This is a genomic window from Mesorhizobium sp. WSM4847 (genome assembly GCF_055811335.1).
In genome coordinates this window covers 56,330-111,424 of record NZ_JBVVPY010000021.1, presented here as the reverse complement: position 1 = coordinate 111,424, position 55,095 = coordinate 56,330, and the positions used below count along the sequence as shown (strand labels likewise).

The following is a 55,095-nucleotide window of genomic DNA, read 5'->3' as shown; positions in this document are numbered from 1 at the left end:
GCGGGCACCGACATCCGGCCTGTTCGCACGCAAAAATCCTCCGGAGCAAGATCCGCACGAGGCTGCGTGCTGCGCTGCAGCAACGAATCCGGCTTGACATAAATCACACGAGGTGAGTAATTGCTCACAGCCAAAGCAAATGCTCAGCTTGGTCCATGGGAGGAATTTTGATGAAACTTCGCACGCTCACCCTGGGTCTGTTGTCGGCCAGCACCCTCGCGTTCGCCGCGCATGCCGAATCCATCACCATCGCCACCGTCAACAATGGCGATATGGTCCGCATGCAGACGCTGACCGACGATTTCACCGCCAAGAACCCCGATATCCAGCTGCAGTGGGTCACGCTCGAGGAGAACGTGCTGCGCGAGCGCGTCACCACCGACATCGCCACCAAGGGCGGCCAGTACGACGTGATGACCATCGGCACTTACGAAGTTCCGATCTGGGCCAAGCAGAGCTGGCTGCTGCCGCTCGACAAGCTCGGCGACGACTATGACGTCAAGGACATCATCCCGGCCATTGCCGGTGGCCTGTCGGTCGATGGCACGCTTTATGCAGCACCGTTCTATGGCGAAAGCTCGTTCGTCATGTACCGCAAGGACCTGATGGAGAAGGCCGGGCTGACCATGCCCGACGCGCCGACCTGGGACTTCGTCAAGCAGGCCGCCGAGAAGATGACCGATCGCGCCAATGGCGTGAACGGCGTCTGCCTGCGCGGCAAGGCCGGCTGGGGCGAGAACATGGCCTTCCTGACCGCCATGTCGAACTCCTTCGGCGCACGCTGGTTCGATGAGAACTGGAAGCCGCAGTTCGACCAGCCCGAGTGGAAGAACACGCTGCAGTTCTATGTCGACCTGATGAAGGCCAATGGCCCGGAGGGCGCATCTTCGAACGGCTTCAACGAAAACCTGGCGCTGTTCCAGCAGGGCAAGTGCGGCATGTGGATCGACGCCACCGTCGCCGCCTCCTTCGTCTCCGACCCGAAGAACTCCACGGTCGCCGACAAGGTCGGTTATGCGCTGGCGCCCGACAATGGCCTGGGCAAGCGCGGCAACTGGCTGTGGGCGTGGTCGCTGGCCATTCCCGCCGGCACGCAAAAGGCTGACGCCGCCCAAAAATTCGTATCCTGGGCAACCAGCAAGGCCTATCTCGAGCTCGTCGCATCGAAGGAAGGCTGGGCCAATGTTCCGCCGGGAACGCGCACCTCGCTCTACGCCAACCCCGAGTACCAGAAGGCGGCGCCGTTCGCCAAGATGACGCTGGACTCGATCAACGCCGCCGATCCGACGCATCCGACCGTCAAGCCGGTGCCCTATGTCGGTGTCCAGTTCGTTGCCATCCCCGAGTTCCAGGGCCTTGGCACCACCGTCGGCCAGCTGTTCTCGGCCGCACTCGCCGGCCAGACCAGCGTCGACGACGCTCTGAAGCAGGCCCAGGACGCTGCCACCGCAACGATGACCGAGGGCGGTTATATCCAGTAGGCTCCTCCCGGTGCCGAAAGCCGGTTGCCTATCTTAACCGGCAGGGGCCGCCCGAATCCCATTTCGGGCGGCCACCTTCAAACCCTGAAAAATTTGGCTGACCTTGAAGGGTGACCGTCATGGCTACTCAGCAGACCCGTTCGCTTGCCCGCTTCATGATGGCGCCATCCGTGGTGCTGCTGTTCGTCTGGATGATCGTGCCGCTGGCATTCACCCTGTGGTTCTCCTTCCAGCAGTACAATCCGCTCAACCCGATCCGCGACGGCTTCGTCGGCTTCTCGAACTACGCGCTTTTTTATTCCAATCCGGCATTCCTGCAGTCGATCCTCAACACGCTTATCCTCGTGGCCAGCGTGCTTTTGATCACGGTGATCGGCGGCATCCTGCTGGCGCTGCTGATCGATCAGCCGATGTGGGGACAGGGCATCGTCCGCATCCTCGTCATCTCGCCGTTCTTCGTCATGCCGCCGGTCGCCGCGCTGGTGTGGAAGAACATGATCATGCATCCGCAATACGGCGTCTTTGCCGACATTGCGCGTTTCTTCGGCGGGCAGCCGATCGACTGGTTTGGCCAATACCCGATGCTGGCGATCATCATCATCGTCGCCTGGCAATGGCTGCCGTTTGCGACGCTGATCCTGTTGACCTCCCTGCAGTCGCTCGACGGCGAGCAGAAGGAAGCCGCCGAGATGGACGGCGCCGGTTTTGTCAGCCGCTTCATCTATCTGACGCTGCCGCATATGTCGCGCGCCATCACCGTCGTCATCCTGATCCAGACGATCTTCCTTCTGTCGGTCTATGCCGAGATCCTCGTCACCACCAATGGCGGCCCGGGTTACGCCTCCACCAACCTGCCCTTCCTCGTCTACCAGAAGGCGTTGCTGGAGTTCAAAATCGGCCAGGCCTCCGCCGGCGGAATCATTGCCGTCATTTTAGCCAACATCGTCGCCTTCTTCGCCATGCGCGCGGTCGGCAAGAACCTGGACAGATAAGGGAGGAAACGATGGCACGTGCAGTCAGCACCCAGCACAAGACGATCGCGACCGCGGCCGCCTGGATCGTCGCCCTGCTGATCTTCTTCCCGATCCTCTATACGATCATCACCTCGTTCAAGTCGGAGCAGGAGGCCATCCAGGGCTTCAACCTGTTTCCGTCGGGAACCACGGAGAGCTACACCGCGGTCGAGGCGCAGAGCGGCTACTTCAAGTTCTTCCTCAACTCGGTGTTCCTGTCGGTCGGCTCGACCATCCTGGCTTTGCTCGTCGCCATACCGGCGGCCTGGTCGATGGCGTTCTCGCCGGGCAAGTGGACCAAGGACATCCTGATGTGGATGCTTTCCACCAAGATGATGCCGGCGGTCGCCGTGCTGTTCCCGATCTACCTGATCTTCCGCGATACCGGATTGCTCGACAGCCGCATCGGCCTGATGATCATGCTGATGCTGATCAACCTGCCGATCGTGGTGTGGATGCTCTATACCTATTTTCGCGAGATTCCCGGCGAGATCCTGGAAGCGGCGCGCATGGACGGCGCATCGCTCTGGAACGAGATCGTCTATGTGCTGACGCCGATGGCGGTGCCGGGCATCGCCTCGACGATGCTGCTCAACATCATCCTGGCATGGAACGAGGCGTTCTGGACGATCCGGCTGACCACCACCGAGGCCGCCCCTCTCACCGCCTTCATCAGTTCCTTCTCAAGCCCGCAAGGCCTGTTCTGGGCCAAGCTGTCGGCGGCCTCGACACTGGCGATCGCACCGATCCTGATCATGGGCTGGTTCAGCCAGAAGCAGCTGGTGCGCGGCCTGACCTTTGGCGCCGTGAAGTAACACCGCCGCAAGCGATGAACGACGGACAATAACCCCTCGGGGAGGAAACCATGGGAAACATCACGCTCAAGCACGTCTCCAAGTCGTTCGGGTCGACGATCATCATTCCGGGCATCGACCTGGTCATCGAAAACGGCGAGTTCGTCGTCTTCGTCGGCCCGTCGGGCTGCGGCAAGTCCACGCTGCTGCGGCTGATCGCCGGGCTGGAGGACACCACCGCCGGCACCATCAACATCGACGGCCGCGACGTCACCGGCGAGGCGCCGGCCAAGCGCAAGCTGGCCATGGTGTTCCAGTCCTATGCGCTCTACCCGCACATGACCGTGGCCAAGAACATTGCCTTCCCGCTGAAGATGGCGGGCGAGGACCAAGCCACCATCGATCGGAAGGTCAAGGACGCGGCGCGCATCCTGAACCTCACCAACTATCTCGATCGCCGTCCCGGCCAGCTCTCCGGCGGTCAGCGCCAGCGCGTCGCCATCGGCCGCGCCATCGTGCGCCAGCCATCGGCTTTCCTGTTCGACGAACCCTTGTCCAATCTCGATGCAGCACTGCGCGGCACCATGCGGCTGGAGATCAGCGAACTGCATCATCAGCTCAAGACGACGATGATCTACGTCACCCACGACCAGGTCGAGGCGATGACCATGGCCGACAAGATCGTCGTGCTCAATGCCGGCAACATCGAGCAGGTCGGCTCGCCGATGGAGCTCTACAAGACGCCGAAGAACCTGTTCGTCGCCGGCTTCATCGGTTCGCCCAGGATGAACCTGATCGAAGGCGCGCCGGCGGCCAAACATGGCGCCAAGACCGTCGGCATCCGTCCAGAGCATATGAACATCTCGACGACTTCAGGCGAGTGGAAAGCCACGGTCGGCGTCGCCGAGCATCTCGGCTCCGACACGTTTCTGCACGTTCAGGCCGACGGTGTCGGGCCGCTGACGGTGCGCGCCGACGGCGAACTGGCCGCCCATCACGGCGACACGATCTATCTGACGCCGGACCAGACCAAGCTGCACCGCTTCGGCGCCGACGGAAAGGCGATGATGCAATGAGGCTCAGGGGTAAATCGGCGCTGATCACCGGATCGGCGCGCGGCATCGGCCGGGCGTTCGCCGAAGCCTATGTCCGCGAGGGCGCCACCGTCGCCATCGGCGACATCAACCTCGAAGCCGCGGAAAAGGCCGCTTCTGAGATCGGCGGCAACGCTTACGCCGTGAAACTGGACGTCACCGATCTCGCTTCGATCGAGGCGGCGGTCAAAGCGGTCGAGACAAGGGCCGGCGGCCTGGACATCCTGGTCAATAACGCCGCTCTGTTCGACCTGGCGCCGATCGTCGAGATCAGCAAGGCGAGCTACGATAGGCTGTTTTCCGTCAATGTCGCCGGCACGCTGTTCATGCTGCAGGCAGCCGCCCGCTCGATGATCGCGGCTGGCCGGGGCGGCAAGATCATCAACATGGCGAGTCAGGCCGGACGCCGCGGCGAGGCCCTGGTCGCCGTCTATTGCGCCACCAAGGCCGCCGTCATCTCGCTCACCCAGTCTGCCGGGCTCGATTTGATCAAGCACCGCATCAACGTCAATGCCATCGCGCCCGGAGTCGTCGACGGCGAGCACTGGGACCATGTCGATGCCCTGTTCGCCAAATACGAAAACCGGCCGAAAGGCGAGAAGAAGCGGCTGGTCGGCGAAGCCGTGCCTTACGGCCGCATGGGCACGGCTCAAGACCTCACCGGCATGGCGGTGTTCCTGGCCAGCGACGACGCCGAATACATCGTCGCCCAGACCTACAATGTCGATGGCGGCCAGTGGATGAGTTGAGGGGGCGAAGGCGCTCTTCTCCCCGTCTCCTCCACGGGGGGAAGAGCCGTCCCGCTAAAAGGTAAAGCAGATGACCGTGAAACTCTCTTCTTCCATCCTCGCCAAGCTTCCGCCTGAGGTCGCCGGCCCGAAATATGATCGCGCGGCGCTCAAAGCCGGCATCGTGCATTTCGGCGTCGGCAATTTCCATCGCTCGCACCAAGCCGTCTATCTCGACGACCTGTTCAATGCGGGCGTCGGCCACGACTGGGCAATTGTCGGCGCCGGCGTTTTTGAGGGCGAAAAGGTCGGCCGCGGCAAGTTGCAGGAACAGGACTGGTTGACCACCGTGGTCGAGCAGGATTCTGGCCACATGAGCGCCCGCGTCACCGGTGTTATGATCGACTTCCTGATGCCGGGCGACGCGGTCGCGATCATAGAGCGGCTTGCCGACCCGGCGATAAGGATCGTTTCGCTGACCATAACCGAGGGCGGCTATTTCATCGATCCGGCGTCCGGCGTGTTCAACCCGACCCATCCCGACATCGTCGCCGATGCTGAGCCGGGAGCAATGCCGAAGACCGTGTTCGGCATCATTCTTGCCGGGCTGTTGCGCCGCCGCGACGACGGCATCGTGCCCTTCACGATCATGTCCTGCGACAACATCCCCCACAACGGCCATGTCACCGCCGACGGCGTCATCGGGCTCGCGCGGCTGATCGACGAGAAACTGGCGACCTGGGTGAGCGAGAACGTCGCCTTTCCCAACGGCATGGTCGACCGCATCACGCCGGCCACTACCGACCGCGAGCGCGGCATTCTGTCGAGCGAGTTCGGGCTCGACGACAATTGGCCGGTATTTTGCGAGCCGTTCAGGCAATGGGTGCTGGAGGACCATTTCACCGACGGCCGCCCGCCGCTGGAAAAGGTCGGCGTGCAATTCGTCAGCGATGTCGCACCCTACGAGCTGATGAAGATCCGCATCCTCAATGGCGGCCATGCGACCATCGCCTATCCGGCCGGGCTGATGGACATCCATTTCGTCGACGAGGCGATGCAGGAGCCGCTGGTGCGCGGTTTTCTCGAAAAACTGGAGCACGACGAGATCATCCCGACGGTGCCGCCGGTGCCGGGTACCGTGCTGGAGGATTATTACCAGCTCATCGAGCACCGCTTCTCCAATCCGAAGATTGGCGACACCATTCGCAGGCTTTGCCTCGACGGCTCCAACCGGCAGCCGAAATTCATCATCCCGACCATCGCCGACCGGCTGAAGGCCGGCAAGGGCGTCGCCGGCCTGGCGCTGGAATCGGCGCTCTGGTGCCGCTACTGCTTCGGCACGACCGATAGCGGCGCCGTCATCGAACCCAACGATCCGAGCTGGGACCGGCTGCAGACGACAGCCAGGGCGGCAAAGGCTGCGCCTGCCGCCTGGCTGGCCATGGAAGACATCTATGGCGATGTTGGCCGCTCGGCGCCGTTCGTCGAGGCCTTTGCCAATGCGCTCGAGGCGCTCTGGGCCGATGGCGCACGTACGACGCTGACGCGCTATCTCGCCGGCAACCTCTAAGATCGGCTCAATGCATGTCCCCGCCGATGAGGGCCCTGCAATGACGCCTGACCTGGTCATTTTCGACTGCGACGGCGTGCTGGTCGACAGCGAGGGGCTGTCCGTTTCGGCGCTGCTTAGCATGATCACGCTTGCCGGCGGCAGTGTCAGCGAGGATGCCGCCTATGAGCATTTCCTCGGCAAAAGCATGAAAAGCGTTCGCGAAATCCTCGGTCGCGACTTCGGACTTGATATCACCGACCTGCATCTGAGCGAGATGCGCGTCGGGCTGATGCGCAAATTTCGCGACGAGCTGAAGCCGATCCCCGGCATCGGCCAGGTTCTTCCGAAGCTTACCGTGCCATGCTGCGTTGCTTCCTCCGGCACGCTGGATCGCATCCGCTATGCGCTCGACGTCACCGGGCTGCTCGGGCTGCTCGAGCCGCATCTGTTCAGCGCCGCCATGGTGGCGCGGGGCAAGCCGGCGCCGGACCTTTTTCTCCACGCAGCCGCCAAAATGGGAGCGATCCCGCAAAATTGCGTCGTCGTCGAGGACAGCCCCGTCGGCGTCGCGGCGGCACGGGCGGCGGGAATGCGCGTCCTGGCCTTCACCGGCGGCTCGCATGCCGGCAACCCGGCACTGAAAGCGCGGCTTGCGTCGAGTGAGCCGGACTTTATATTCGCTGACATGCTGCAACTGCCCGATCTGATTGCAGGCCTGGGAGCGAGAGTAAGAACATTTTGACGAACAGTTTCGTTTGCGCGGTCGATGTCGGCACCGGGAGCGCCCGTGCGGGCATTCTCGACACCAGAGGCACCTTGCTCGGCCGCGCCGAGCACCCGATCGTCATGAACCGGCCGAAGGCCGATCACGCCGAGCACGATTCGCAGGATATCTGGTCGGCGGTCTGCATTGCGGTGCGCGCCGCCCGCGAAAAAGCCGGGGTGTCAGCGCAGGATATCGTCGGCATCTCCTTCGACGCCACCTGCTCGCTGGTGGTGCGCGGCAAGGATGGTGGCCAGCTCAGCGTGTCGGTGTCAGGCGAAAGGCGCTGGGACACTATCGTCTGGCTCGATCACCGCGCTATTGCCGAGGCCGATGAATGCACCGAAAGCGGCCATGCCGTGCTCGACTATATCGGCGGCGTCATGTCGCCGGAAATGGAGACGCCGAAGCTGATGTGGCTGAAGCGCAACCTGCCCGCAACATGGAGCGAAGCCGGCTATCTATTCGACCTCGCCGACTTTCTCAGTTGGAAGGCAACCGGTTCGCTTGCCCGCTCGCAATGCACGCTGACCGCCAAATGGACCTATCTGGCGCATGAAGAGACCGGCTGGCGGCACGACTTCTTCAAAGCCGTCGGGCTCGGCGATCTTTTCGAGCACGGCAATCTGCCTGACAAGGCCAGCCCGGTGGGCGCCGATATCGGCCGGCTGAGCGCGCAAGCCGCGGCCGAGCTTGGCCTGAGCGAACAATGCCGGGTCGGCGCCGGCGTCATCGATGCCTATGCCGGCGCGCTCGGCGTGCTCGGCGGCTTCGCCGGCGATGAAACCAACATCGGCCGGCATCTGGCGCTGATCGCCGGCACTTCGAGCTGCGTCATGGCGATGTCGCCCGACCCGCAACCCTTTGCCGGGGTCTGGGGCCCGTATTATGGCGCGGCCCTTCCCCGGCTTTGGCTGTCGGAAGGCGGCCAATCGGCCACCGGCGCGCTGCTCGATCACATCATCCGCTGGCACGGCGCCGGCGGCGAGCCGGACGCCGCCATGCACGCCAGGATTGCCCGGCGCGTTGTCGAGTTGCGCGCCATAGAGGGCGAAAATCTGGCAGGAAGGCTGCATGTGCTGCCGGATTTCCATGGCAACCGCTCGCCGCTCGCCGACCCGCATGCCGTCGGCGTCATCACCGGTCTGACGCTGGATACCTCCTTCGACAGCCTGTGCAAGCTGTATTGGCGCACCGCCGTCAGCATTGCGCTGGGCGTGCGGCATGTGCTGGAAGCCCTGAACGAGAACGGCTATCTGATCGACACGCTGCATGTCACCGGCGGTCACACCAAGAACCCGCTGCTGATGGAGCTTTATGCCGACGCCACCGGCTGCACGGTGGTCGAGCCGCTGGCCGATGAGGCGGTGCTGCTCGGCACCGGCATGATCGCCGCCACCGCCGCCGGGCTTTTCCCCGATTTGAACGCCGCCTGCGTCGCCATGCAGCAAGGCGGCAAGACGCGAGAGCCCAATTCGGCGGCCGCCGGCCGGTTCGACCGCGACTACCGCGTGTTTTTGGAGATGCACCGGCAGCGGCAGGCGCTGGACGCGATCAGGTAGGCTCGAATGGCTTGTGCCGCTACCTCTGGTTCCAGCGCCGGATAATTGGCTCGCCAAGGTCGTGCTCATAACCGAGCACGCTTGTGCTGGCGGTATCCAGCACGAAAAGCGCGCCATCTTGCGGCGGCAGGCCGAGCCAGCGCGCCGTCAGCACCCGCAGAAAATGCGAGCTTGAGAACACCAGGACATTGCCGTTGACGTCGCGCAATTCATTGACGATCCGATCGGCCCTTGCGCCGACATCCTCTGCCGCCTCGCCGTCAGGGCAGCCGTCGCGAAACAGACGCCAGCCGGGACGCTCGACGAGGATCTGCTTCGTGGTCAGTCCCTCGTAAGCGCCGTAATCCCATTCCGCCAGATCGGCCTTCTTCATGCCGGCCGAACCGAAGCCGGCAAGCGCGCAGGTCTTGAAGGCGCGCTGCGACGGGCTCGACCAGACTGCCTGGAACGAAAGCCCCTGCAACCGCTCAGCGACCCGCCCGGCGGCCGCCTCGCCGGCTGGCGTCAACGGTATGTCGGTCAGGCCGGTGTGCTTTCCCGACGCGCTCCATTCCGTCTCGCCATGCCGAACCAGATGGATTTCGGGAAACGCGCTCATCCGCATGCCTTTCAAATAGGGGAAGTAGCTTCACTCTCCGCGATCAAAGCTGGATTCGCCGACGGCATCGACCGCATAACCTGTCGATTTCTATAACCAAAACCGGTCAGACGATAAGGCGGATTTGGCGGAGAAATGTTTCCAACGCAGCATCACTGTTTGCGACGCGACGAACACCATCAATCGATATTTTCCTAGACATCTGTAGACTGGTCATCGGCTTCTGGTATTCGGGCCAGACTTGTAGCAAAGCGATCCGTGACAAGGCCGAAGTCGCTGGCATTTGATTAGTGTGTCCCTCGAAGTGCCGCAGCAGAAACGCCTCATGGCAGGGCTGTTGCCATATGATGGAAACGTTGTGAGCTGCGGCCAAAATCTCGACCTGTTGGCGTCGCTGATGATCACCGTCTATTTGGTCCGAATCCATCAACACCGTTTTAAACCGAAACTCGGCCCTGCGAATGCTGCGGCGCTTTATTTCTTTCTCTGCACGCCGAATACGAGCAAGTGGATCGCCCGCACCAGGGTTGAGATTCACCACTTCAATGTGAAACGGCAATTCTGACGCTCTAACGATGTCATTCAAAAACCGCCCATAGGCCTGTTCGGATTCCCCCTCACAACCGAGAAAAATCGGAGTGCGAGAGGGTACCATTGCTCCACGTCGCTTCATCCGATTTGGGGAACCGCGCCGTATGTTCCGCCGAGATACTTCTTGTAGAGATTGTCACTCCGCCTGACTGACTGAACATCCATCAAGCTGTAAATTCGCGATCTTCCCTGCCGATCCTTTTCGCAGAATACGATCTCTTCCTTGGTCAGGTCGTCGAGTAGGGAAACCGAGTGGCACGATGTCCACAACTGCGCCTGATAAAGGTTTCTCTCGGCGTCATAAAACCAGCGTATGATTTCGGGCAGTATCAACGGGTGGATGGAAAGATCAAGTTCATCGACGATTGCAATCCCGCCCTTCTGCAAGGCGAGCAGTAAAAGCGGAAAAACCTTGATGAACGAGCGGGTGCCGTGACTCTCTAATTGCCACGGCATGTCAACGTGCAGACCTTCATGTCTGAACAAAGCGGTAGGCCCGGTAGGCGTCTGCACTATCTGCATATGCTCGACGCCTAAATCAATGCGCTGAAGATCGCGATTGAGAGCATCGACAGCAGACGGGCGCTGGGCGAGGAATTGGAATAAGTCCCCGTCGGTGGGATCAGTGCGGTCCATCAGAATATTTCTGAAAACAGTCTCCGCTGCCTGCAAAAGCACCTTCGATGGCTCGTGCTCAAAAAGCGCAAGCGTCGCCACGACGCTTGCGTCTTGCCTGACTTTGTCAATGACTTGGCTGAAGCCTGAAAGAGGGAATGTCTTTGAGCCTTGGAGGGGTTTGTCGCCGTCGCGCTCGAATACCTTTAGCCATTTGCCGTGTCCGTTCCGCTTTTGGCGCAACACCTCCCGTGTGACTCTCCGAATTTCGCCGTCTTTTGGCAGGAGTTCCAACTCATAACGGTAGGTTCCAAATAGACCTTCACCGCGCGCTGCAGCGTCCTGTGCTGCAAACGACATATCCATCAATCCGCCTGCCTCGATCGCAAGCCGAATAGGCTTGTTGGCAGATTCTTCGTCATTGAAGCGCTCACAAGGAAGAGAGCCTTTGTTTTGAAAGCTCTCCCGCAAAAACCAGGGAATGAAGGCCAAGGCTTTCAGTACAGTCGATTTGCCGGAGCCATTCGCTCCGAAAAGCGCCACCACTTTGGGCGCTCTCTCATCCGCTCCTGGAAAAATAGGGGCGAACCGCTCTGGATAGTCAGGCACGTTCCTCGGTATCCGAAGATCGAGCACCTGCAGGTCCCGCACGGAATAGAAGTTTTCGATTTCGAGGCGGTAAAGCATACAGCGCCAAATATGACCTTTTAAGCCGAGTTTCAACAAAAAATTGCCAAAAGCAGCCGCAGGAGTGAAGAGATAGCGGCTGTCGTGCTAAGGACGCCGATTGGAGGAGACGTGGTCACGCTGCCAAACGCGGGAGGTTCACGCCTCTGGCTCAATAGCTGCTCACTCCTCCTCCCTTGCCTTCATGTGGCGTTTCGTTCAAAAGACGGCGCAAACGCTGCGAAACCGAAGGTTTTGCCGTTTGAAGTGCGGCTTCCGGCTCGATCCCGACGCGCCGCAATCGGATAGGCGAAAAAATGTCTGCGATCGAAGCCGGCGCGCGCGCGCCGGAAAATCTTTGGCGTCAGGAAATCAGGGCGACGCTGGCGCTCGCCTGGCCGATGGTGCTCACCAATCTCGGCCAGACCGCGATGACCGCCACCGACGTCATGATGATGGGGCGGCTGGGTCCGGACACGCTGGCCAGCGGCGCGCTCGGCGCCAACCTCTATTTCATGCCGCTGATCTTCGGGCTCGGCCTGATGTTGGCGACCTCGCCGATGATCGCCACGGAACTCGGCCGCCGTCGCCACTCCGTGCGCGATCTGCGCCGCACCGTGCGGCAGGGCCTGTGGCTGGCAATCCTGATCTCAATCCCGATCTGGATATTTCTCTGGTACGGCGAGGCCGTGTTGCTGGCCATGGGCCAGGAACCGGCGCTGGCGCATCAGGCCGGCATCTACCTGCGCTGGCTCGAATGGGCGGTGCTGCCCTTCTACGGCTATATCGTCCTGCGCTCGTTCATCTCGGCGCTGGAGCGGCCTGGTTGGGCGCTGGTCATCGTCTTCGTTGCCGTTGCCTGCAATGTCTTCTTCAACTGGGTGTTTATGTTCGGCAATCTCGGCGCTCTTGCGATGGGCATCGCCGGCTCCGGCCTCGCCACCACGCTGTCCAGCACGCTGATGTTCGCCGGCATGGCGGCGGTGGTGATGCTTGAGCCGAAGTTTCGCCGCTATCAACTGTTCGGGCGGTTCTGGCGGGCCGACTGGCCGCGCTTCAAGGGCCTGCTGCGGCTCGGCCTGCCGATCGCCGGGCTACTCGCCTTCGAGGTGACGATCTTCAACGCGGCGGCCCTTCTCATGGGGCTGATCGACGCGGCCTCGCTCGCTGCGCACGCCATCGCCATCCAGATCGCCTCGATCAGCTTCATGGTGCCGCTTGGCCTCAACCAGGCGGCGACGGTGCGCGTCGGGCTCGCCCATGGCGCCGGCAATCCGGAAGGTGTTTCCCGCGCCGGCTGGACCGCTTTTGTCATCGGCGTCTCGTTCATGGCGCTGATGGGGCTGGTGATGATCCTGTGGCCGCAACTGCTGATCAGCGCCTTCATCGATCTCGGCGACCCGGCCAATGCCACTGTGATCGGGCTTGCCGTGTCGTTCCTGGCCTTTGCCGCGCTGTTCCAGATTTTCGATGGCGCACAGGCGGTGGCCGCCGGCATGCTGCGCGGCCTGCACGACACCCAGGTGCCGATGATCTATGCCGCGATCGGCTATTGGGGCATCGGCCTGCCGCTCGGCGTGCTGCTCGCCTTCCATTCCGGGCTCGACGGCGTCGGCATCTGGATAGGCCTGTCGTTGGGGCTCGCGGTGGTGGCGGCGCTGCTCCTGGCGCGCTGGCTGCGGCGCGACAGGATCGCGCCGCCGCTCACCTTTGGGCATTGATGAAAGCGGCTTCGTCACGAGGAGGGCGGGGGTCGTGACGTCTATGGATATTTCGTCTGATTTGCAGTCGCGGCCTGTGGGCTTAAGTCGCTTTGCAACTCCTTAGGCAGTGGAAGGCTTGAGCACCGCAAGTGCACCGCGCGGGCGAACAATTTTCGTTGCTTCTGCTGGTGCTCCTTGATGGCTGCTGCGAGCCCTAATCCGTACGGGCCAAGAAAGACGCCGGTTCCCCAGCCCGGCTGCTTTTTTTCGCGAGCGTCGTAGTCCGAAGCCTCCATGCGGGCTTGCTGGCATTCCGGCGACGCCCATTTCCGGTCTTGCTTCGAAAGCGACGCTCCATAGTCGACAGGAGAGGTCGCGCACCCGGCTACTGTCGCGGCCAACGCGACCAACATTGCAATTCTCATCCCAAGCCCTTGATTAAGCATTGCGAGAGTACACAGAACTCTTCTTCCAACAAGGAGATAGCTCCGAAGAAGCGAAGAAGGCGTTCGAACGCCAAGCGCAGAGGCGGCTTGCTAGTTTGAAGTCGCCCGTCGTTCAAGCGAGCGTGCATATTGCGTCAGCGGGAAGCACATGACGAAGAAGATCAGCGCGACCAGCCCGTAGACGGTGAACGGCTCGAAGGTCGCATTGTTGATGGCGTTGGATGTCCTGACCAGTTCCTCGAAACCGATGATCGAAGTGAGCGCAGTCGACTTGATCAGCTGCACCAGGAAACCGACGGTCGGGGCGCGGGTGATCGAAAACGCCTGCGGCAGGATGATCAGCCTCAGTTCCTGCAGATAGTGAAGTCCGAGACTGGCGCCGGCGTCCCACTGGCCGCGCGGCAGCGCATCGACGCCGCCGCGCCAGATTTCGGCGAGATAGGCACTGGCGAAGAAGGTGAGGCCAAGTGCTGCGGCGGTCCACGGTTCGATTCGCAAGCCCAGCATCGGCAGGCCGAAGAACATCAGGAAGAGCTGCATGAGCAGCGGCGTTCCCTGGAAAAGCGCGATGTAGCCCGACGCAAGGCGCCGCGCCCATTTATTCTTGGCGATCCGGAAGAACAGTACGAGCATGCCGACCACGCCACCGCCGACGAAAGCCGCCAGCGACAAAAGCACCGTCCAGCGCGCGGCGAGCAGAAGGTTGCGGACGATATCCCAGAAGGTGAATTCGATCATGACACGCCGGCTCCCAGAGCGCGGCGGCCGCCGCTGACCAGCAGCCGGCGCAGCCCCATCGACAGGACGAGATAGACCATCGTCACCACGAAATAGGTCTCGAAAGCACGGAAGGTGCGCGCCTGCAGCATGTCGGCCTCGTAGGTCAGTTCGCGCACCGCGATCTGTGACACCACGGCGGACTCCAGCATCATGATGATGATCTGGCTGGTCAGCGCCGGAAAGATCACCTTGAGCGCTTGCGGCAGCACGATCTTGACGAAGACCTGACGCAGCCTGAGCCCAAGCGCAAGGGCTGCTTCCGTCTGACCGCGCGGCACCGCGTCGAGCCCGGCGCCGACGATCTCGATCGTGTAGGCCGCCATGTTGAGTGTCATTGCCAGCATGGCGGCCAGCAGCGGATCGAGCCTCACGCCGATGCTGGGCAACCCGAAGAAGATGAAGAACAGCTGCACAAGGAACGGCGTGTTCCTGATAATTTCGACATAGACGCCGATTGCCCGCTTGAGCAGCAAGGGGCCGTTTCGCCGCCCTGCTGCGCCGAGGATGCTGAGGAACGTTCCCGCCAGCGTGGTCACGGCGATCAAAAGGATCGTCATGGCCGCCCCGCGCGCGATCGCACCTGTCGCATCGGCAAGCCAGCCGAAGTCGAGGCTGTAGCCCATGATCGGTCCTTACCCCGGAGATCAATCCTTGAGGTTGTCGGGATTGAGCGGTGTTTTGAGCCAGGCTTTCGAGCTTTCGTCCAGCTTGCCGTCGGCCAGCATCTTGGCGACCGCGTCGTTGACCGCCTGCTTCAGGCGGTCCTCGTTCTTGTTGAGGCCGATATGCGAGGGCGAGGTGAGAAGCTGGAACTTCTGCTCCGGCTTCAGTGCCTCCTGGCGGGCGAGCACCTGGGCGCCGACATCGTTGCCGACGACCATCAGCTGGGTCTGACCCGAGATGAAGGCCTGGATGACGGAATTATAGTTGTCGAAACGGCGGATGTCGGCCGAGGCGGGTGCTGCCTCGGTCAGTGACGTATCTTCCAGCGTGCCGCGGTTGACGGCGATCGACTTGTCGGCGAGATCGTCCTTGCCTTCGACCTTGAGCGCGGCCGGGCCGATGACGGCGATATAATAGGGCGCGTAGGCGGCGGCGAAATCGATCACCTGCTCGCGCTCCTTGGAGTAGCCGACGCTCATCAGGATATCGACGCGCTTGTCGGTAAGATACGGAATGCGGTTCTGCCCGGTCACGCTGACCAAGTTGAGCTTGACCTTGAGCTGGTCGGCGATGAACTGCGCCACGTCGATGTCATAGCCCTTGATGCTCATATCGGCACTGGCCGAGGAGAAGGGCGGAAAGTCGGAGAAAATGCCGACATTGATCGCGCCGGCCTTGGTGATGTCGTCGAGCGCGTCGGCATTGGCGGCCTGGGTGCCAAGACCGAGGCCGGCGAGCATCAGCACGGCGGCGATGGATGATTTCATGTGAAATGTCATTGTCGTTCCCCTGCTGGAAGCTTGTTTGTTGAATGCGGCCGCCGGCTCCAGCGCGGCGCTCGCCTTGGAAGTTCTTGCCTGATGCGTCAGGCTCGCTTGCCTGAGAGCGCCGGGCTGAACACCATCAGGCTGAGGATCTCGAACAGCACCTGCGCGCCGGCATGGGCGGTGTTGGTGGTCGCGTCATATTGCGGCGCCACCTCGACGACGTCGCCGCCGACGATGTTGAGGCCCTTCAGGCCGCGCAAGAGTTCAAGCACTTCCCGCGTCGTCAGCCCGCCTACTTCCGGCGTGCCGGTGCCCGGCGCAAAGGCCGGGTCGATGCTGTCGATGTCGAAGGACACATAAGTCGGGCCATCGCCAACGATCTGGCGCGCCTTCGCGATGATGGCGGGCATGCCGAGGCCGGTCACCTCTTCGGCATGCACGACGGTCATCCCGGATTCGTAGGTGAACTCCCAAAGATACTCGGCCGAGCCGCGGATACCGATCTGGATGGTGCGCGACGGATCCAGCACCCCGTCCAGCACCGCGTTGCGGAACGGCCCGCCATGGTGGAACTTGGTCATGTCGAACAGGCCGCTGGTGTCGCAATGGGCGTCGATGTGGATCATGCCGACCGGCGCCTTTTTGCCGACAGCCTTCAGGATCGGGTGGCTGATCGAGTGATCGCCACCGACCGAAAGCGGAATGACGCCGGCGTCGACGATCTGGTTGGTGCGGCGCTCGATGTCGTCATGGCTGGTCTCCAGCCGGTAACGGCTCTGGAACGGCACGTCGCCGATGTCGGCCACCTTCAGCTCATGTGTCGGCGCGCATTCCAGCACATGATTGTAGGGGCCGATGCGCTCGATTGCGCGCAGCGCCCTTGGCCCGAAGCGGGCGCCCGGCCGGTTGGTCACGCCAAGGTCCATCGGCACGCCGATCATCGCCACGTGCAGATCGCCGAAATCAGGATTGTCGGCGGCTATTTCCCGGTAAGGCGCGCTGAGGAAGGTCGGGATGCCGGAATAGGGCGCCAGCCGCGTGCCGCTCTTGGAAAAAATCTTGTCGGCGACGCGGCGGAATTTTGGGTCAAACATCTCGCCGCCATGGCTTTCGCCGTATTTGCGGCGCAACGCTTCGAGCTTGCCGCTGTTATAACCCATGTCGGTCCTCCATGGCTGGTGCAGTGCGGCCATCAATGACGGTCGCCATTCCTGCCGGCTGCCTGCGGATTTCACGTCTTGATGCTGTACGCGCCAAAGTGTCTTGCAGCTGCATTGAAAAATCAATTGATATTGTTAGGGTCTTTGCTGTGAGAAAATCTCACATTAATGTCGAGCACGATCTTATCCGAAAACCGGGTCCCACTTCTGGGGATCGTGCTCCTTTGAGGCTCCGATGGCCAAGCGTCTGCCTCCCCTGAATCCATTGCGGGCCTTCGAGGCGACGGCGCGCCATGCCTCGCTGACCAAGGCGGCGGCTGAGCTCAACGTCACCCACGGCGCCGTCAGCCATCAGATCAAGGCGCTCGAACAGTCGCTGGGCGTCAAGCTGTTCGAGCGCGCCGGTCAGCGGGTGAAGCTGACGCCGCACGGCGCCGAATTGCTGCCGGCGGTGTCGACCGCCTTCGACGGCATCGCCGCCGCCACGCAGCGCATGACAAGGCCGGCGAGCACCGGCGCCCTGTCGGTCTCCTGCGTGCCGGCACTGCTGCTGCTGTGGATGATCCCGCGGCTCGGCAGCTTCACCTCGCAGTATCCCGATATCAGGCTGACGCTGATCCCGTCGAATGATGCCAAGGACGTCCGCGCGCCGCATATCGATATCTGCGTGCATTATGGCGATGGCAGCTGGACCGATTGCTGGATGCGCAAATGGTCGGGCCTCGAACTGTTCCCGGTGGTCAGCCCGACGCTGATCAACAACCGTCCGATCCGCACCGTGCGCGACCTTGCCGATCACGTCTTCCTGCATGGCGACGACGGCCGTGAATGGCACACTTGGCTGGCCGCCGCCGATGCGCTGGATCTGGAGCGCGGCCGCCGCCACCATCTCGGCGATGCTCGCACGGCGACCGAGGCGGCGGTTCATGGCCATGGTGTCGCGCTTGGCGATACGGTGACCGCAAGCGGGCTCTTAGCCAGGGGACTGCTTGTCGCACCGTTCAGCCTGTCGGTGCCGGCGGTCGACGATTTCTATGTCGTCTGCCGCAACGAGATGAGGTCGGCCCCGATCGTGCAGCTGTTCATCGACTGGCTGTTTGCCGAAAAGGAGCAGGCCGACGGCCGCGCCGATGCGCCGGTGGCGGGCCGCATCGGCATCCGCAGGAAGCGTCCGGCGCTGAGAGTGATCGGCGCCAAGACGGCGTCCTGAGGCTGCAGCAGCCGAAGCAGCGCGCTTCCCGCAGCGTTTCCTTTTTGTCGGGCCAGCCGGCAAAGCGGGAGGCGCATTCAAAAATTCAATGCTAAGAGGCATTTGGAGCAATTCCCGGAATAGTGCGCAGCGGCTTCCCGGGAAAAGCGCTAAACAAAAGCTAGGGCGAGCAGCGAAGGCGGCATCGAGACATGACCAAGACCGATATAGCGCGGCGCGTCTACAACCACACCTGGAAGCTCGACCCGATTGTCCGCAGCCTGCTCGACACCGATTTCTACAAGCTGCTGATGCTGCAGATGATCTGGGGCATGTATCCCAAGATCGACACCACCTTCTCGCTGATCAACCGCACCACCTCGGTTCGCCTTGCCGAGGAGATCGACGAAGCAGAACTGCGCGATCAGCTCGACCATGCCCGCACCTTGCGCTTCTCGAAGAAAGAGATGATCTGGCTTGGCGGCAACACCTTCTATGGCCGCAAGCAGATTTTTGAACCGGAATTCCTCGCCTGGCTCGAGAATTTCCAGCTGCCGGAATACGAGCTTTCCAAGCGCGATGGCCAGTACGAGCTCACGTTCAGCGGTCCGTGGATGTACACGACGCTGTGGGAGATCCCAGCGCTGGCAATTATCAATGAACTTCGCTCTCGCGCCGCCATGCGGGCGTTCGGGCCCTTCGCGCTCGACGTGCTCTATGCTCGCGCCAAGGCCAAGATGTGGGCCAAGACCGAGCGGCTGAAAGCGCTGCCGGATATCCGCATTTCGGATTTCGGCACCCGCCGCCGGCATTCCTTCCTGTGGCAGCGCTGGTGCGTCGAAGCGCTGAAGGAAGGCATCGGCGAGGCTTTCACCGGCACCTCCAACGTGCTTTTGGCCATGGACAACGACCTCGAGGCGCTCGGCACCAACGCGCATGAACTGCCGATGGTGTTCGCCGCGCTCGCCAATTCGGAAAAGGAAATGAAGCAGTCGCCCTACAAGGTGCTGCAGGACTGGCAGCGCTACTATGGCGGCAATCTGCTGATCGTGCTGCCGGACACCTTCGGCACCGCGGCGTTCCTGCGTGACGCGCCGGACTGGATCGCCGACTGGACCGGTTTTCGCCCCGACAGCGCGCCGCCGATCGAAGGCGGCGAAAAGATCCTTTCCTGGTGGCGCGGAAAGGGCAAGGACCCCAGACAGAAGCTGCTGATTTTCTCCGACGGGCTCGAGGTCGAGACCATCGAGGAAACCTACCGCCATTTCCACGGCAAGGTGCGCATGTCCTTCGGCTGGGGCACCAATCTGACCAATGATTTCGAGGGCTGCGCGCCGACCAAAACCAACCGGCTCGACGCCATCTCGCTTGTCTGCAAGGTCACCGAGGCCAATGGCCACCCGGCGGTCAAGCTCTCCGACAATCCGGCCAAAGCCACGGGCGACGAAAAAGAGATCGAGCGCTATTTGCGCATATTTGGCGAGAAAGACCGCGTGGAGCAGCTGGTCAAGGTGTGAGGGGGCTGCGAATGGTTTCGCGTCGCCAAAAGGGAAATCTCGGATAGCGTGAGTTCCCGCCCACCCCCCTCTGTCCTGCCGGACATCTCCCCCGCAACGGGGGAGATCGGCAGTTCGTTCGAACGGCGCCCTTCCTGCAACGTCGAAGATTGGCGAAAGCCGACGTGCCAGCCAATCTCCCCCCTTGCGGGGGAGATGTCCGGCAGGACAGAGGGGGGTGTGAAGGATCACTGCGGGCGAGCATATTCTTTCTGGACGGGAGCTTTCATCTGTTCGGCTTTCATCGCATCACCCACCCCAGCCTTCGCCCATGCCTCCGATCGCGGCCACGTCCTGCTTCTGCCCACCGGCTACTACGTCGCCGGCGGTGCGCTCGCGGTCGCCGCCAGCTTCCTTGTGCTGGCACTGCTGCCGTCAGACTTTCCCGACCGTTTCTGGCGGCGGCGCCTGCCGCTTTTTGCATTCGGCGACCGCGCGCGGGCGGTCGTCAGCTTGATATCCTTTGCCGGCTTTGCAATTCTGGTTGCGGCCGGCCTGTTCGGCAGCCGTGATCCGCTCTCCAACCCGCTGCCGCTGGCGATCTGGACGCTGCTCTGGGTTGGCCTGGTTCTGCTGCAGGGGCTGTTCGGCAATCTCTGGTCATGGCTCAACCCCTGGTACGGGCCCTGGCGTGTCATTTCCCGCCTGTTCGGCAATCGCAAGACATGGCGACCGCCTGCGTGGCTCGGCTGCTGGCCGGCTTTCGCGCTGTTCTTCGCCTTCGCCTGGTTCGAGTTGATCGACCCGGCGCCCGACGACCCGGCGCGGCTCGCCTGGGCCGCCGGCCTTTATTGGCTGCTGAGTTTTGCCGCCATGCAGGTGTTCGGCTACCGCGACTGGACCCGGCGCGGTGAGTTCCTGACCGTCTTCCTCGCCATGGTGGCGCGCTTCGCCCTGCTTGAGCGCGACGAAGGCAAGCGCAATGAAGGCGGGCGCAAGGAAGGTAGCCGGCTCAGTCTGTGCTGGCCGGGCGCCAAGCTCAGCAATGCCGCGCCGCTGTCGCTCAGCGGCATTGCTTTCCTGCTGCTGGCGCTGTCGTCGGTGTCGTTCGACGGCCTGTCGAAAACCTTCTTCTGGTTCGGCCTGTTCGGGCTCAACCCGCTGGAATTCCCGGGCCGCACGGCGGTGATCGGCATCGGCAGCTTCGGGCTCGTGCTGATGTTCGTCTTGCTTGCAGCCGCGTTCATCATTGCCATTGTCCTTGGCCAGCATCTTGCCGGCAGCCCGCATTCCCTCAGTCAGGCCGCAGGGCTGCTGGTCTGGTCGATCGTGCCGATCGCGCTCGCCTATCATGTTGCGCACTATCTGACGACGCTGCTCGTCGACGGCCAATACGCCATGGCTGCGCTTTCCGACCCGTTCGCGCTGGGCTGGAACCTGTTCGGCACCGCCGACATGCGGATCGAAGCCGGCGCGGCCGCCGGCGCCGGCTCGGCATGGTGGCTGTGGAATTTTCAGGCCGGTATCATCATCATTGGCCACATGCTCGCCGTGCTCGTCGCGCATGGCCTCGCCTGGCGATTGCACCCGCGTCCCGCCGGCGCCGCGCTCAGCCAGTTTCCGCTCACCGTGCTGATGATCGCCTATACGGTCTTCGGCCTGTGGTTGCTTGCCACGCCTTCGGTCGGGTGAGACAAAACCCGGCTTCGATGACGTCGATCGGTCCTCAGGGGAAAGCTCGCTTGCCACGTCAGGGCTTTGATGATTTAGTTTGTACACATGCAATTTCGGCGCTCTCACCAAGAGTGGCCCGTCTCGCTACAGCCATTGGTCAAAACTCAAAAACAAGGGGAACTGCCGTGACTGACAAGAATGGGTTTTTCGATCTCTCCAAAACCGGTCTCACCCGCCGCACCGCGCTGAAGGGGTTGGCCGCGGGCGCCGGCCTTGCCGTCGCGCCTGGGTTCGTGCGCTACAGCCAGGCGCAAAGCTCGGCGCCGATAAAGATCGGCTTCCAGTGCCACCGCACCGGCATCGGCGCCGCCTATGGCCGCTGGTACGAGCGGACCACCGCAGCCGCGGTCAAGGCGATCAACGAAGCCGGCGGCATCAACGGCCGGCCGGTCGAGGTGATCATCGAGGATGACGGCACCGATCCCGGCCGCGGCGCCGAAGTGGTCGGCAAGTTCGCCACCCAGCATAAGACCGACATCGTCTACGGCACGCTGTTTTCGCATGTCGTCATCGGCTCGGCGCCCGCCGCCGGTGAGGCCAAGATGCCCTATTTTGTCGTCAGCGAAGGCCACCACGTCGCCTCGACCAAGCTCAACCGCTACGTCTTCCAGCCCGGCATCACCGACGTGAAGAGCCAAATCCAGGCGATGGCGCCGTGGATCGCGGCGAATGCCGGCAAGAAGGTGACGCAGATTTTCCCCGATTTCGCCTTCGGCTACGACCATCGCGACTACCTGCCGCCGGCGCTGAAGGCGCAGGGCGCCGAGGTCATCGCCCAGATCGCCATCCCGCCGACGGAATCGTCCTTCACCAAATACTTCCCGCAAATCCCGGCCGAAACCGAGGTGATCTACCACGTCATGGTCGGCCCTGCGGTGCTCACCTTCGTCAAGGAACTCGGCGAGTTCTACGGCTCCAGCCGGCCGCAGCTGTTCGGCTTCATCGATTCGCTCGAAGCCACCGACATCAACAGCCCCGGCCTCGAATTCCTCGACGGCAGCCATTTCTGGGAAGGCTCGCCGCGCTACGCGCAGCCAGATGATTCCGCCGCGCAGAAGGCCTATCGCGCCGCTGTCGGCATCGACGACAATGGCGCTGCCGTCGGCGATCCGAAGGACGTCTCCACCGCCGCGCACATGTTCGGCTGCTGGGAAACGCTCTATGTCGTCAAGAAGGCGATGGAGGATGCCGGCTACAAGGGCCCGGAAGACCGCGCCAAGCTGGTCGAGGCGACCGAGGCCTTGACCGAGTTCGCCGAGGGCCCCGAGCATCCGCAAGGGCCGAAGACCTTCAACGGCAAGATCCACCAGTGTTTTGGCATCCAGAACATCTCAAAGGTCGAAGGCGGCCGGCTGAACGTCGTCCACAAGACCAAGATCGAGGACGGCCTCTACGAGCCGGAAGGGGATTACACGACGCAGCCGCTGTGAGCTTGCACCCCGCCAGCGTATAGCCGATGCACTTCGGACCCCACCTTCTCCTCGCCGCCCTCGAAGGCCTCGTCACCTCCGCCGTGCTGGCGCTGACGGCGCTTGGCCTGTCGCTGGTGTTCGGCGTCATGCGCGTCGTCAATGTCGCCCATGGCGAGTTCTTCATGCTCGGCGCGGTGCTTGCCTGGGCGATCTCCACGGCGATATCAGGCCATCCGGCGCTCGGCTTCGTGGCAGCCCTGGCGCTGGCGCCGCTGATCGTCGGCCTGATCGCGCTGGTCTCCGAACGGCTGGTGCTGCGCCGGCTGAATTACAATCCGGAAGCCACCATCGTCGCCACCATCGGCATGCTCTACATCATCCAGCAACTGGCGCTGACCTTTTATGGTCCGGAGGCACGGCCGGTGGAGCCGCCCTTCAGCTACCGCATCCTTTTGCCGTGGTTCGGCTACTCCGGCTACAAGCTGTCGATCATCGCCGCATCCGCGCTTCTGCTGGTGGCGACCTGGTTCGTGCTGACGCGTACGAAAATCGGCCTCGTCATGCGCGCCACGCAATATGACAGCGAAACGGCGCAGGCCTTTGGCATTCCGGTCGACCGCGTCTATGCCGGCGTCTTCGCGCTCGGCGCGATGCTGGCGGCGGTGGCCGCGGTGCTGATCGTGCCGATCAGCCAGGCGCATTATTTGATGGGACAGGACCCGCTGCTGCTGTCCTTCATCGTCGTCATCATCGGTGGCCTCGGCTCGCTGCGCGGCACCGTCGTCGCTGCCGTGCTCATCGGCCTGTCGGACGGCATCATCTCGGTGTTCTTCTCGCCGACGCTGGCCAAGATCATCGCCACGCTGCTGGTCGCCATGGTGCTGGTGTTCCGGCCGCAAGGCCTGTTCGGGACGGCATCGCGATGAAGGAGGCTTCACCGTCAAAAGCCTATGCGTTGCATCTTGGCGTCATCGTCCTGCTGTTTGCCCTAAGCTTCGTCCTGCCGGAATATCACCACGGGCTGCTCGCCCGCATCATGGTGCTGGCGGTTTTCGCCATGGGCTACAACCTGCTGTTCGGCTATGTCGGGTTGCTCAGCCTCGGCCACGCCATGTTCTTTTCGGCTGGGCTCTATGGCGCAGGCCTTGCCGTCATCCAGCTCGGCTGGAGCGTGCCGGCCGCCTTCGCCGCCGGCCTTGCCTGCGGCGCGCTTCTCGCGCTGGTGATCGGGCTGCTGGCGCTGCGCACTTCCGGTGTCGCCTTCATGATCGTCACCATGATGTTCGCGCAGGTGTTCTATCTCATAATCCTCTATCTCGCGGCCTGGACCGGCGGCGATCAGGGCTTGGTGGTGCCGCAGTCGGCGCGTGTGCTTGTTTTGGGCGACACCTCGCTCGGCCTCACCAATCCGACCGTGCGCTACATGAGCGCGCTGGTCCTGTTCTCGATCGTGCTGCTGGTGACGCTCGGCATAGTCCGCTCCAGGTATGGCCGTGTGCTGGTCGCCATCCGCGAAAACGAGGAGCGGACCAAAATGCTTGGCTACGACATTTTTTCCAACAAGCTTGCCGCGGTCGTCGTCTCCGGCACCATCTGCGCGGCATCGGGCGCCGCCTACGCGCTGCTGTTCGGTTATGTCGGCTCGACCTTCGCCTCGGTGCAATATTCCATCCTGCCGTTGCTCTGGGTGCTGCTCGGCGGTGCTGCGACCACGCTCGGTCCGCTGATCGGCACGCTGTTCATGTACTATGTCGTCGACGTCACCAGCGGTTACACCTCGGCCTATCTGCTGATCGTCGGCATCGCCCTCATCCTGCTGGTGCTGTTCTTTCCCAGGGGCATTCTCGGCACCATCCGTCAGCGCTGGCTCGGATGGCTGCCATGATGCCGCTGCTGACGACCAAAGGCCTGTCCCGCAATTTCGGCGGCCTGCGCGCTGTCGATGGTGTCGATTTCGCCCTCATGCCGGGCGAGATCCGCGCCGTCATCGGCCCGAATGGCGCCGGCAAGACCACCTTCGTCAGCCTGATCAGCGGCCGCATCCAGCCGTCATCGGGCATGATCGTCTTCGACGGCGCCGACATTACCAACCTGGCGGCCTACGCCAGGGTCCGCCTTGGCATCGCCTACACCTTCCAGATCACCAGCGTCTTCGCCAACCTCACCGCCTACGACAATGTCGCGCTGCCGGTGCAGCGCACGCTGACCGACGGCCGCTCGAAGGGTGCTGTGCATGCCGGCGTCATGGCGGCGCTGGAGCGCACCGGCCTTGCCGACCGCGCCCATATGCCGGCCGGGCAATTGTCCTATGGCCATCAGCGCCTGCTCGAAGTGGCGATGGGGCTGGCGCTGAAGCCGCGCCTGCTGATCCTCGACGAGCCGACGCAGGGGCTGGCCGACAGCGAGATCGACAATTTCATCGGGCTGGTGCGCGAGATCGCCAAAACTGCCACCGTGCTTCTGATCGAACACAACATGCCGGTGGTCATGCATCTCGCCGACCGCATCACCGTCTTCAACGCCGGCAAGATCCTGGCCGAAGGCACGCCCGAGCAGGTCCGCGCCAATGCCGAGGTGCAGGACGCCTATCTGGGGACGACCCCATGACGCAACCGAGGGCTGAAGCACTGACCATCTCCGGGCTCGATTGCTTCTACGGCGAGGTCCAGGTGCTCTACGGCCTCGACCTCGTGCTGAACAAGGGCGAGGTGCTTTGCTTGTTCGGCCGCAACGGCGCCGGCAAGACGACGACGCTGAAGGCGATCATGGGCCTCGTTCCGTCACGCGCCGGCTCGATCAGGCTCGACGGCAGGGAATTGACCGGCCTGCCGGCGCACGACGTGCCGAAGGCCGGCGTCGCCTATGTGCCGCAGGGCCGGCGGCTGTTCGCTGAGATGACGGTGGCCGAAAACATCGAGATTGGCCTGATGGCCCGCGGCAAGGGCAAGGCGACGCGCGAAAACGTGCTCGAGCTCTTCCCGCTGCTGCGCCAGCGGCTGAGACAACGCTCCGGCACGCTGTCGGGCGGCGAGCAGCAGATGCTGGCCATGGCGCGGGCCCTGTGCCTCGAACCGCAGGTGCTTCTGCTCGACGAGCCGACCGAAGGGCTGATGCCGTCGATGATCGCAAAAATTCGCGAGACAGTAGCGAAGCTGCGCAACCTTGGCGTCTCGACGATCCTGGTCGAGCAGCGCGTCGATGCCGTGCTGTCCGTCGCCGACCGGGTCTCGTTCATCGAAAACGGCCGCAACCGCGAGACCGTCGATGTCGAGGAGCTCCGCGCCGATCCGTCGGCGGTCCGCCGCTATGTCGGCGTCGGCTGATCAGCGAAAGAACAGGAAACCCGCGATCAAAAATATCGGGACCAGCACCGCGCCCGACCATGCCATGTAGCCAAAGAAGCCCGGCATTTTCACGCCGCGATGCCTGGCAATGGCGTAAACCATGAAATTCGGTGCATTGCCGATGTAGGTGTTGGCGCCCATGAACACCGCGCCGGCCGAGATCGCCGCCAGCGTCGAGGCGAAGGTGGTCATCAGATGCTGCGGGTCGCCGCCGGCGAGCTCGAAGAACACCAGATAGGTCGGCGCATTGTCGAGGAAGGAAGATAGCGCTCCGGTCATCCAGAAATACGCCAGGTCGTTGGGCTCACCGGTGGGCGAGCTGACAAGCGAGACCAGCGGCGCCAGCGCGCCATCGGCACCGGCCCTGAGAATGGCGATGACCGGCACGATGCAGATGAAGATGCCGGCGAACAGTTTCGCCACCTCTGATATCGGCTCCCAGTGGAAGTTGTTCGCCTGCCGGTGGCTTTTCTGCGAGACGCCGAGCGAAAGGAACGCAAGCGCCAGGATGATGGCGTCGCGCACAAGGTTCTGCAATTCAAGGCTCACGCCCTGGACCGAGAAAGCCACGCCCGGCTTCCAGGTCGCGGAAAGCAGGATCGCGCCGATCACCCCGCCCAGCAGCGGGAGGTTGGCCAGGCCTCGGATGCGCACCTTCGTGTCCGGTGTCGGATCCTTGATCTTCGGTGCGCCGGCCTCGCGGTGATGCAGGATGATGTCCATGGCAAGGAAGACGGCCAGCACCAGGCCGCCGACGAACAGTGTCTCCTGATAGAGATTGGCAGCGGTCCAGAAGAAATCGACGCCCCGCAGGAAGCCGACGAACAGCGGCGGATCGCCCAGCGGCGTCAGCGAGCCGCCGATGTTCGACACCAGGAAAATGAAGAAGATGACGACATGGGCGTTGAACGGCCGGTTGTCGTTGGCGCGCAGGATCGGCCGGATCAGGATCATCGAGGCGCCGGTCGTGCCGATGACCGAGGCGAGCATCGCCCCGATCAGCAGCAGTCCGGCATTCACCAGCGGCGTGCCGTGGATGTTGCCGGCGACGAGGATGCCGCCCGAAATGGTGAACAGCGCAAACAGAAGAATGATGAACGACATGTATTCGGTGAGCAGCGCATGCAGCACCGCCTCTGTAGCCGAAGCCATGCCGAACGCCAGCGCCAGAGGCACGACCGCAAGCGCCGCCCAGAACAAGGTGATCTTGCCGTAGTGGTGCTCCCAGACATGGTGGAAGAGCAATGGCCCGGTGGCGATCGACAGAAGCAGGCCGGCAAAGGGCAGCGCCCACCACAGCGACATTGTTTCGCCCGGCAGCTCGTGGGCTTCGGCTGCAAGCGCCATTCCCGGAAACAGGGATGCCACCACAGCGCCCGCTGTCAAAGCCGCCGCAAACCGCATAATGCCCCCTGTGGAATTGTGTCGAATGCGATCGGTGATGTTCAAGCCAGCGTCACGCCGGCATCGCGCATTCGGTTCAGCATCGTCTCGAGTGAGCCATTGAGATCGATGCCGCGGCAGGCGTCGAGCCGCACTGTCGTGTGAAAGCCGTGCTTGACCGCATCGAGCGCCGAGAAGGCGACGCAATAATCGGTCGCCAGGCCGACCAGGGTCAGCGTGTCGATGCCGCGCTCCTTGAGATAGCCGGCAAGGCCGGTCGGCGTCGCATGGTCGTTCTCGAAGAAAGCCGAATAGCTGTCGATCTCCGGACGGAAACCCTTGCGGATCACCAGTTCGGCCCTGGTCCAGGCAAGACCCGAATGGAAATCCGAACCCAGGCTGCCCTGGATGCAGTGGTCGTGCCACAGCGTCTGCGGGCCGTACGGCATTTCAATCGTTTCGAACGGCTGCTTGCCGGGATGACTGGAGGCAAAGCTCGAATGGCCGGCGGGATGCCAGTCCTGCGTCAGCACGACATGTTCGGTCCGGCGGATCAGGTCGTTGACCAGCGGCACGATCTCGTCGCCGCCGGCCACCGCCAGCGCGCCGCCCGGACAGAAATCGTTCTGCAGGTCGATGATGACAAGCGCTTCGTCGGCCATGGAGCCTCCCTCTTGTTTGTCCCGGAGGCATGAAGTCTGCCGAAACGTGGAATCCGGTGTTCGAACCCGCCGAAAATGCCGCTGACGCAACCGATGCAGAAACTTGACCAGATGGCCGGCTGCGTCAACTCCAACGGCATAACAAATGCGTGCCGTCGCGCCGATGCGGACGCCGGCGCAAAACTCTGGCTTTGACAATTCCTGCCGGCTTGATATCATTTGCATACGAATGAATTTGACCCGGCTCGGAGGCCGGCAAGTTCCGTCGGCAACCCTTTTTTGGGAAGGCCCATTTTGGGAAGGCCCATTTTTTTTGGGAAGGCGGGCGTGATCCGTTACGCGAAACCCACCACCATAGACGAGGCGCTCGCTTTGCTTGGCGAGGCTCCGTGGCGCATCCTTGCCGGCGGTACGGATTTCTACCCGGCACAAGGAGCCAAGCCTTTCCGCGACAATGTCCTCGACATCAACGGCCTGGCGACGCTGCGCGGTATTGCTGAGACCGACAGCCATTGGCTCATCGGCGCGCGCACGACCTGGACCGATCTTGTCCGTCATCCGCTGCCGGCGGCCTTCGACGCGCTGAAGCAGGCGGCGCGGGAAGTCGGCTCCGTCCAGATCCAGAACGTCGCCTCCATCGCCGGCAATCTCTGCAACGCCTCCCCGGCGGCCGACGGCGTGCCGGCGCTGCTCGTCCTCGACGCCGAGGTCGAACTGCGCGCGGTGGCGATGGTCCGCCATCTGCCGCTGGAAAAATTCATCCTGGGGAACCGCCGCACGGAACTGCAGCCGGGCGAAATGGTCACCGCCATCCGCGTGCCGAAAAACGCGGCCACCGGCACGTCGGTTTTCGAAAAACTCGGCGCGCGCCGCTATCTCGTCATTTCGATAGCGATGGCGGCGGCTCGCTTGATCATTGAGGATGGCATCGTCGCCAACGCCGCCGTCGCCGTCGGCTCCTGTTCGGCGGTCGCCAGGCGTCTCTCGGGCGTCGAAGCAGCCTTGCGCGGCCTCCCGGTCAACGACGCTCTCGTCGCTGCGATCCAGTCCGCACCGATGGACGAGCTTTCGCCGATCGACGACGTGCGCGGCAGCGCCGAATACCGGCTGGACGCCGCGCGCGAAATTGTCGCCCGCGCCGTTCTCGGTGCCGCGGGTCACGCGTCGGTCGAGAAGGTAGCGGCGGCATGAGCCAAGCTCAACCTGGCATGACCAAAACTCAGCCTGGCATGAGCGGAGCTCAGCCTGGCATGAGCGGAGCTCAGCCTGGCATGGGCATGGAGCGCGCCGACATCGCCTTCGAGGTCAACGGCGCCGCCGTCTCTGTCTGCGTGCCGCCGGTTCGCCGTCTCTCTTCGGTGCTGCGTGACGAATTGCGCCTGACCGGCACCAAGGTCGGCTGCGACGCCGGCGACTGCGGCGCCTGCACGGTGCTTGTCGACGGCGAACCTGTCTGCGCCTGCCTGATGTCTGCGGCTTCTGCCGCCGGCACCGTGGTGACCACGGTCGAGGGTCTCGCCAACGGCAGATTGTCGGCGCTGCAGGCCTCGTTCCTCGACCATGGCGCGGCGCAATGCGGCATCTGCACACCCGGCCTGCTCATCGCGGCGACAGCGCTTCTGGACAGCAACCCCAATCCAACCGAGGCCGAAACCCAGGATGCGCTGGGCGGCGTCCTCTGCCGCTGCACCGGCTATCGCAAGATTGTCGCGGCGGTGATGGATGCTGGACGGTTCGCGAGCGAATTTTCGACCGACGGCGCTGCCCCTCATCCGCCTGCCGGCACCTTCTCCCCGTATAGTGACGGGGAGAAGGGACAAGTTTCTGCGCTGGCGACCCCTTCTCTCGATCTTGACCGCAGAATGCCAATCTCAGGCCACGCTGTCGGCTCCTCTCCAATCCGCCTCGACGGCCTGCCGAAAGTCACCGGCGGCGAAAAATTCGGCGGCGATTCCTTCCCGGCCGATGCGCTGGCGGTGCTGGTGGTCCGCTCGCCGCATCATCACGCCCGCTTCGCCTTCGGCGATCTCGACGCCTGGGTGAAAGTCCATCCCGGCATCGTTGGCGTCTTCACCGCTGCCGACATCCCGGGAAAGAACTGCTTCGGCGTCATTGCGCCTTTTGCCGACCAGCCGGCGCTGGCCGAAGATTTTTCGCGCTTTCGCGGCGAGGCGGTGGCGCTGGTTGCCGGCGAGCGCGAGGCCATCCTCGATCTCGACCTTGCAGATTTTCCTGTTCGTTGGACCGAGTTGCCGCCTGTCATGCAGCCATGCGAGGCGCAAGCCGGCGGCGTGCGGCTGATCCACGAGAACCGGCCGGCAAACCTGCTCACATCAGGCTTTGTCGAGCGCGGTGACACGGACGGCGCCCTTGCCGGCGCTGCGTTCACTGTTTCCGGCGCCATCGACACGTCCTATGTCGAACACGCCTATATCGAGCCGGAGGCCGGCTATGCCTATGTGGACGGCGACACGCTGGTCGTCGTCGCCTGCACGCAGGCGCCCTATATGGACCGCGACGACGTCGCAAAAGTGCTTGGCCTTGCCGTCGACAAGGTGCGGATCGTGCCGACCGCCACCGGCGGCGGCTTCGGCTCCAAGCTTGACGTTTCGTTGCAGCCGCTGATCGGTCTGGTCGCCATGAAAACCGGGCGGCCGGCAGCACTTGCCTACACCCGCAATGAATCGATGATCTCGACCACCAAGCGTCATCCCGCCGAGATGAAGGCGACGATCGGTGCCGATGCCGATGGTCGCGTCACCGGCATGGTCTTCGCAGGCGATTTCAACACCGGCGCCTATGCGAGCTGGGGACCGACCGTCGCCAACCGCGTACCGGTGCATGCCTCCGGTCCCTATGCGACGCCGAATTATCGGGCCGAGGGCCGCGCCATCCATACGAATGGCCCGATCTCCGGCGCCTTCCGCGGTTTCGGCGTGCCGCAGGCGACGATCATGCAGGAGACGCTCTATGACGAGCTTGCCGCAAAGCTTCGGCTGGACCGGCTCGATTTTCGCCTCAAAAACTGCCTTCGTAACGGATCCGAAACGGTCACCGGCCAGAGGCTGGAATCCGGCGTCGGCATCGCCGAGTGCCTCGAAGCGCTGCGTCCGCATTGGATGCGTGCGCTTGTCGATGCCGATGCGTTCAACAGTGCCAATGACAGCACGAAACGCGGCGTCGGTGTCGCCTCCTGCTGGTACGGCTGCGGCAACACCTCGCTGCCCAATCCGTCGACCATCAGGGTCGGCATCTCGGCTGAAGGCGATGTCGTCCTGCATCAGGGCGCCGTCGATATCGGGCAAGGTTCGAACACGGTCATTGCGCAGATCTGCGCCGACGCGGTCGGCCTGCCGCTCGAAAAATTCCGCTTGAAAAGCGCCGACACGGCGATCACGCCGGACGCCGGCAAGACGTCCGCCTCGCGTCAGACCTTCGTGACCGGCAAGGCCGCCGAAAAGGCCGGCCGTGCATTGCGCGAGACGATGCTGCGCTTCGCCAATGTGTCGGAGAGAGCGGCGATCGCTCTGGATGGCGCAAGCCTGGTCATCCGCGAGGGCGAAGCGACACGGCATATCGATTTGTCCACGCTGAAGGCCGACGCCGATGGCTTGGTCTTTCGCGCCGAGGAAAGCTATGACCCGCCGACCCTGCCGCTCGACGCCAAGGGCCAAGGCAAGCCTTATGCCGTCTATGGCTACGGCGCGCAGATCGCCGAACTGGAGGTCGACCTCAAGCTCGGCACGGTCAAGCTGATCAAGATCACCGCCGCGCATGATGTCGGCAAGGCGATCAATCCGCTGCTCGCCGAAGGCCAGATCGAGGGCGGCATCGCGCAAGGCATCGGCATGGCGCTGATGGAGGAATACATCCCCGGCCGCACCGAGAATCTGCACGACTACCTGATCCCGACGATCGGCGACGTGCCGCCGATCGAGACCATCCTGATCGAAGTTCCGGATCCGGAAGGACCCTTTGGCGCCAAGGGCCTGGGCGAGCATGTGCTGATCCCGACGGCACCGGCGATCCTCAATGCCATCCGCCATGCCACCGGCGTCCTGGTCAGTAGAATTCCGGCGACGCCGAGCCGCATCCGCGCCGCGATACGCGACAAGGAGGCACGCCGATGAGCGAGCTTGCCGAACGCTTCGAGACGCATGATCCCGGCGAGAAGCAGGTGGCGGAAAAGATCCGCTGCGATGCCTGCCCGGTCATGTGCTACATAGCAGACGGCCGCACCGGCGCCTGCGACCGCTACGGCAATGTCGGCGGCAGGATCGTGCGGATGGATCCGCTGACCATCCTCGACCACGCGACCGAGACCGGCGGCGCGGTCGTGCAGTTTGTCGCCGAGGGCGAAGAATGGGACGGCGAACTGGTCAACACCGGCCGCCGCTTCGTCACCGCGATCGGCGCCGGCACCACCTATCCCGACTACAAGCCGGCGCCTTTCATCGTCAGCCAGGAGGTCGAAGGCGTCGATCTCGTCACCGTTGTCACCGAGGGCATCTTCTCCTACTGCGGCGTCAAGGTGAAGATCGACACCGACCGTCATATCGGCCCCGAAACGGCGACGATCCGTGCTGAAGGCGAGGCGATCGGCCATGTCACCACAGGCGAATACGGCTCGCAGATGCTGTCGCTGGGCGGCGTGCATCATCTGACCGGCGGCTCGAAAGCCGAAGGTCGTGCCACCTGCGATGCGCTGCTTAATCTTTGCAACCGCAAGCCGGTCGAGCTCGCCATCGACGGCGGTGCCACGGTCGTCGTCGAAGCCGGCAAGCCGCCGGTCATCGACGGCAAGCTCGAGCAGCGGATGCGCGTCGGCTGCGGCTCGGCCACCATCGGCATGTTCGCCACCCAGTGGCGCGGCCTGGTCGACGAGGTGGTGGTGGTCGACGACCACATCACCGGCGTCGTCTCCGAGCATCAGGCAGGCAAGGTGCTCGGCTGGCAGGACACCGGGATAAAAATCATCGGCCGCCGTTCGACGCCGGGCCGCTATTTCAAGGTGTCGGAGCCCGGTCTCGGCTGGGGCGGCACCAGCATTTCCGACCCGCTGTCGATTCTCGGCGAATGGAATGCGAAGAAGGGCGCGCGACCCGGCCTGTCGCTGCTGATGGTCTCGACCACCGGCGAGCAGTTCGCGTATTACGAGCTCGACGACGAATTGAAGCCGGTGCAGAAACCATTCCCCGAGCGGCTGCAGAAATCCGTCGGCCTGATCGAGGAGAATTGCGAGCCGGCGCTGTGCACCGTGCTGTTCGTCGGTGGTGCCGGCGGCTCGCTGCGCGCCGGCGTCACCGAGAACCCGGTCAATCTGACCCGCTCGGTGCAGGGCCTGACGACTTATGTGACGGTCGGCGGCGCGCCGGTCTATGTCTGGCCGGGCGGCGGCATCACGCTGATGGTCGATGTAACCCGCGTGCCGGAAGGCGCCTTCGGCTATGTACCGACGCCGGCGCTGGTGGCGCCGATCGAGTTCACCCTGCGTCGCGACGATTATATCAGGCTCGGAGGCTACGAAGCCGAGATCCGCAGCGTTGACGACATTCTCGCCAAAGGCGGCGAGTATCTCAACCCGCGCCGCGGCACGGCTGCGCCGGCCAGCAACCCATGGCCGCCGCTGGCGCAGCTGCGGCGCGCAACGGCAGACGGGGCCAAGTGATGAACGGCCCGCAGGCGCATTGGCTTGAGGACGGCAGCCGGCTGCATCTCAATCATGGCCCGATCGACCTGATCGTCGAGGCATTTGGCGAAGCGGACGAACGCCGCGCCGCCTATGGCCAGGCGGTGGCGCGGGTTCAAACAATCCTGCAGGAGCTCGTCGACGAACTGCCAGAACTGCGCCGCCCGGCCTCGTCGCGACCACGTGCTTTCGCTGGCCCGACGGCGAGACGTATGGAAGCAGCTGTTGTTCCGCTGGCGAAACAATTCATCACGCCGATGGCTGCGGTCGCCGGTTCGGTAGCCGACGAAATGCTTGGCGCGCTGCTGGCCGGGCGCCGGCTCGATCGCGCTTATGTCAACAATGGTGGCGACAGCGCGATTCATCTCGGCAATGACCGTTCCATGACGCTTGCCATTGCCGGGACAGGTCATGGACTGGCAGATCGGATCACGATCCGCGCCGAAGACGGGATCCGCGGCATCGCGACAAGCGGCTGGCGCGGCCGTTCCTTTTCGCTCGGCATCGCCGACGCTGTTGCCGTACTGGCGCGGACCGGTGCTGAAGCCGATGCCGCCGCCACCCTGATCGCCAACGCAGTCGACCTGCCCGGTCATCGCGCCATCGAGCGCATGCCGGCGCGCGATCTGGCGCCCGACAGCGACCTTGGCGATCGCCTGGTCACCCAGGCCGTCGGCGCGCTTTCATCAGGCGAAATAGCCGCCGCGCTGGACCGAGGGCTCGCCGTCGCCGAAGATTTTCGGCGACATGGCCTGCTTGCCGCTTCAGCGCTGTTCCTTGCCGGTCAGGCACGGATCGCCGGCCCCATAGCGCTCGTTGCGCCCAACGAGAAATCAAGGAAGGAAATTGCCCATGCCTGAGTTTGCGATCCGCAAGGTTGCGGTGCTGACCGAGGAGATATTTCATGAGGGCGGGCCGGTGGCGAAGGTGCCGCGCCGCCGCGCCGCCGCCATGGCGGTGGTGAACAACCCATTCGCCGGCCGTTACGTGGAAGACTTGCAGAGCGCCATGGACGGTCTGAAGCCGCTCGGGCTGCTGCTCTCCGACAAGCTCATCGCCGCATTGGGCGGCGACGTGAAACAGATCGACGGCTACGGCAAGGGCGCCATCGTCGGTATCGCTGGCGAACTGGAGCATGGCGCGCTGTGGCATGTGCCTGGCGGCTATGCCATGCGCGAGCGGCTCGGCGACGCCAAGGCGATCGTGCCATCGGCAAAGAAGGTCGGCGCCTTCGGCTCGCGGCTCGACGTGCCGCTAGGTCATATCAACGCCGCCTATGTGCGCAGTCATTTCGATGCCATGGAGGTCGGCATCAGCGACGGGCCTCGTCCCGACGAGATCCTGTTCTGCCTCGCCATGACCTGCGGCCCGCGCGTGCACGACCGCATGGGCGGCCTCGCGGCAAAGGACATCAAGGCATGGGACGGACTGCGGTGAGCGCCGAAGACATCAAGCTCAAGCTCGTCGAGGCCGAGGAGCCCGACGAGAACGATTACCGCCTGCAGGAGCAGGTCGGCTTCACCCTGCGCAAGGCGCACCAGCGCCATGTCTCGATCTTCGCCGCGCACATTGCCGACCTGACGCCGCCGCAATTCGCCGCCCTGGCCAAATTGCACGATGTCGGCGAGACTTCGCAGAACCAGCTTGGCAGCCTGATCGCCATGGACGCGGCGACGGTGAAAGGCGTCATCGACCGGCTCAAGGCGCGCGGCCTGGTCGAGCTTTCCAAGCATGAGGTCGACAAAAGGCGCCTGCTGGTCAATCTGACCGCTGAAGGCCGCAATGCCGTCGAGCGGCTGATCCCGATCGCCCGCGAGATCACCGAGGAAACGCTGGCGCCGCTTTCAGCCAAGGAGGCGGCGATTTTCATGAGGCTTTTGGCCAAGCTGGCGTGAGCGCGGCCTTGGTCAGCCTAGGCCGTAAGAGTCCGCATTTTCGGATACCTGGCCGAGTCAGCTTGTTCGGTCTGCGCTGCCCCTCATTGCCCTGCCGGGCATTTCTCCCCGTATAGTGACGGGGAGAAAGAAGCCGCCACCGATGGTTTCGCCAATCGCCAGCGTTGAAAAAAGGGTGCAGCGTTTCGGGGGGCAGCGCCATGCCGCGTCCCTCAAGCGCCCTCACCGGCGACACGCCTCAGAGCCCGTGCTCCTTCAGGATCTGGGCGGCATTTTCCTTGGTGATCTTCTGCGTCGGCAGCGTGATGGTCTTTTCGACCTTCTCGCCGTTCAGGAACTTGATCGCCTGCCGCAGCCCTTCGGCACCCGGCGTCACATAGGTGAACGTTGCCGTCAGCTCGCCATTGGCAACAAGCTGCACGCCTTCATTGGGCAGGCCGTCGATGCCGATGAACTTGATGTCCTTCTCGCGGCCGACATCCTTGGCGGCAAGATAGGCGCCGTAGGCCATCGGGTCGTTATGACCATAGACGAGGTCGATCTTCTCGTTGTTGCGCAGCGCCGTGGCCATGATGTTGTAGGCCTGGTCCTGTTTCCAGTCGCCCGACTGCTGGTCGAGCAAATATTTTATGCCCGGTTCCTTGTCGGTGAATTCATGGAAGCCGTCATGGCGGTCATGTGCCGGCTGGGTGCCCATGCCGCCCCAGATCTCGACGACATTGCCTGATGCCTTGCCCTTGCCGCCGAGCAATTCGACGGCGTATTCACCGGCAGCCCGGCCGATCAGCTTGTTGTCGCCGCCGACGAACTGCGTGTAGTCCTTGGTTTCGACATTGCGGTCGAGCACGAAGACCGGGATCTTGGCGTCGATCGCCTGCTGCACGACGCCGGTCAACCCGGCGGATTCCTTCGGTGACACCAGCAGCGCATCGACTTCCTGGCGGATCAGGTTCTCGACATCGGCGACCTGCTTTTCCGTCTTGTCCTCGCCGTCGGTGACGATCAGCTCGACTTCCGGATGCTTGGCGGCCTCGGCCAGGATGTCCTTGTTGAACTGGGCGCGCCACGGCTCGATGGTCGTCACCTGCGAGAAGCCGATCTTCCACTTCTTGTCCTGCGCGTAGGCGTTGCCGCTGGCCAAAAGCGCGGTCGTGGTCAGCAGTGCCGCGGTGACAGCGGCAAGCTTCAACAATTCACGTCGTTTCATTTCTTGTTTCCTCCAAGATTTAGAGACGGGGTCTCTTTTGACGGCCGCTTTGCTGCGGTCGTTTCCTTTTGCGCCGTTTTTCCAAAGGGCAGGCGCAGATAGTAGAGAAGATCACCGGCATTGCGTTCCTGGACGAGCACGGTGCCGATGATGATCATCCCCTTCAGCACGAGCTGAAGGTTCGAATTGATGTTGTGCAATTGCAGGATGTTCGAGAGCAGTCCGAAGATCAGCACGCCGCAGAATGTGCCGATGAGGCTGCCGCGTCCGCCCATCAGGCTGGTGCCGCCGATGACCACGGCGGCGATGGCATCGAGCTCCAGCCCGGCGCCGGCATCCGGCTTGCCTTGCCTGTATTGAGCGACATAGAGCACCGCCGCCACGCCGGCCAGCAGCCCGGACACCGCGTAGGTGGCGATCTTGACGCGGCCGGCGGCGATGCCGGACAGCCGCGCCGCCTCTTCATTGCCGCCGATGGCGTAGACATAGCGGCCGAACGGGGTGAAGCGCAGCACCGCGCCGTAGATCAGGATCGCTCCGAGGAAGAACAGGCCCGGCATCGGGATCACGCCGAACACCAGCGAGCGCAGCATTTCGAAATCGGCGGTGGCGTTCGACCCGGTGTAGACCGGCAGCACTGCATTGTTCTGGCCGGCGGTCAGCCGGGCGATGCCGAGCGCCGTCACCATCATCGCCAGCGTGACGATGAAAGGCTGCAGCCGCCCAGCAACGATGATGAAGCCGTTGAGCGCGCCGAACAGCAAGCCGACGCAAGGCGCCACCAGCAACACGCCGAGCACGCCGAATTTCGAGCCGACCTGCGGCAGCAGGAACCACAGCACCAGACTGCAGAGGATCACCCCGACAATGCCGGGCGTGACCAGCCCACGAACGCTGTCCAGCCTGACGGCGTGGGTGGCCTGCGGGCCGGCGCGCGATTTTTCGATGTTCAGGAAGATGAAGCGGGTGACCAGGATGCCGAGGCAAAGGGCGACCACGGCAACTGTCGGCACCCCCAGCACCGCCGCCGGCGTGACGCCCGGAACCGTCAGCAGCATGGCGCAGACCACGGTGCAGATCGCCATCAGCGAGCCGACGGAAAGATCGATGCCGCCGGTGATGATCACCGCCGTCATGCCGGTGGCGATCAGGCCGGTGGTCGACACCTGACGCAGCACATCGAGCAGATTGCCGTAGGACAGGAAGATGTTGTTGCCCTTGGAACTGATCGGCGAGCCCAGCACGCCGATCAGGAAGATGGCGATCAGGCCCCAATAGAGCTTCGTCCGCGACAGGATGTTCAAGATGCTCATGCTGCGGGTCTCGTCATGGTCCGGCGCGGCGCCGCGAGCCGCATGATGGCCTCCTCACTGGCTTGCGCGCGGGAAAGGATTCCCGTCTGGCGACCATCGGCCATGACCAGGATGCGATCGGAAAGAAGCAGCAGCTCCGGCAATTCCGAGCTGATGACGGCGATGGCGAGCCCGTCTCGCGCCAGCTTGAAGATCAGGTCGTAGATCTCCCGCTTGGCGCCGACATCGATGCCGCGTGTCGGCTCGTCCAGCAGCAGCACCCGCGGCCGCGTCGCCAGCCACTTGCCGATGACGACCTTCTGCTGGTTGCCGCCGGACAGGGTGCCGGCCGGCTGCTCGATGGTCCCGCAGCGAATGCCGAGCGCCTTGACCGCCTGCCGCGCCAGGCCTTGCTCGGCGGCCCGCGAGCGAAGCCCGAACCGGGCCAGCGTGCCGACCAGCGGCAGCGCGACATTGTCGGTGATCGAGGCCTGAAGATGCAGGCCCTGCGTCTTGCGGTCCTCGGTCACCAAGGCGATGCCGAGCCGGCGGGCGTCGCGCGGCGAACGGATTTCCACCGGCTCGCCGTCGAGCCGGATTTCGCCGCCGGCGCGGCCGCCGCTGGAGCCGAAGATGGTCTCCAGGATTTCGGTGCGTCCCGAGCCGAGCAGTCCGCCTATCCCCAGAATTTCGCCTTCGGCAAGATCGAAGGCGACGCCGTCGAGCGCGGTGCGCCAGCCGTGGCGGTCTGGTTTCGACAGCGATAGGCCGCCTACGGAGAGAACGACCTTGCCGCTGGGACCACGCTCTTCCTGGGAAGAGGCAAGCAGGTTGCGCCCGACCATCGCCGATATGATGGTATCTTCGTCGAGCTTTGCCATCGCCTCGGTCAGCACGCGGCGTCCATCGCGAAACACGGTGACCCGGCTGGCCAGATGCATGACCTCGTCGATGCGGTGCGAGATGTAGATGATCGCCACGCCGTTGTCGGCGAGCTGGCGGATGATCCGGAACAGCCTCTGGCATTCGGCCGGCGAAAGCGCGGAGGTCGGCTCGTCCATGATCAGGATGCCCGCCGACATCGACAATGCCTTGGCGATCTCGACCAGCTGCTGCTCGCCGACACGTAGGCTGCCGACCCGCGCTTCCGGGTTGAGCTCGATGCCGAGCCTCTGCAGCAGGGCGCCTGCGGCATGGCTGCTTGCCTTGCGGTCGACGATAAGTCCGGCGATCAGCTTCTCGCGCCCGAGGAAGATATTATCGGCAACGCTGAGCTCGGGAACGAGATTGAGCTCCTGGTGGATGATGGCGATGCCGGCATGCTCGGCGTCGCGCACCCCGGCGAAACGGACCAGATGGGCATCGACGTTCACCGTTCCGTCGTAATCCGTATAGATGCCGGAGAGGATTTTCATCAGCGTCGACTTGCCGGCGCCGTTTTCCCCCATCAGCGCATGGATCTCGCCGCGCCGCAGCTCGAAGCCGACATCGACAAGTGCGGCGATGCCACCGAAGGTCTTGGAGATGTGCTCGGCGCTCAGAACGACAGCCGAGCGGCCGGCGGCCGCATCATCTCCGGACGTGATGGAATTGCCATGCTCCATGACAAGAACGGCCTCCCTTCCGTTGTCGTCGAACATCTCAAACGCTAATCTAAACGTTTCGAACATGTCAAGTCGCTATCTAATGAGGCGGGATTGATGCATTTCAATTCTTGCACAAATCCGCAGGATTCCTTAGGTATTGCAGCCAGAGGGCGATGAAACGTTTCGAAAATGATGGCGTCAGGACGAAAAAAGCAGCGAAAGTCCACGGCCCCCACCATGCTGCACGTGGCTGAAGTGGCGCGTGTTTCGGTCGCCACCGTCTCGGCGCTGATCAACGGCACCGCGACCGTCAGTCCCGAGCTCAGCCAGCGCATCGAACAGGCGATCCGCGACATCGGCTACAAGCGCAACGCGATCGCCCGCAGCCTGAAGATGGGCACGACCCGCACCATCGGGCTGACCGTTCCCCACATCACCAATCCGTTCTTCACCGATGTCGTTTCGGTCATCCAGCAGGCATTCGACCGCGCCGGCTATGCGGTCATGCTGTGCTGCACGGACGAGGACCTGAACACGCAGGACGACCAGATCAGGCTGCTGCTCGACCGAATGGTCGACGGACTGATTGTTGCGCGCGTCGGCGACGGCGCGATCCTGAAGAGAATTGTCGACGACGCCAACGTGCCGGTGGTGCTGCTCGACCGCGTTTGCGAAGGCGTCGATACCGACGCGGTCGTTCTCGACAACCAGCGCGCGGTGTTCGACGCCATCACCTATCTGATCGATCTCGGCCACCGGCGGATCGGCTACATCTCCGGCTCGTTCGACATCTCGCCCATGCATGATCGCATGACGGGATATCGCGAGGCGCTCCAGGCTGCCGGCCTGCCGGTCGAGAGCGAGCTTGTCCGCTTCGGCAATTTCCATGAAGTCGACGGCTACAACGCGACAATGCAGCTGCTTTCGCTGCACGACCGCCCGAGCGCGATCTTCTCGGCCAACAACCCGATGGTGATCGGCACCATGAAGGCGATCCGCGATATCGGGCTGTCCTGCCCCGAGGACATTTCGGTCGCCTGCTTCGACGATTTTCCGTGGTCGGACGTGTTCCAGCCGCAACTGACCACGGTCGCACAACCGGTCAAGGCGATCGGTGAGCAGGCGGCCAATCTGCTGCTCGACCGGCTCGCCGGAAACAGGGACGCGCCGCCGCGCAAGCTGACGCTCAAGGGACGCCTGATGATCCGCAATTCATGCCGGCCCCTTGGCGCGCCGCTGGGGGCGATCGCACAAAGCGTCAGCGCCTAACGCGCCTTCGCAGCCTCGCAAAAAAGTCAGGCAGCTTCCGACAGCGATTTGTGGACGTCGGCCAGGATCTCGAAGGATCGCACCCGCGCTGCGTGGTCGAAAATCTGCGCGGTGACCATCAGCTCGTCGGCGCCGGTGCGCTGCACGAACGCCTCGATGCCTTGCCTGACCGTTTCCGGGGCGCCGACGACGGCGCAGGACAGCGCTTGGCCGAGCATGGTTTTGGCCATCGGGTCGAGGTCGCGCTCATATCCGTCGACCGGCGGCGGCAAGCGGCCGGGCCGGCCTGTGCGCAGATTGACGAAGGCCTGCTGCAGCGAGGTGAACAACAGCCGCGCTTCGGCGTCGGAGGGTGCAGCGAACACGTTGAGGCCGAGCATGACATAGGGCTTGTCGAGCTGTTTCGACGCCTGGAAGCGCGAGCGATAGATCTCCAGTGCGTGGTCGAGTTCGGCCGGCGCGAAATGCGAGGCGAAGGCGTAGGGCAGGCCGAGCATGGCTGCGAGCTGCGCACCATAGAGGCTCGAGCCCAGAATCCAGATCGGCACCTGCTCGCCCTCGCCGGGCACGGCGCGGATACGCTGACCGTCTTCGGCCGGCTGGAAATAGCCCATCAGTTCGATGACATCCTGCGGGAAACTGTCGGCGCCGGCGTCGAGGTTGCGGCGCAGCGCACGCGCCGTGCCCATGTCGGTGCCCGGCGCCCGGCCGAGGCCGAGGTCGATGCGGCCTGGATGCAACGCGTTAAGTGTGCCGAACTGCTCGGCAATGACCAGCGGCGAATGGTTGGGCAGCATGATGCCGCCGGCTCCGACGCGTATCGTTGTGGTGCCGCCGGCGACATGGGCAATGACGACGGAGGTGGCGGCGCTGGCGATGCCCGGCATATTGTGATGCTCGGCCAGCCAATAGCGCCTGTACCCCAGCCGCTCGGCATGGCGGGCGAGATCGAGCGAATTGGTGAGCGATTGCGAAGCGTTGCTGCCTTCGACGATCGGCGACAGGTCGAGAACCGAAAGTGCGGTCATGGGCGGGGATCCTGTGGACGGGAGGGATGTAGGAACCTACCGCGACGGCCGCAAATTCAAAAAATTGAACTGACGCCCATGAGTCCACTCAAGCAAAAAGGGACGCTCTGGAATTTAGTATCCACGGCTGCCTGCCGCAGCTTATCCCGCTTCTCGGATCATGCGCCCGCAGCCGTGTCGGTTTCTGAAATCTCTTCGTCCTCAACCGCCGTATGTTGCGCCGCCAGGAAATTGCCGACATGGCTGAGCTCGTCGAAATGATCGCAGAACACCTTGATGACGACCAGCAGCGGCACCGCCATCAGCGCGCCGACGAAACCCCACAGCCAGGACCAGAAGGCAATGGCGATGAGGATCGCCACGGCGTTGATCTCTAGGCGCCGGCCAACCACCGTCGGCGTCACGAATTGGCCCTCGACGGTATCGCACAACAGCACGAAGGCCGGCGCCAGCAGCGCGTAGGAGATGCTGTCGAAGCTGATCAGCGCGATGATCGTGACAAGCGTGATTGTAATCAGCGCCCCGATATAGGGCAGGAAATTGAGCAGAGCCGCTGCTGCGCCCCAGACCTGCGGGTTGGGCATGCCGAGTGCCCATAGGCCGAGTCCGATGACCACGCCCAGGCATGTATTGATGATGGCGACGGTAAGCAGATAGTGCGAGATTTCACGTTCGACGTCATAGACGACGCGCAGTGCCCGCTTCTTTTCGCTGAGACTGGGGAAGGATTCGACGATCTTCTCATAGAACATCGTGCCGGACGCGAGCAGGAACAGCGACAGGACGAAGACGATGATGAGGCTGGTGCCCGCCGACAGCAAATTGCCGGCGGCTTGCGAGAGGATGCCCGATTGCGCCATGGCTACCCTCTGGACGCCCGGCCCTTGGGAGGTCTGCGTCAGTCCCTCTATCTGCCGCGAAATGTCCATGATCCTTTCGAAAGGACGCCGCAGTTGCGCGAGACGTTCGGTCAGCTGCTGGCCAATCACCGAGGTGTTGTTGATGAGGTCGATGACCGGGCCGCTGAGCAGATAGCCGGCCACGGCAAGGATGCTGACCGACAGCACCACCAGCAGTGTCGCCGATATCACATCGGGCATGCCGTGTTTGCGCAGGAAGCGGACGATCGGCGTCAGCGTCAGCGCCAGCAGGAAAGCCAGGATGACCGGCATGAAGAAGGCGCGGGCGAAGGAGAGCGCGTAGATCGCCATAAGGAAGAAGATGCCGACTAGCAGCGAACGTATCAGGTGCATGTCCGCACGCGCCTCGACGCGCGGATCGGGCCTCTCGGCAGCACCCGAAGCGGCGGGTTCGGCTTTCATTCTGGCCCTCGGCGGCACACTGCGATTGGTGTACGCTGTTGGCGGAAACGCCTTTGCGGCTTCAAGGTTCCGCTGGAGCGACGTGCGTCCACTTGGACGCTCAAAGTACGCTCTAACGCTTTGAATTTACCATCGGCCCCGAAAATCGATTCCGATTTGCGGCCGATGCGCTTAGCCGGCGCTGACGATGACCTTGGCCCTACGATCTAGCCGGCGAATCAAGCGGCCGGCGCGGCCGCAGCAGGGATCGCCTTCGCCGTCTCCTTGCGCACGATCGGTGCCACCTTGGTGCCGTAGAGTTCGATCGCCTTCATGATCTTGGCGTGCGCCATGGTGCCGATCGCCATTTGCAGCAGGAAGCGGTCGTTGCCGAATATCCTGTGCTGGGCAACGATCTTTTCGGCCACCTGTTCGGGGTTGCCGACGAACAGCGCGCCGTTCGGGCCGCGCGACTGGTCGAAATGTGCTCTCGACGTCGGACCCCAGCCGCGCTCGCGACCGATGCGGTTCATCACCTCGGCCTGCGGCCCATAAAAATCGTCGGCCGCCTGGTCGGTGGTCGCGGCAATGAAGCCGTGCACGTTGAGGCTGGTGGCCAGATCAGCCGGATCGTTGCCGGCCCGTTTGGCCGCTTCCCTGTAAATATCGAACAGCGGCGCGAACCGCGCCGGCTCGCCGCCGATGATGGCCAGCGCCAGCGGCAGGCCGAGCGCACCGGCCCGCGCGGCGGATTGCGGCGTGCCGCCGATCGCGATCCAGATCGGCAATCTGTCCTGGAACGGGCGGGGGTAGACGCCGCGATCGTTGATCGGAGCGCGCAGCCTGCCCGACCAGCTCACCTTGACATGATCGCGGACGGCAAGCAGCAGATCGAGCTTTTCGGCAAAGAGCTCGTCATAGTCCTCAAGATCGTAGCCGAACAGCGGAAAGGATTCGATGAACGAGCCGCGCCCAGCCATAATCTCGGCCCGGCCGCTGGATAGAAGGTCGAGCGTTGCAAACTGCTGGAAGACACGGACCGGATCGTCGGAGGACAGTACAGTGACCGCGCTGGTCAGCTTTATGCGCCTGGTGCGTTCGGCCGCCGCGGCCAGGGCCACGACTGGCGCTGAAGCCGCATAATCGGGACGGTGATGCTCGCCCAACCCAAACACGTCGAGGCCGACCTGGTCGGCCAGCTCGATCTCCTCGATCAGGTTGCGCAGCCGCTCATGCGCACCGATGGCGCCTGGGCCTGATTCCGGGCTGACGTCGGCGAAGGTGTAGAGACCGAGTTCCATCATCTGTCATCCTGGTGTTTTGTTCTGGTGTTTTGTTTTTCGCGCTACAGGTAGCGACCCGTCCGCCGCGCCGCCAGAGGGTCGGATGGTGAACAGTGCATGTCCGTTTCAGCCGAATTCAGCCGAAAAGGCGTCTCCCGGCTGCAACAGCTCAGAATTTCATGGCTGGCATACCGTTTTGGCGCTTGAACTCTGGGTTTTCCCGCGTATGTAAGCCTCGCAAATTGACTCCAGGGAAGTGGACTTGGCTATCTATAGGGAAAAAGACGTTTTCGAGCGGCGCAATGCCGCAAACGAGGCAAAGAAGGCGCTTCTCGAGCGCTTCAAGGCAAAGCCGGCAGCGGACGATCCAGCGGTGCTGGCACGACAGGCCGAACGCAAGGCGATCCTCGAAGCCCGTGCGATACGCGAGGCCGAAAAGGCCAGGCTGAAGCAGGAGAAGCTGGCGCGCGAAGCGGCCGAAAAGGCCGAGCGCGAAGCTGCTGCCGAAGCCGCGCGGATTGCTGCGGAAGAAGCGGCGCAGGCGGAAGCGAAGATCCGGGAAGCCGAAGAGAACGAGCGCATCGCTCGTTTGCTTGCCGACGAGGCCGAGCGCAAAGCCAAGCGCGACGCGCGCTATGCGGCGCGCAAGCAGCGCACCGGCAGGACGCCTCCGGGCTTTTCCGCTCGCTAGCGCTCCAAGCGCGATTCACCAATCAAATTTAGGGCCGCCTTGCAGCGGCCCTGAAGGCGTTTGTGCTGCTGCCTTGCAGCAAGAACTAGGTCGCGAGTTTCAATCCCATGATGCCGCAGACGATGAGTGCGATGCAGGCCAGCCTGATCGCGGTCGCAGGCTCACCGAGCAGCCAGATGCCAAGCAGCGCCGTGCCGACGGTGCCGATGCCGGTCCACACCGCGTAAGCCGTGCCGACCGGCAGCGTCTTCAGCGCCAGTCCGAGCAAGGCGAGACTGACGACCATCGAGGCAACCGTCAGGACGGTCGGAAGCGGCTTCGAAAAACCGTCAGTGTATTTGAGGCCGATCGCCCAGGCGATCTCGAACAGGCCAGCGAAGAAGAGAAGAATCCACGACATCGGAACGCTCCATTGGATTGCGGGTCGTCCCGGTCTTTTCGGAAAGCGCGAAGTCGTCTTCGCGGCATTGATTTAGAAATGCCCAATCAACAGCAGCGCCGACAGCACTTCAGGACCAATCGCTGAATGTCGATGGTCCTGGAATGCCGTCGGTCATGACTGCGCCGAAACGCCGAGGCTTACTTGTCCTTGAGTTTGGTCGCCTTGACGGGCGGCGCTTTCAGGGTCGGGGCAGCGGCAGGTTTCTTCGCGTCCTTCTTCGGCTTGCGGGCTTCCTTGCCCGCCTTCATCGCACCTTTAGCCATGATTCGTTTCCTCCAATTGTGGCAAGCGAAATGAACCAAGAGAAACGCTCGACCGCAAGAGGCATAATCTGGCGCCGGCGCCAGCCGTCGGCTGTCAACCGTTTCTAAATCGCTCGTAAACCGCGCTGGTCCGTGCGATGATCTTTTTTGCGCTGCAGCAACGGCCCGTGCCTTCGCCGGGTGGTGATCCGGCAGGACGGTCAGGACGATAATGCGAATCCATATCGGCTGCGAGATGAGCTTCGACTTTCCGCAGGAAACGCCGCTGATCGCGATGCTCAACGTTCACTATTCCCGCGCGTCCGATCTCGAGCGGCCGGATTTCCTGACTTCGAACCCACCGGTGCCGATCGAGAGCTACCGCGACAGTTTCGGCAATTGGTGCAACCGCCTTGTCGCCCCTCCCGGTCGCTTCACCTTCGGCACGGACGCGGTGATCCGCGATCCCGGAAGTTTTGAGATGGGCGATCTGCTGGCGTGGCAGCACGAGGTGCGCGACCTGCCGTCGGAGACGCTGCTGTTCCTGCTGCCGAGCCGCTATTGCGAGAGCGACGTGCTGGCGAACGAGGCGTGGCGGCTGTTCGGCCACTCACCGCTCGGTATTCCACGCGTGCAGGCGGTCTGCGATTTCGTCCACAACCACATCATCTTCAACTACGGCAACGCGCGGCCGACGCGCACGGCAGCAGAGGCCTATCGTGAGCAAAGCGGCGTTTGCCGCGACTTTGCCCATCTCGCCGTCGCCTTCTGCCGCGCCTTGAACATCCCGACGCGCTATTGCACCGGCTACATCAGCGACATCGGCCTGCCGAAGCCTTGGTCGGACATGGACTTCGCCGCCTGGATGGAGGTCTACCTCGGCGGTCGCTGGCATGCCTTCGATCCGCGCAACAATGCGCCGCGCATCGGCCGCATCCTGATCGCCTCCGGCCGCGACGCAGCCGATGTGCCGCTGACCCATATTTTCGGGCCGGGCACGCTGGCCGGTTTCAAGGTCTGGACGGAAGAAGTCATCGAACAGGCGTCGACGCAGCAGCCTTGAACCAGCGGATGGTTTGCCGCGTTGTGAATGCCTGTGTGGAGCTTCGGCGGCTGCGCCGTTAAGCTCCAACACGTCGAGGCGCGGCTGAAGGGAGGAACGAAGATGAAAATCGACGGCGGGTGCCATTGCGGCGCCATTACCTACGAGGCGGAGGTCGATCCGGACAACACCAGTATTTGTCACTGCATCGATTGTCAGCAGCTGACCGGAACAGCGTTTCGGGTGACCGTGCCGGCGCCGGAGCAGCGCTACCGGATCACCAAGGGCACGCCGAAGATCTACATCAAGACCGCAGCGAGCGGCGCCAGGCGCGCCCAGGCCTTTTGCGGCGAGTGCGGTACGCACCTCTATGCCACGTCGGTTGGCGACGGGCCGAAAGTCTATGGCATCAGGGTCGGCACGGCGCGGCAGCGCGAACAACTGATCCCGAGAAAGCAGATCTGGCACCGCTCGGCGCTGCATTGGCTGCCGGAGTTCGAAGGCACAATGATCGTCGAGGAGCAGTAGCCTCTCAGTCGTCGCCTTCGACCACCCTTAGCCTCAATTGGCCGGTCTTGGAGTCGGCGACGCGCGCACCCGCTTCGGTCTTCGCGTTGGCCGCCGATCCGGCGTCGCCTTCCGCCGGCTGCGCGCCGAACTCCAGCGCCTCGATCTTTTGGCCGCGCTTGGTCACCTTCGACGTCGAGACGAGAATATCGTCGATATCCTTGGCCGACTGGCCGAAATGGCTCTGCAGCTTGCGCACCCGCTCGTCGAGGCGCGAGACATCCTCCATCAGCCGGATGACTTCGCCCTGGATCAAATGCGCCTGCTCGCGCATGCGGGCGTCCTTGAGAATCGCCTGGATGACCTGAATCGACAGCATCAGCAGCGACGGCGAGACGATGACGATGCGGGCGCGGTGCGCCTTGTGGACAATCCCCTCGAAATTCTCGTGGATCTCGGCGAATACCGATTCCGACGGCACGAACATGAAGGCGGTGTCCTGCGTCTCGCCCTGGATCAGGTATTTGTCGGAAATATCGCGGACATGCACCTCGATATCACGCCGAAACGCTTGTGCGGCGACCTTCTGCAAATCGACGCCTTCGGCGGCACGGATGGCATTCCAGGCTTCCAGCGGAAACTTGGCATCGATGGCGAGTGCGGGCGCGCCGTTCGGCATCTTCACCAGGCAGTCGGGCCGGCTGCCGTTCGACAGGGTCGCCTGGAATTCATAGGCGCCGTGCGGCAGGCCGTCGGCGACGATCGCCTCCATGCGCGACTGGCCGAAGGCGCCGCGCGTCTGTTTGTTGGAGAGGATTGCCTGAAGTTGCACGACCTGGCTGGCGAGCGACTGGATGTTGCCTTGCGCTGTATCGATGACCGCCAGCCGCTCCTGCAGTTTGGCGAGGCTTTCATGCGTCGATTTCGTCTGCTCGGTCATGGTCTGGCCGAGACGGCCGGTCATCGCGTCGAGACGCTGGCCGATCGACTGCGTGAGTTCGGCCTGCCGCGCCCCGAACACTTCGGCGATGGCGCCCATGCGGCCCTGCATCTCGGCCTGGCTTGCCAGGATGCCGGCCATCCGCGCCTCGGCGTCGCGGGCGTGGTCGGCGGCTTCCGCGGCAGCCACCGCACGCGCCTTGGCCGAGCGCCAGAGCGCGACGACGAGCGCCACGAACAGGCCCAGGAACAGGACCGCGCCGAATGCCAGCGCGTGGCCGAGCGTGATCGTGGTGGCGCCGAGCCGGGCGATCGGTTCGGACAGGATGGTGGTCAGGTCGTTCATATCGGACAGCATAGATGATTCGGCCTGACGACACAGATCAAAACGTGAACGCCGCTGCAAATGCCCCGGTTGACGCTTTTCGTGCGAGGTCTTAGGTGAGACGCCATGTCGATCAAGCCGCTCATCATCCTTCCCGATCCCGTCCTGCGCCAAGTTTCGAAACCGGTCGAGCGCGTCGACGGCGCCTTGCGCAAACTGGCCGACGATATGCTGGACACGATGTATGATGCGCCGGGCATTGGTCTGGCGGCGATCCAGATCGGCGAACCGCTGCGCATGCTGGTGATCGACCTCGCCAAGGAAGACGAGCCGCCGGCGCCGCATGTCTTCATCAATCCCGAGATTCTTGAGAGCGCCGATCAGCGCTCGGTCTACGAGGAGGGGTGCCTGTCGATCCCGGATTACTATGCCGAGGTCGAGCGCCCTGCCGCCGTGCGGGTGAAATATCTCGATCGCGACGGCAAGCTGCAGGAGATCGAGGCCGAAGGGCTGATGGCGACTTGCCTGCAGCACGAAATCGACCATCTCAACGGCGTTCTGTTCATCGACCACATCTCGAAGCTGAAGCGCGACATGGTGGTGAAGAAGTTCAAGAAGCTCGCCAGGGACAAACCATCAGGCAGCAAGGCGCCGGGCAAGTTAGTGGGATAGGGCGATACTCGCGCAGTTTGATGCTGAACCTTTCGAAGATGTTGGCGGGACAGCGCCCCTCTACCCTGTTCCAGATCAGGAAATGGAGACGCCGATGAGCGACATGCTGATCAGAAATATTCCCGAACCCTTGAAGCGGGAAATCGAGCAGGCGGCGCGTAAGAGCGGCCAGAGCCTGTCGGGCAAGGCGATAGCTCTTCTGCGCGAAGGCATGGTCGCCGAAAGGCAAGCCAGGCTGGAGCCGGGTCTTTCGGCATGGGACGCTATTCGCGCGACTTTCGCTGCTGAAAACGCAATTGGCGATGAATTGCCAAGATCATGAACGAAATCGAAGCAGAAAGGAAACGCGACTTCGGTCGCCGACCCGCAAAGTTCGCGACTTCGACTGAGCCGACTTAACGGCCAGACGAAGACCGGACCCGGAACAAAATGCCCTTGCGCGTCATCTTCATGGGTACGCCCGAATTCTCGGTGCCGACGCTGCGGGCGATCGCGGATGCCGGACATGAGATTGGAGCCGTCTACACTCAGCCGCCGCGCGCCGCCGGTCGCCGGGGGCTGGAACTGACGCCGTCGCCGGTGCAGCGCGAGGCCGAGCGGCTGGGCCTCGAGGTGCGGACGCCGGTGTCGCTGAAGAACGAGACCGAGCAGCAGGCGTTCCGCGCCTTGCGGGCCGATGTCGCCGTCGTCGTCGCCTATGGATTGCTGTTGCCCAAACCCATTCTCGAGGCGCCGCGGCTCGGCTGCCTCAATGGTCACGCGTCGCTGTTGCCACGCTGGCGCGGCGCCGCCCCTATCCAGCGCGCCATCATGGCCGGCGATACCGAGACAGGCATGATGGTGATGCGGATGGAAGAGGGCCTGGACACCGGCCCGGTGGCGATGGCCGAAAAATGCGCCATCGGCCCCGATATGACGGCCGGCGAACTGCATGATCGGTTGATGCACATTGGCGCCGCGCTGATGGCGGAAGCGCTGGCTCGTCTGGAACGGGATGCCCTGACTTTTACCGCACAGGCGACGGAGGGGGTGACCTATGCCAAAAAGATCGATAAAGCGGAGACGCGCGTGGACTGGACGCGGCCTGCTGGCGAAGTCCACGATCATATTCGCGGCCTGTCGCCCTTTCCCGGCGCATGGTGCGAGATCGAAATTGCCGGCCGCCTGGATCGGCTGAAACTGCTTCGCTCGACGCTTTCGCAAGGCGCCTGCGAGCCGGGAGGAATTCTCGACGACCGGCTGACGGTCGCCTGCGGGTCAGGCGCGATCAGGTTGGTCGAAGTTCAACGTGCGGGCGGAAGGCCCATTGCCGCGCAGGAATTTCTGCGCGGGGCCAAGCTCGAAAAAGGAATGAAATTCTCATGAGCATGATGTCGATACGCGCGGCGACGCCGCGGGACCGCGAGGCGATCCGCCTGGTCGAGGAACACGCATTCGGCCAGCAGGCGGAGGCCGGACTGGTCGACGCGCTGGTCAGCGGCGGCGATGCCGTCGTCGAACTGGTGGCGGAAGAAGATGGACAGGTGGTCGGCCATATTCTGTTTTCGCGGCTTTACGTGCAGAACGGCGGCAAGAGCTTTCCGGCAGTGGCGCTGGCGCCTCTGGCGGTCGAGCCGTCATTCCATGGCACCGGCATCGGCGGTGCGCTGGTCCGCGAGGCGCATATCCGCCTGAAGGATGCCGGCGAGGTGCTGGCGGTGGTGCTTGGCGATCCCGCATATTATGGCCGCTTCGGCTACAGTCACGCGCGCGCCGAAAAATTCGAAAGCGAGTTCCAGGGCGAAGCGATGCAGGCGCTGGTCTGGGGCGAAGCGCCTGAGACCGGCAAGCTGGTCTACGCTTCGGCTTTCGGCACCGCGCTCGCCGCCTAACCTCATCCTTCTTAGGAATGCCGCGTTTTCGCCTCGACATCGAATATGACGGCAGCCTCTATGCCGGCTGGCAGCGCCAGGCAGACCAGCCTTCGGTGCAGCAGGCGATCGAACAGGCGATCGAGAAATTCTGCGGCGAACAGGTCTCGCTGCGCGGCGCCGGCCGCACCGATGCCGGCGTCCACGCGACCGGTCAGGTGGCGCATGTCGATCTCGTCAGGGCGTGGCCTGATGACAAGGTTCGCGATGCCGTCAACGCCCACCTGCAAACGGCCAAGGCGCGCATCGCCATCCTCAAGGCGGCTGTGGTGCCGGATAGCTTCGATGCGCGTTTCTCGGCGATCGGCCGCCACTATCTCTACCGCATCGTCAACCGGCGCGCGCCGGCGGCGCTCGACAAGGGCAAGATCTGGTGGGTGCCGAAGCGGCTCGACGCCGAGGCCATGCACGAAGCGGCAAAGGTGCTGCTGGGGCGGCATGATTTCACCACGTTCCGCTCGACCCAGTGCCAGGCCGACAACCCGGTCCGGACGCTCGACCGACTGGATGTCAGTCGGCTGGGTGACATGATCGAAGTGCGAGCCTCGGCGCGCTCGTTCCTGCACAATCAGGTGCGCTCGATGGTCGGCTCGCTGAAGCGCGTCGGCGAAGGCGGCTGGACAATTGCCGATCTGAAGGCGGCGCTCGACGCGCGCGACCGTGCAGCCTGTGGCCAGGTGGCGCCGCCCGATGGGCTTTTTCTCGTTGGGGTAGATTATCCGAAGGCGTCCGGATGACGCGGCTAGATGTGCCGATCAGTCAGCGTCACTAGGCTAGGTCGTCCTGCCAATCGGCCCAGCCGTAGAACACGCGCACAATCACCACGCGCTCGGACTCTACAATGAAGGCGATGGTGACGCGGCGTGTGAATCCGATGATCCGAGGCTATTCAAGTCCCGGTTCCGCTCGGCGCACCGATGCCGAGCAGCGCCTGCAGCGCGAACAGAACGACCAGCGACGCCACGAACATTCCGGCGAAGACAGCGCTGCCGACAGCCGCGCCCCTGCCGATGGCAACGTTTGTCATCCGCCAGGTCAGGATCATCGACAGCGCGAACAAAAGCAGCGACGCCAGTACGGCGAACTCGTTGGTGGACGGCAGGAAAAGCCTGATCAACGCCGCTGGCAGCATCATCCAGGCGATGATCGCCGACGCCCAGTTGCTGGCGACGACATAGTGGACGAAGCGCCCGCCGATGCCGGCGCGCGGCGCGACGAGGGCAAGGCCGACAAGCGGCAACACCCAGACGCCGATGTCGACTGTCGCCAGACGGATCAGCATGCTGAAGCGTCCGGCGAATGCATTCGGATCGCCGATCTCGTTGGCGAGGCCGACCCAACCGACGATCAGCGCCGGTGCCGCGACGACGATGGCGAAGAAGGAATTCCAGAAACCGTCGGCCGAAAGGTCGAACTGGCGCAGCCCATCGGCCTTGCCGAGCATCAGTCGCCAGGCGCCGTTGAGCGAAGCATAGGTTTCATCCGACGAAAGCATGATTACGATGCGCCTTGCTCGAACCAGTCTTCGATGAAGCGCAGATAAATCTGCGTCAGCGTCTCGAGGTCGGCAAGTGCGACGCGTTCATCGACCATGTGCATGGTCTTGCCGACCAGCCCGAACTCGACCACCGGACAATAATCCTTGATGAAGCGTGCGTCGGAGGTGCCGCCGGAGGTGGAAAGCGCCGGCTTCCTGCCGATCACCGCCTTGACCGAACCGCTGAGCGCTTCGATCAGCCGCTCGTCGCGGGTGAGGAAGACGTGGCTCGGCCGGTCGCGCCAGACGAGTTCGTAATCGACCGGTGTCGTCTTGCCGGCCCGGTATTTCTTTCGCTTCGCCGCCTTGTCGAGACGGTTGTGGATTTCCGCCTGGATGGTCTCGGCGGTCCATGTGTCGTTGAAGCGGATGTTGAAGGCGGCGGTCGCCTTTGCCGGAATAACATTGGTGGCCGGATTGCCGACGTCGATCGAGGTTACCTCCAGATTGGTCGGCTGGAAGTCCTTGGTGCCCTTGTCGAAGACTGGGTGCAGCAAGGCTTCGACCAGCGTCATCAGGCCGCGCACCGGATTGTCGGCAAGCTGCGGATAGGCGGCGTGGCCTTGGCGGCCGTTGACGATGATGCTGCCGGACAAAGAGCCGCGCCGGCCGATCTTGATCATGTCGCCCAGCGCATCGGGATTGGTCGGCTCGCCGACGATCGACGCATCCCATTTCTCGCCCTTGGCGACCGCCCATTCGAGCAGCTTTGTCGTGCCGTTGATGGCCGGCCCTTCTTCGTCGCCGGTGATCAGCAGCGAGACCGAGCCTTTCAGGCCGCCTTTCGACTCGAGATGGCGCGCCACGGCGGCGATGAAACAGGCGATGCCCCCCTTCATGTCGACGGCACCGCGACCGAACATCTCGCCCTTGGCGATCTCGGCAGCGAAAGGCGGATGCGTCCATGAGGTCTCGTCGCCGACCGGCACCACGTCGGTATGCCCGGCGAACATCAGGTGCGGACCGTTGCCGGAGCGCCGCGCATAGAGATTTTCGATATCGGGCGTGCCGTCCTCCGAGAACACCGGGCGCTCGACGGAAAAGCCGAGTGGTTTCAGCATTGTTTCCAGCGTGCTCAGTGCCCCGCCCTCGATAGGTGTCACGGAGGGGCAGCGGATGAGGGCGGCGAGATTTCCAGCGGGATCGGTCGGCAACGTCATGGGCAAAAGCGTTAGTCGAAAGCGCAAGGCCTGTCACGGCCAGACATAAGGGCCAGCCATCCCGCCGACACTATGGTTTTCATGGCGTATTGTCGCAGGCCTGATGCATGTCGCCCAAAAGGCATGGCCCTGGGCTTGACCGGTGCGGGCGCAGCGGTTTTGGGCAAATGCGCATAAAACAAACAAAGGCTTAAAGTGCGTCGCAGGAGTCGCTTCAGACGCGACGCACTTAGGCGGGATACGAGATATTGCATGGACTGAGCGACAAAAGGCCCAAATAATCGCTGTGGTCAGTTCGCGGCCCGCACATGCGCCCGGTAACGGCCCTTTCCGGTGCGCTTGGCTTCATAGAGCGCGTGATCGGAGCAGGTGAGAAGAAGTTCCGGCTCGCCGCCGTCGGCAGGCGCGAAGGCACTTCCAATGCTCAACCCGATGGGTATTGCGGTGCCCACGCCAAGGTCGAAGGGTACCGAAATCTTCTCAATGGCGCGCTTTGCCAGCATGGTGGCTTCGATCTCGGATGTGTCGGGCAGCAGGATCACGAATTCGTCACCGCTGATGCGAAAGACCATATCCCCCGGTCGGAAAGCGCGCTTCAATCGTTCGGCCACCTTGCGCAGCAGCATGTCGCCGACCGCGTGGCCGAAGCGGTCATTGACGTGTTTGAAGCCGTCGAGGTCCATGCTGAGAACGGCAAACGGCATGCCGCCGTTTGCTGCCGGCGCCGCAAGCTCGCTGCACATGCCGCGCAGTTTCTCCTGAAGGAAGATGCGGTTGGGCAGGCCGATCAGCGCGTCCTTGATCGCCAGATCGCGATTGTCCAGTTCGGCGCGGATCATGCGGGCGTTGATCGCATGATTTTGAAGCAGCACGATGATGACG

General features: G+C 63.3%; 54 protein-coding genes (1 of these 54 running past the window's edge). 32 read left to right on the top strand and 22 right to left on the bottom strand.

What is annotated here, in order from left to right; genetic code table 11:
* Window positions 1-170: 170 nt before the first annotated feature.
* The 8 genes from AC0L28_RS26335 (at window position 171) to AC0L28_RS26300 (ending at window position 8,987) form a co-directional block, all read left to right on the top strand.
* A complete protein-coding gene (locus tag AC0L28_RS26335; protein ID WP_027152174.1) occupies window positions 171-1,481 on the top strand; it encodes an ABC transporter substrate-binding protein in 1,311 nt (436 codons plus the stop codon).
* Window positions 1,482-1,600: 119 nt separating this feature from the next.
* Complete coding sequence (locus AC0L28_RS26330) at window positions 1,601-2,473, top strand: carbohydrate ABC transporter permease (protein ID WP_023801520.1); 873 nt, start codon at window positions 1,601-1,603, stop codon at window positions 2,471-2,473.
* An 11-nt stretch (window positions 2,474-2,484) separates the two neighbouring features.
* Window positions 2,485-3,309 carry a carbohydrate ABC transporter permease gene (locus AC0L28_RS26325; RefSeq protein WP_023801521.1) on the top strand — a complete coding sequence of 275 codons (825 nt, stop codon included), beginning with the start codon at window positions 2,485-2,487 and terminating at the stop codon, window positions 3,307-3,309.
* Between the two features lie 50 nt (window positions 3,310-3,359).
* A complete protein-coding gene (locus tag AC0L28_RS26320; protein ID WP_287059396.1) occupies window positions 3,360-4,364 on the top strand; it encodes an ABC transporter ATP-binding protein in 1,005 nt (334 codons plus the stop codon).
* On the top strand, window positions 4,361-5,131 hold the full coding sequence (locus AC0L28_RS26315; RefSeq protein ID WP_287120208.1) for an L-iditol 2-dehydrogenase: 771 nt from the start codon (window positions 4,361-4,363) through the stop codon (window positions 5,129-5,131). Before AC0L28_RS26320 ends, AC0L28_RS26315 begins: the two co-directional genes overlap by 4 nt.
* A gap of 70 nt (window positions 5,132-5,201) precedes the next feature.
* On the top strand, window positions 5,202-6,680 hold the full coding sequence (locus AC0L28_RS26310; protein ID WP_473481133.1) for a mannitol dehydrogenase family protein: 1,479 nt from the start codon (window positions 5,202-5,204) through the stop codon (window positions 6,678-6,680).
* A 40-nt stretch (window positions 6,681-6,720) separates the two neighbouring features.
* Window positions 6,721-7,404 (top strand): HAD-IA family hydrolase, encoded by a 684-nt coding sequence (locus AC0L28_RS26305; RefSeq protein WP_473481131.1) that lies wholly within the window; start codon window positions 6,721-6,723, stop codon window positions 7,402-7,404.
* Entirely contained in the window at window positions 7,401-8,987 is a 1,587-nt protein-coding gene (locus AC0L28_RS26300; protein ID WP_473481129.1) for an FGGY-family carbohydrate kinase, read from the top strand. The genes AC0L28_RS26305 and AC0L28_RS26300 overlap by 4 nt, the downstream gene beginning before the upstream one ends.
* Before the next feature lie 19 nt (window positions 8,988-9,006).
* Here the strand turns inward: AC0L28_RS26300 and AC0L28_RS26295 are convergent, their stop codons facing one another.
* The 3 genes from AC0L28_RS26295 to AC0L28_RS26285 all read right to left on the bottom strand — a co-directional run bounded on the left by AC0L28_RS26295 (window position 9,007) and on the right by AC0L28_RS26285 (window position 11,514).
* A complete protein-coding gene (locus tag AC0L28_RS26295) occupies window positions 9,007-9,585 on the bottom strand; it encodes a histidine phosphatase family protein (protein WP_287319065.1) in 579 nt (192 codons plus the stop codon).
* A 106-nt stretch (window positions 9,586-9,691) separates the two neighbouring features.
* Window positions 9,692-10,240, bottom strand: a complete 549-nt coding sequence (locus AC0L28_RS26290; RefSeq protein WP_473481127.1) for an RloB domain-containing protein — start codon at window positions 10,238-10,240, stop codon at window positions 9,692-9,694.
* Between the two features lie 14 nt (window positions 10,241-10,254).
* On the bottom strand, window positions 10,255-11,514 hold the full coding sequence (locus tag AC0L28_RS26285) for an AAA family ATPase (protein WP_473481125.1): 1,260 nt from the start codon (window positions 11,512-11,514) through the stop codon (window positions 10,255-10,257).
* A 260-nt stretch (window positions 11,515-11,774) separates the two neighbouring features.
* Here AC0L28_RS26285 and AC0L28_RS26280 point away from each other — a divergent pair, with 260 nt between their 5' ends.
* A complete protein-coding gene (locus tag AC0L28_RS26280; protein WP_473481123.1) occupies window positions 11,775-13,178 on the top strand; it encodes an MATE family efflux transporter in 1,404 nt (467 codons plus the stop codon).
* Window positions 13,179-13,219: 41 nt separating this feature from the next.
* Here AC0L28_RS26280 and AC0L28_RS26275 read toward each other — a convergent pair whose 3' ends face one another.
* From AC0L28_RS26275 to speB, 5 genes are all read right to left on the bottom strand, one after another.
* Window positions 13,220-13,585: a hypothetical protein gene (locus AC0L28_RS26275; protein ID WP_473481121.1), complete on the bottom strand. Its 366-nt coding sequence runs from the start codon at window positions 13,583-13,585 to the stop codon at window positions 13,220-13,222.
* Window positions 13,586-13,696: 111 nt separating this feature from the next.
* Window positions 13,697-14,344, bottom strand: coding sequence for an amino acid ABC transporter permease (locus tag AC0L28_RS26270; protein ID WP_027152165.1), 648 nt, complete (start codon window positions 14,342-14,344; stop codon window positions 13,697-13,699).
* Window positions 14,341-15,009, bottom strand: coding sequence for an amino acid ABC transporter permease (locus AC0L28_RS26265; RefSeq protein ID WP_023801531.1), 669 nt, complete (start codon window positions 15,007-15,009; stop codon window positions 14,341-14,343). The genes AC0L28_RS26270 and AC0L28_RS26265 overlap by 4 nt, the downstream gene beginning before the upstream one ends.
* A gap of 21 nt (window positions 15,010-15,030) precedes the next feature.
* Window positions 15,031-15,828, bottom strand: coding sequence for a transporter substrate-binding domain-containing protein (locus tag AC0L28_RS26260; protein ID WP_473481119.1), 798 nt, complete (start codon window positions 15,826-15,828; stop codon window positions 15,031-15,033).
* A gap of 86 nt (window positions 15,829-15,914) precedes the next feature.
* Window positions 15,915-16,976 (bottom strand): agmatinase, encoded by a 1,062-nt coding sequence (gene speB, locus AC0L28_RS26255; RefSeq protein WP_473481117.1) that lies wholly within the window; start codon window positions 16,974-16,976, stop codon window positions 15,915-15,917.
* A 235-nt stretch (window positions 16,977-17,211) separates the two neighbouring features.
* Between speB and gcvA the strand changes: the two genes are divergently transcribed.
* From gcvA to AC0L28_RS26215, 8 genes are all read left to right on the top strand, one after another.
* A complete protein-coding gene (gcvA, locus tag AC0L28_RS26250; protein WP_023801534.1) occupies window positions 17,212-18,186 on the top strand; it encodes a transcriptional regulator GcvA in 975 nt (324 codons plus the stop codon).
* A 191-nt stretch (window positions 18,187-18,377) separates the two neighbouring features.
* Window positions 18,378-19,682, top strand: a complete 1,305-nt coding sequence (pncB, locus tag AC0L28_RS26245; protein ID WP_023801535.1) for a nicotinate phosphoribosyltransferase — start codon at window positions 18,378-18,380, stop codon at window positions 19,680-19,682.
* A gap of 195 nt (window positions 19,683-19,877) precedes the next feature.
* On the top strand, window positions 19,878-21,353 hold the full coding sequence (locus tag AC0L28_RS26240) for a hypothetical protein (protein WP_287173240.1): 1,476 nt from the start codon (window positions 19,878-19,880) through the stop codon (window positions 21,351-21,353).
* A gap of 167 nt (window positions 21,354-21,520) precedes the next feature.
* The gene (locus AC0L28_RS26235) at window positions 21,521-22,825 is read left to right on the top strand and encodes an ABC transporter substrate-binding protein (RefSeq protein WP_287071127.1); all 1,305 of its coding nucleotides are present in this window, start codon (window positions 21,521-21,523) and stop codon (window positions 22,823-22,825) included.
* 26 nt (window positions 22,826-22,851) lie between these two features.
* Entirely contained in the window at window positions 22,852-23,733 is an 882-nt protein-coding gene (locus AC0L28_RS26230) for a branched-chain amino acid ABC transporter permease (protein WP_027152158.1), read from the top strand.
* Window positions 23,730-24,692, top strand: a complete 963-nt coding sequence (locus AC0L28_RS26225; RefSeq protein WP_287173243.1) for a branched-chain amino acid ABC transporter permease — start codon at window positions 23,730-23,732, stop codon at window positions 24,690-24,692. Before AC0L28_RS26230 ends, AC0L28_RS26225 begins: the two co-directional genes overlap by 4 nt.
* Window positions 24,689-25,414: an ABC transporter ATP-binding protein gene (locus tag AC0L28_RS26220; protein ID WP_287173246.1), complete on the top strand. Its 726-nt coding sequence runs from the start codon at window positions 24,689-24,691 to the stop codon at window positions 25,412-25,414. Before AC0L28_RS26225 ends, AC0L28_RS26220 begins: the two co-directional genes overlap by 4 nt.
* On the top strand, window positions 25,411-26,130 hold the full coding sequence (locus AC0L28_RS26215; RefSeq protein ID WP_473481113.1) for an ABC transporter ATP-binding protein: 720 nt from the start codon (window positions 25,411-25,413) through the stop codon (window positions 26,128-26,130). Before AC0L28_RS26220 ends, AC0L28_RS26215 begins: the two co-directional genes overlap by 4 nt.
* On the opposite strand, the gene AC0L28_RS26210 is transcribed toward AC0L28_RS26215, so the two are convergent.
* Together AC0L28_RS26210 and pncA are read right to left on the bottom strand one after the other, a co-directional pair.
* Window positions 26,131-27,555, bottom strand: coding sequence for a sodium:proton antiporter (locus tag AC0L28_RS26210; protein WP_287173252.1), 1,425 nt, complete (start codon window positions 27,553-27,555; stop codon window positions 26,131-26,133).
* A gap of 41 nt (window positions 27,556-27,596) precedes the next feature.
* The gene (pncA, locus tag AC0L28_RS26205) at window positions 27,597-28,196 is read right to left on the bottom strand and encodes a bifunctional nicotinamidase/pyrazinamidase (protein ID WP_287173255.1); all 600 of its coding nucleotides are present in this window, start codon (window positions 28,194-28,196) and stop codon (window positions 27,597-27,599) included.
* A gap of 327 nt (window positions 28,197-28,523) precedes the next feature.
* Here pncA and AC0L28_RS26200 point away from each other — a divergent pair, with 327 nt between their 5' ends.
* Genes AC0L28_RS26200 through AC0L28_RS26175 form a run of 6 tightly spaced genes read left to right on the top strand, consistent with a single transcriptional unit; the run spans window position 28,524 to window position 35,780 of the window.
* Window positions 28,524-29,387, top strand: coding sequence for an FAD binding domain-containing protein (locus AC0L28_RS26200; RefSeq protein WP_287173257.1), 864 nt, complete (start codon window positions 28,524-28,526; stop codon window positions 29,385-29,387).
* A 59-nt stretch (window positions 29,388-29,446) separates the two neighbouring features.
* Window positions 29,447-32,326: a molybdopterin-dependent oxidoreductase gene (locus AC0L28_RS26195; protein ID WP_473481110.1), complete on the top strand. Its 2,880-nt coding sequence runs from the start codon at window positions 29,447-29,449 to the stop codon at window positions 32,324-32,326.
* On the top strand, window positions 32,323-33,864 hold the full coding sequence (locus AC0L28_RS26190; protein ID WP_473481108.1) for a 6-hydroxynicotinate reductase: 1,542 nt from the start codon (window positions 32,323-32,325) through the stop codon (window positions 33,862-33,864). Before AC0L28_RS26195 ends, AC0L28_RS26190 begins: the two co-directional genes overlap by 4 nt.
* A complete protein-coding gene (locus tag AC0L28_RS26185) occupies window positions 33,864-34,745 on the top strand; it encodes a UPF0280 family protein (RefSeq protein WP_473481106.1) in 882 nt (293 codons plus the stop codon). The genes AC0L28_RS26190 and AC0L28_RS26185 overlap by 1 nt, the downstream gene beginning before the upstream one ends.
* Entirely contained in the window at window positions 34,738-35,322 is a 585-nt protein-coding gene (locus tag AC0L28_RS26180) for an amino acid synthesis family protein (protein ID WP_473481104.1), read from the top strand. Before AC0L28_RS26185 ends, AC0L28_RS26180 begins: the two co-directional genes overlap by 8 nt.
* Window positions 35,319-35,780, top strand: a complete 462-nt coding sequence (locus AC0L28_RS26175) for a MarR family winged helix-turn-helix transcriptional regulator (protein WP_473481164.1) — start codon at window positions 35,319-35,321, stop codon at window positions 35,778-35,780. Before AC0L28_RS26180 ends, AC0L28_RS26175 begins: the two co-directional genes overlap by 4 nt.
* Window positions 35,781-36,018: 238 nt before the next feature.
* Here the strand turns inward: AC0L28_RS26175 and AC0L28_RS26170 are convergent, their stop codons facing one another.
* Genes AC0L28_RS26170 through AC0L28_RS26160 form a run of 3 tightly spaced genes read right to left on the bottom strand, consistent with a single transcriptional unit; the run spans window position 36,019 to window position 39,883 of the window.
* Window positions 36,019-36,987 (bottom strand): substrate-binding domain-containing protein, encoded by a 969-nt coding sequence (locus AC0L28_RS26170; protein WP_128175728.1) that lies wholly within the window; start codon window positions 36,985-36,987, stop codon window positions 36,019-36,021.
* The gene (locus AC0L28_RS26165) at window positions 36,984-38,300 is read right to left on the bottom strand and encodes an ABC transporter permease (RefSeq protein WP_473481102.1); all 1,317 of its coding nucleotides are present in this window, start codon (window positions 38,298-38,300) and stop codon (window positions 36,984-36,986) included. Before AC0L28_RS26165 ends, AC0L28_RS26170 begins: the two co-directional genes overlap by 4 nt.
* Window positions 38,297-39,883 (bottom strand): sugar ABC transporter ATP-binding protein, encoded by a 1,587-nt coding sequence (locus AC0L28_RS26160; RefSeq protein WP_473481163.1) that lies wholly within the window; start codon window positions 39,881-39,883, stop codon window positions 38,297-38,299. The genes AC0L28_RS26165 and AC0L28_RS26160 overlap by 4 nt, the downstream gene beginning before the upstream one ends.
* Window positions 39,884-40,102: 219 nt before the next feature.
* Between AC0L28_RS26160 and AC0L28_RS26155 the strand changes: the two genes are divergently transcribed.
* A complete protein-coding gene (locus AC0L28_RS26155) occupies window positions 40,103-41,134 on the top strand; it encodes a LacI family DNA-binding transcriptional regulator (protein ID WP_023801552.1) in 1,032 nt (343 codons plus the stop codon).
* Window positions 41,135-41,160: 26 nt separating this feature from the next.
* Here AC0L28_RS26155 and AC0L28_RS26150 read toward each other — a convergent pair whose 3' ends face one another.
* The 3 genes from AC0L28_RS26150 to AC0L28_RS26140 form a co-directional block, all read right to left on the bottom strand.
* Window positions 41,161-42,162 (bottom strand): LLM class flavin-dependent oxidoreductase, encoded by a 1,002-nt coding sequence (locus AC0L28_RS26150; protein ID WP_473481100.1) that lies wholly within the window; start codon window positions 42,160-42,162, stop codon window positions 41,161-41,163.
* Between the two features lie 158 nt (window positions 42,163-42,320).
* Window positions 42,321-43,484 (bottom strand): AI-2E family transporter, encoded by a 1,164-nt coding sequence (locus tag AC0L28_RS26145; protein ID WP_473481098.1) that lies wholly within the window; start codon window positions 43,482-43,484, stop codon window positions 42,321-42,323.
* Between the two features lie 218 nt (window positions 43,485-43,702).
* Complete coding sequence (locus AC0L28_RS26140) at window positions 43,703-44,764, bottom strand: LLM class flavin-dependent oxidoreductase (protein ID WP_473481161.1); 1,062 nt, start codon at window positions 44,762-44,764, stop codon at window positions 43,703-43,705.
* A 244-nt stretch (window positions 44,765-45,008) separates the two neighbouring features.
* Here AC0L28_RS26140 and AC0L28_RS26135 point away from each other — a divergent pair, with 244 nt between their 5' ends.
* Window positions 45,009-45,437 (top strand): DUF6481 family protein, encoded by a 429-nt coding sequence (locus AC0L28_RS26135; RefSeq protein WP_023801556.1) that lies wholly within the window; start codon window positions 45,009-45,011, stop codon window positions 45,435-45,437.
* An 85-nt stretch (window positions 45,438-45,522) separates the two neighbouring features.
* Here the strand turns inward: AC0L28_RS26135 and sugE are convergent, their stop codons facing one another.
* Together sugE and AC0L28_RS26125 are read right to left on the bottom strand one after the other, a co-directional pair.
* A complete protein-coding gene (gene sugE / locus AC0L28_RS26130) occupies window positions 45,523-45,837 on the bottom strand; it encodes a quaternary ammonium compound efflux SMR transporter SugE (RefSeq protein ID WP_473481096.1) in 315 nt (104 codons plus the stop codon).
* 179 nt (window positions 45,838-46,016) lie between these two features.
* A complete protein-coding gene (locus AC0L28_RS26125; protein ID WP_023801558.1) occupies window positions 46,017-46,142 on the bottom strand; it encodes a hypothetical protein in 126 nt (41 codons plus the stop codon).
* Between the two features lie 211 nt (window positions 46,143-46,353).
* On the opposite strand from AC0L28_RS26125, the gene AC0L28_RS26120 reads away from it, so the two are divergent.
* Both AC0L28_RS26120 and AC0L28_RS26115 read left to right on the top strand, forming a co-directional pair.
* Window positions 46,354-47,184 (top strand): transglutaminase-like domain-containing protein, encoded by an 831-nt coding sequence (locus AC0L28_RS26120; protein ID WP_287298832.1) that lies wholly within the window; start codon window positions 46,354-46,356, stop codon window positions 47,182-47,184.
* Window positions 47,185-47,286: 102 nt separating this feature from the next.
* The gene (locus AC0L28_RS26115; RefSeq protein WP_128175739.1) at window positions 47,287-47,691 is read left to right on the top strand and encodes a GFA family protein; all 405 of its coding nucleotides are present in this window, start codon (window positions 47,287-47,289) and stop codon (window positions 47,689-47,691) included.
* A gap of 4 nt (window positions 47,692-47,695) precedes the next feature.
* On the opposite strand, the gene AC0L28_RS26110 is transcribed toward AC0L28_RS26115, so the two are convergent.
* Complete coding sequence (locus AC0L28_RS26110; protein ID WP_128175742.1) at window positions 47,696-48,955, bottom strand: DNA recombination protein RmuC; 1,260 nt, start codon at window positions 48,953-48,955, stop codon at window positions 47,696-47,698.
* 105 nt (window positions 48,956-49,060) lie between these two features.
* Between AC0L28_RS26110 and def the strand changes: the two genes are divergently transcribed.
* The 5 genes from def (at window position 49,061) to truA (ending at window position 52,253) form a co-directional block, all read left to right on the top strand.
* Window positions 49,061-49,606: a peptide deformylase gene (def, locus tag AC0L28_RS26105; protein WP_128170220.1), complete on the top strand. Its 546-nt coding sequence runs from the start codon at window positions 49,061-49,063 to the stop codon at window positions 49,604-49,606.
* Between the two features lie 94 nt (window positions 49,607-49,700).
* Window positions 49,701-49,928, top strand: coding sequence for a plasmid stabilization protein (locus tag AC0L28_RS26100; protein WP_473481094.1), 228 nt, complete (start codon window positions 49,701-49,703; stop codon window positions 49,926-49,928).
* A 107-nt stretch (window positions 49,929-50,035) separates the two neighbouring features.
* Complete coding sequence (gene fmt, locus AC0L28_RS26095; RefSeq protein ID WP_473481092.1) at window positions 50,036-50,971, top strand: methionyl-tRNA formyltransferase; 936 nt, start codon at window positions 50,036-50,038, stop codon at window positions 50,969-50,971.
* Complete coding sequence (locus tag AC0L28_RS26090; RefSeq protein ID WP_027152137.1) at window positions 50,968-51,477, top strand: GNAT family N-acetyltransferase; 510 nt, start codon at window positions 50,968-50,970, stop codon at window positions 51,475-51,477. The genes fmt and AC0L28_RS26090 overlap by 4 nt, the downstream gene beginning before the upstream one ends.
* Before the next feature lie 17 nt (window positions 51,478-51,494).
* On the top strand, window positions 51,495-52,253 hold the full coding sequence (gene truA / locus AC0L28_RS26085) for a tRNA pseudouridine(38-40) synthase TruA (RefSeq protein ID WP_128175759.1): 759 nt from the start codon (window positions 51,495-51,497) through the stop codon (window positions 52,251-52,253).
* Between the two features lie 152 nt (window positions 52,254-52,405).
* Here the strand turns inward: truA and AC0L28_RS26080 are convergent, their stop codons facing one another.
* The 3 genes from AC0L28_RS26080 to AC0L28_RS26070 form a co-directional block, all read right to left on the bottom strand.
* Complete coding sequence (locus AC0L28_RS26080; RefSeq protein ID WP_027152135.1) at window positions 52,406-53,011, bottom strand: hypothetical protein; 606 nt, start codon at window positions 53,009-53,011, stop codon at window positions 52,406-52,408.
* 2 nt (window positions 53,012-53,013) lie between these two features.
* The gene (gene dapE, locus AC0L28_RS26075; protein ID WP_128175761.1) at window positions 53,014-54,213 is read right to left on the bottom strand and encodes a succinyl-diaminopimelate desuccinylase; all 1,200 of its coding nucleotides are present in this window, start codon (window positions 54,211-54,213) and stop codon (window positions 53,014-53,016) included.
* Window positions 54,214-54,503: 290 nt separating this feature from the next.
* Window positions 54,504-55,095 carry the 3' portion of a diguanylate cyclase domain-containing protein gene (locus tag AC0L28_RS26070; protein WP_473481090.1) on the bottom strand. It continues 416 nt past the right edge of the window, so only the last 592 of its 1,008 coding nucleotides appear in the window; the start codon falls outside the window, past its right edge — the gene reads right to left on this strand; the stop codon is at window positions 54,504-54,506.

What these genes read in the sequence shown, in the direction of transcription:
- AC0L28_RS26335 (WP_027152174.1), top strand. Translation starts at nt 171, where the DNA reads ATGAAACTTCGCACGCTCACCCTGGGTCTGTTGTCGGCCAGCACCCTC.
- AC0L28_RS26330 (WP_023801520.1), top strand. Translation starts at nt 1,601, where the DNA reads ATGGCTACTCAGCAGACCCGTTCGCTTGCCCGCTTCATGATGGCGCCA.
- AC0L28_RS26325 (WP_023801521.1), top strand. Translation starts at nt 2,485, where the DNA reads ATGGCACGTGCAGTCAGCACCCAGCACAAGACGATCGCGACCGCGGCC.
- AC0L28_RS26320 (WP_287059396.1), top strand. Translation starts at nt 3,360, where the DNA reads ATGGGAAACATCACGCTCAAGCACGTCTCCAAGTCGTTCGGGTCGACG.
- AC0L28_RS26315 (WP_287120208.1), top strand. Translation starts at nt 4,361, where the DNA reads ATGAGGCTCAGGGGTAAATCGGCGCTGATCACCGGATCGGCGCGCGGC.
- AC0L28_RS26310 (WP_473481133.1), top strand. Translation starts at nt 5,202, where the DNA reads ATGACCGTGAAACTCTCTTCTTCCATCCTCGCCAAGCTTCCGCCTGAG.
- AC0L28_RS26305 (WP_473481131.1), top strand. Translation starts at nt 6,721, where the DNA reads ATGACGCCTGACCTGGTCATTTTCGACTGCGACGGCGTGCTGGTCGAC.
- AC0L28_RS26295 (WP_287319065.1), bottom strand. Translation starts at nt 9,585, where the DNA reads ATGAGCGCGTTTCCCGAAATCCATCTGGTTCGGCATGGCGAGACGGAA.
- AC0L28_RS26290 (WP_473481127.1), bottom strand. Translation starts at nt 10,240, where the DNA reads ATGGTACCCTCTCGCACTCCGATTTTTCTCGGTTGTGAGGGGGAATCC.
- AC0L28_RS26280 (WP_473481123.1), top strand. Translation starts at nt 11,775, where the DNA reads ATGTCTGCGATCGAAGCCGGCGCGCGCGCGCCGGAAAATCTTTGGCGT.
- AC0L28_RS26275 (WP_473481121.1), bottom strand. Translation starts at nt 13,585, where the DNA reads ATGAGAATTGCAATGTTGGTCGCGTTGGCCGCGACAGTAGCCGGGTGC.
- AC0L28_RS26270 (WP_027152165.1), bottom strand. Translation starts at nt 14,344, where the DNA reads ATGATCGAATTCACCTTCTGGGATATCGTCCGCAACCTTCTGCTCGCC.
- AC0L28_RS26265 (WP_023801531.1), bottom strand. Translation starts at nt 15,009, where the DNA reads ATGGGCTACAGCCTCGACTTCGGCTGGCTTGCCGATGCGACAGGTGCG.
- AC0L28_RS26260 (WP_473481119.1), bottom strand. Translation starts at nt 15,828, where the DNA reads ATGACATTTCACATGAAATCATCCATCGCCGCCGTGCTGATGCTCGCC.
- speB (WP_473481117.1), bottom strand. Translation starts at nt 16,976, where the DNA reads ATGGGTTATAACAGCGGCAAGCTCGAAGCGTTGCGCCGCAAATACGGC.
- gcvA (WP_023801534.1), top strand. Translation starts at nt 17,212, where the DNA reads ATGGCCAAGCGTCTGCCTCCCCTGAATCCATTGCGGGCCTTCGAGGCG.
- pncB (WP_023801535.1), top strand. Translation starts at nt 18,378, where the DNA reads ATGACCAAGACCGATATAGCGCGGCGCGTCTACAACCACACCTGGAAG.
- AC0L28_RS26240 (WP_287173240.1), top strand. Translation starts at nt 19,878, where the DNA reads ATGTCCGGCAGGACAGAGGGGGGTGTGAAGGATCACTGCGGGCGAGCA.
- AC0L28_RS26230 (WP_027152158.1), top strand. Translation starts at nt 22,852, where the DNA reads ATGCACTTCGGACCCCACCTTCTCCTCGCCGCCCTCGAAGGCCTCGTC.
- AC0L28_RS26225 (WP_287173243.1), top strand. Translation starts at nt 23,730, where the DNA reads ATGAAGGAGGCTTCACCGTCAAAAGCCTATGCGTTGCATCTTGGCGTC.
- AC0L28_RS26220 (WP_287173246.1), top strand. Translation starts at nt 24,689, where the DNA reads ATGATGCCGCTGCTGACGACCAAAGGCCTGTCCCGCAATTTCGGCGGC.
- AC0L28_RS26215 (WP_473481113.1), top strand. Translation starts at nt 25,411, where the DNA reads ATGACGCAACCGAGGGCTGAAGCACTGACCATCTCCGGGCTCGATTGC.
- AC0L28_RS26210 (WP_287173252.1), bottom strand. Translation starts at nt 27,555, where the DNA reads ATGCGGTTTGCGGCGGCTTTGACAGCGGGCGCTGTGGTGGCATCCCTG.
- pncA (WP_287173255.1), bottom strand. Translation starts at nt 28,196, where the DNA reads ATGGCCGACGAAGCGCTTGTCATCATCGACCTGCAGAACGATTTCTGT.
- AC0L28_RS26195 (WP_473481110.1), top strand. Translation starts at nt 29,447, where the DNA reads ATGAGCGGAGCTCAGCCTGGCATGGGCATGGAGCGCGCCGACATCGCC.
- AC0L28_RS26190 (WP_473481108.1), top strand. Translation starts at nt 32,323, where the DNA reads ATGAGCGAGCTTGCCGAACGCTTCGAGACGCATGATCCCGGCGAGAAG.
- AC0L28_RS26185 (WP_473481106.1), top strand. Translation starts at nt 33,864, where the DNA reads ATGAACGGCCCGCAGGCGCATTGGCTTGAGGACGGCAGCCGGCTGCAT.
- AC0L28_RS26180 (WP_473481104.1), top strand. Translation starts at nt 34,738, where the DNA reads ATGCCTGAGTTTGCGATCCGCAAGGTTGCGGTGCTGACCGAGGAGATA.
- AC0L28_RS26170 (WP_128175728.1), bottom strand. Translation starts at nt 36,987, where the DNA reads ATGAAACGACGTGAATTGTTGAAGCTTGCCGCTGTCACCGCGGCACTG.
- AC0L28_RS26165 (WP_473481102.1), bottom strand. Translation starts at nt 38,300, where the DNA reads ATGAGCATCTTGAACATCCTGTCGCGGACGAAGCTCTATTGGGGCCTG.
- AC0L28_RS26160 (WP_473481163.1), bottom strand. Translation starts at nt 39,883, where the DNA reads ATGGAGCATGGCAATTCCATCACGTCCGGAGATGATGCGGCCGCCGGC.
- AC0L28_RS26155 (WP_023801552.1), top strand. Translation starts at nt 40,103, where the DNA reads ATGCTGCACGTGGCTGAAGTGGCGCGTGTTTCGGTCGCCACCGTCTCG.
- AC0L28_RS26150 (WP_473481100.1), bottom strand. Translation starts at nt 42,162, where the DNA reads ATGACCGCACTTTCGGTTCTCGACCTGTCGCCGATCGTCGAAGGCAGC.
- AC0L28_RS26145 (WP_473481098.1), bottom strand. Translation starts at nt 43,484, where the DNA reads ATGAAAGCCGAACCCGCCGCTTCGGGTGCTGCCGAGAGGCCCGATCCG.
- AC0L28_RS26140 (WP_473481161.1), bottom strand. Translation starts at nt 44,764, where the DNA reads ATGGAACTCGGTCTCTACACCTTCGCCGACGTCAGCCCGGAATCAGGC.
- sugE (WP_473481096.1), bottom strand. Translation starts at nt 45,837, where the DNA reads ATGTCGTGGATTCTTCTCTTCTTCGCTGGCCTGTTCGAGATCGCCTGG.
- AC0L28_RS26125 (WP_023801558.1), bottom strand. Translation starts at nt 46,142, where the DNA reads ATGGCTAAAGGTGCGATGAAGGCGGGCAAGGAAGCCCGCAAGCCGAAG.
- AC0L28_RS26120 (WP_287298832.1), top strand. Translation starts at nt 46,354, where the DNA reads ATGCGAATCCATATCGGCTGCGAGATGAGCTTCGACTTTCCGCAGGAA.
- AC0L28_RS26115 (WP_128175739.1), top strand. Translation starts at nt 47,287, where the DNA reads ATGAAAATCGACGGCGGGTGCCATTGCGGCGCCATTACCTACGAGGCG.
- AC0L28_RS26110 (WP_128175742.1), bottom strand. Translation starts at nt 48,955, where the DNA reads ATGAACGACCTGACCACCATCCTGTCCGAACCGATCGCCCGGCTCGGC.
- def (WP_128170220.1), top strand. Translation starts at nt 49,061, where the DNA reads ATGTCGATCAAGCCGCTCATCATCCTTCCCGATCCCGTCCTGCGCCAA.
- AC0L28_RS26100 (WP_473481094.1), top strand. Translation starts at nt 49,701, where the DNA reads ATGAGCGACATGCTGATCAGAAATATTCCCGAACCCTTGAAGCGGGAA.
- fmt (WP_473481092.1), top strand. Translation starts at nt 50,036, where the DNA reads ATGCCCTTGCGCGTCATCTTCATGGGTACGCCCGAATTCTCGGTGCCG.
- AC0L28_RS26090 (WP_027152137.1), top strand. Translation starts at nt 50,968, where the DNA reads ATGAGCATGATGTCGATACGCGCGGCGACGCCGCGGGACCGCGAGGCG.
- truA (WP_128175759.1), top strand. Translation starts at nt 51,495, where the DNA reads ATGCCGCGTTTTCGCCTCGACATCGAATATGACGGCAGCCTCTATGCC.
- AC0L28_RS26080 (WP_027152135.1), bottom strand. Translation starts at nt 53,011, where the DNA reads ATGCTTTCGTCGGATGAAACCTATGCTTCGCTCAACGGCGCCTGGCGA.
- dapE (WP_128175761.1), bottom strand. Translation starts at nt 54,213, where the DNA reads ATGACGTTGCCGACCGATCCCGCTGGAAATCTCGCCGCCCTCATCCGC.